We start from the raw sequence: 57671 nt of genomic DNA, 5'->3' as shown, positions 1-57671 counted from the left end.
CAGGGCGCCTAGTATTTGGCCACCCACGCCACTCCCATCCTGACGCATAGCCAGCGCCCCGATGTAGGAGGCAAAGGAAAAATTAGGCCCGGGCATGGCCTGCACCAAGCCCAGGCCCGACAGGAATTCCTGGGTGGTGAGGTAGGCCTTAAATTCCACGAACTCGGCGTATAGGAGCGGGGCCAGCACCTGCCCGCCGCCAAACACAAGGCTGCCGTTGCGGTAAAAATTCTCGAACAGCCGCACCGGCAGCAGCCGGGTATAATGGCCCAGCACGGCCGCCCCGATCAGCACAGCCAGCCACAGCACGAAGTTGGCCCACTCAATATTCAGGGGTTGCTTTTTCTTCTGTACCGGCATTTTGCGGTAGCGGAACGTGGTGATGACGCCGCCCGCAATGAGCAGCGCCGGCAGCACCGAGGGCAGCTGAAACCGATAGGCCAGCATGGCCGCCGCCACCATCAGGGCCACGGAGGTTTTGGTGTGAATAACCTTCTCCGCAATTTTGTAGGCCGAATATGCCACAAACCCGACCGCTATAGGCTGGATATATTGCACCAGCCGCGCCACGAGGTCTTTGTCGAGGTAGGAAATCGTGAGGCCCGTCAGCGTCATAAGCGCCACCGCGGGCAGCATCCAGACCAGCACCGTGAGGTAGGCCAGATTGGGGCCCCCAAGCCGGAAACCAATGGCCGTAATGGTTTGGGTGGAGGTCGGGCCGGGCAGAATCTGACAGAGCGCCGTCAGCTCGAGCAGCTCGGCGGCCGTCAGGTAGCGGCGCTTGTCTACCAGCAGCCGCAGCATCATGGCCAGATGCGCCTGCGGGCCGCCGAAAGCCGTGAGACCCAGCGCCGCCACGTCCTTCAGAAAAATAATTCCCCGTACCCGTTTGGTGCGGGTTCCCCAAGAGCCTCTAGGGGGCGGCGCAAGCTGAATTTCTTCCGTTTCCAAGGTAGGGTGGGGTACTTGAGAGGTCAGGCAAAGCACTGGGCAGCACTACAGTGGCGTCGATGTAGGCCGTACTACTGCCCAAAAAAAGCTGCCGGTTGCTGAATGCCAGCCTGGGAATTTCCAGAACTCAGACCTTCAACAACCGGCAGCCACTAGTGCAGGGCAATATTTACTTTTTCTTCAGACCCAGCTCGATCAAACGCTCATTGAGAAACTCACCGGCGGTAATATCCTCCTGCTGTTTGGGATTGGTGGGCGTCACGCAGCTTTCCAGGGCCGCCAAGCTCATTTCGGAGCGAGGGTGCATGAAAAACGGTACCGAGAACCGAGACGAGTTCATCTTCTCACGCGCGGGATTCACCACGCGGTGGATGGTGCTGCGCAGCACGCCGTTGGTGAGGCGTTGCAGCATATCGCCCACGTTCACTACGATCTGGTCGGGGAGGGCCGTAATCGGAATCCACTTGTCGTCGCGACGTTTCACCTGCAGGCCATCAGCAGAAGCGCCCATGAGCAGCGTAATTAGGTTAATGTCGCCGTGTTCGGCGGCCCGCACAGCATCGGCTGGCACCGCGTCGGGGTTTTCGATGGGGAAGTAGTGGATAGGCCGCAGGATGCTGTTTCCATTGCGGACCTTATCATCGAAATAATTTTCGGGCAGTTTCAGGTACAGCGCAATAGCCCGCAACACGTCTTTGCCCGCCGCTTCCAAGGTCCGGTAGGTAGTGAAGGTGCTTTCCTGAAAGGTAGGCACTTCTTCGGGCCAGATGTTGGCCGGGTACTCCTTGCCAATGGGGTCGTTCGCATCGTCGACCTCCTGGCCCACGTGGAAAAACTCTTTCAGGTCGCCGGTATTGCGGCCCTTGGCGTGTTCTTTACCCTTGCTGATATAGCCGCGCTGGCCCGCTAGGGCCGGATTTTCGTAGCGCTGCTTGGCATCATCCGGCAACGCGAAGAAGGCTTTCACGTCATTGTAGAGCGCTGCCGTCTGCGTGTCGGTGAGGCCGTGGTTCTTCAGGGCCACGAACCCAATGTTTTGATACGCTTCGCCCAGCTGCTGAACGAAGCGGGCCTTGCGTTCCGGATCACCGGAACGGAAATCGGCCAAGTCGAGGGACGGAATTTCTTCCAACAATTTTTCTTCCATAGCGGAAAATCAATATACTTTTGAGCAAACCTTACGTATTGCGCAAGGTACTTAAAAAATCATTCGTCGTCCCGGTGTCGGGGCGCGACCGGACAAACGGTCCGGTGGTCCTCTTAACCCCTTCCACCATTTCCCTCATGAAAGCATCTGCTTTACTGATGAGCAGCGCGATGCTGCTTGGTTTGGCTGCCTGCGACACGGCCAGACAACAACAAGAGTCGGGCTCGCAAGCTACGGCTGAGCGCGTATCCTCGGCTAACACCGCTTCCATGGAGAAAAACGGAATCCGGCTGACGCCTTTCTCCGATTCGCCCAGAAACCCCGAAGCTCAGGTACAACTCAAATCGCCAGTCACCGGTTCTAGCGTGCCTAGTGGTAGCGTGTCGTTCGACTACGACATTACCAACTTCCAGCTCACCAAAATGACGGGCGGAATGCACGCGGAGGAAATGGCTAACTCCCAGCAGGGCCAGCATATTCATAATATCGTCGACAACGAGCCCTACACGGCGCACTACACCACGGAATTCACGAAGCCGATTGCCGATGGGCAACACGTGGTCTTGTCGTTCCTGTCGCGCTCGTACCACGAAAGCCTAAAGCATCGTGGTGCCTACGATTTGCGGGTAATTACGGTGGGCAAAGCTCCCGCGACGCCCCTGAACGCCGATTTGCAGGCTCCGCACCTGTTTTATAGCCGCCCCAAAGACACGTATTCGGGCAAGGATGCAGCTAAAGTAATGCTGGACTTTTATCTGGTGAACACCACCTTATCGCCGGAAGGCAACAAGGTGCGGGCTACTATCAACGGCACCGAGTTCATGCTCGATCAGTGGGCTCCCTTCATGATGGAAGGTCTGCCCGCTGGTCAGAACACCGTGAAGCTGGAGCTGGTAGATGCCAGCGGTAACCTGATTCCTGGTCCGTTCAACTCTGTTACCCGCAACTTCACGCTGCAGCCCTAACGGCCACCAGTAGCTGATGCACGAAAAACGTCGGTTCGCCCTTGGGTGGGCCGGCATTTTTTCGTGCCCTCAATGGTCGAAAGATACCGGCCCTACTGCCGATGAAATGCCCGGATGCGCCAGTTGACGGCCACCTCAAAATAAGGATACAGGTTTTTGGTTTCCCGCTCCAGATCGGCTGTTGTGTAGCTGGTGCCAATGTAAGCGCCCGTACCCTGCTCGTAGCGGTAGAGTGTGCGCAGCTGCTGCAGCCACAGGCTGGCCACTACTGAGAAACCGCTGGTAGTACGGCGCTCATAGGCTATGTCGGGCCCCTGCTGGCGGGTAAGGCTGCGCAAGTAGATAAGCGTGGAGCCGGCCCCGGTAGCATCGTCGAGCAGCGCTGCCCGGCCGTGGCTACGCTGCTCCAAAAAGCGGTAGCCCAGCCGCAGGCTGTTTTGCCCGCGTGTGCCACCCCAGCTGTGGCGCACGCCCCCCGATAAGTCGTGGGTAATAGTCGTGTCCAGGGGGCTTTCCTTGAACTGGGGCCAGTTGAGTAGCCCGATGCGATTCTCGCGCCGCACGTAGTCGAGGGAGGCTAGCAGGCGAGCGGTGAACTGGTAGCTGACCTGCTGCTGCTGCTCAAGCACGCGACTAGCGCGGTTCTTCAGCTGCTCGCTGAGCCGGTCGCGCACTTGGTAGCTCACCCACAGATGATAAGTCGATTTCAGACTGAAGCGCCCCGGGGCCCACGTGAAGGAAGGCTCCCAGTGCAGAAGCCGGTCGGTGTAGTTTTCAGCGCTCAGGGCTGCCCGAATAAACACAAACTGGCGGTATTCGCTCCCCACAGCCAGCGAAGTGCGAAAGGCCCCGGCCCAGCGGCCCACCCACACCAGGCGGAGCGTATGCTGCGCTTCGTCGCGGTCCTGGTCGTTGTCTGCGCTGGGTGTATCTACGCGCAGCAGCTGGGCCGAGCCCAGAAGCGTAAGCGAGTGGCGCGGCAGCGGCAGCCACGTCAGCTCCGACTGCCAGAGCGTGGTTTTTTCGGAAATATCCTTAATCTTTTCTCGCTCGGTGCTGGCGGCCAGCCTGATGGGCGAAAGGTTGCGGTTGTTATCCAGAGAGTAGTTGCGGTTCCGCTCCCGGTAGTTGAACAGCAGCATAAACTGGAGCTTTTTGCCATTCACCCGCACTTCCTGGCGCGTGTCGAGTTCCTGCTGCTGATAGCCTATGTTCTGCACCGTATCCGATTCGGCGGCAAGCCGCCGGTAGAGAAAAGCCCGCCGGGGCAGAGCCAACAGGTTATCGGAACGAAACGAGGCTTTGTCTCCCAGGCGGTATACCCAGCTGAGCTGCGTGGCGATGGTGTCGCTCTGAATGCGCTGCACGTTGCCGGGGGCGTAGTCTTCGGCCCGGTTGGAGCGGTAGCCCAGCCGCAACGAGCCGCTGGTGAAGTCGTCGAAGCTGCGCTCGTAGTAGCTCTCGGCCAAGGTGCGCTGCCACACCCGCGGCCCCAGCTGGGAACGGGTGCCAAACAGCCGCAGGGCCACGGGCTGCCGCGCTTGCTGCCCCGGATAAATCAGCGTCGTCACATCCAGGCCGTAGGATGGGCCCGCGTCGCGGCGGCCGTTGCGGGCATCATAAGCACCCCCACCAAAGAGCACGTAGCGCGCCACCGACAATGTATCTAGCGTTGTGGCTGGCCGCAAACGGTGCTGGTAGCCCACGCGGGCCAGCCAGGCTCCGGTGCGCGTGGCATTGGCCCGGCTCTGCTCATAGTGCAGCAGCTGGCCTACCTGCCAGCGGCGGCCCAACCGGAGCGTATGCAGCATATTGGCTCCGTAGTCTTCCCTTACGAAGGGGGGCTGCCCCCGCTCGTCGTAGATCCAGTCGCTGAATAAGCGATATTGTACCGATTGGTTGGGGGTGAGCCGCGTACGGCCGCGCACGTCGGTTTGCTGCGCATAAGTGCTCACACCTACCCGCCGGGTTCGGAAGGAGAGCAGCAGCAGCGAATCGGCGGCGGGGGACGTGCTTTCGGGAGCCAGCGCCTGTGCCACTGCCGCTTCGGCCGCGCCCAGCAGCAGGAGCAGCAACAACGAGCAGACAGCAGACAAAGTAGCTCGACAGCGACGCATGGTAGCAGGACAACGGGCCGCGTAGCAGCAGGCAACCGATAATGCGTAAGTTAGCTAATCGAGAATCGGGCTGCAACCGTCGGGCTAATCTAGGTTTTAGACAAAAAAAAAGCGGCGCACATGCCGGAGTGTGTATTTTTGGCCTGGCTTTAGTATCGCACCGAAACCTCCACGCAGTTCAGGACGTCTTGAGTGTTCCGACCTGTCGTTTGAGGTAGGTTTGGTGCTCCCAGAGGCCTTTGTTTTGCCATATACAGCTTATGTTCGTTCGAAAACTTGTTCTCTCTTTGGGGTTGATTGTTGGAATGGGAGGCTGGGCGCAGGCCCAGCGGGCCATTTGGGCGGCGAAAGTAGTTGCAGTATCCTCTCAGAAAGCAGAAGGGAAGGAAGCCTTTTCGCCCGAAAAAGTGTTGGGCGAGCCCAATGCTCAACCGTTGGGGGAGGTGAATAATGACGCCTGGATTCCTAAAAAGGAAGGAGCCAACGAGTTTATTGAGGTTCGCTACGGCAAATCCATTATTGCCAAGCAGGTCACGGTCGTGGAAAACTTCAATCCTGGTTCTGTCACCAAAATCGAGCTGGTAGATACCCGGGGCACCAAACACCAAGTCTACGAAAACAAGAGTCCGGGCCCGGTGCCGGAGTTATTCCGCTCCCTGAGCGTGACATTTGCCGCCGGTACCTACCGCACAGTGGGCGTGGTAGTGTCGATGAACACCAAAGCCGTGGAGGGCGTCAACCAGATTGATGCCATCGGCATTGCCGATGTGGTGGAAACGATGGTTAAAAAGGAGTTCAAGGGCGAGGCCGACGGCGTTAGCTTCGACTCGGCGATGGTAAACCTGGGCACCAACGTCAATTCCAAATATGTCGATACGCACCCCGTGATTTCGCCGGATGGCAAAACGCTGTTTTTTGCCCGGCAGGAAAGCCCGCAGAACCTAGGCGGGGCCAACGACGTGCAGGACGTATGGTATAGTACGTTGGCCAATGCGGCCAAAAAAACCTGGAACCAAGCCAAAAATATCGGCGGACCCATCAATACGCCCGGTCCGAATGGGCTGGCTTCCGTGTCGTCGGATGGCAACACGGCCGTGCTGATTAATATTTATAACCCCGATGGTACTTCGGACCCGAAAGGAGCCAGCATTTCGCGCCGTACCAAAACGGGCTGGGGCATGCCGGTAAAAATTGAGATTGAAGATTTTTATAACGACGACAGTGAGAACGTCGACTATTTTCTGGGCACCTCCGGCAAAGTGCTGCTCATGGCCGTTGACCGCAAAGACGGGCAGGGCGAGCAGGACCTTTTTGTGAGCTTCATAAAGGCAGATGGCCGGACCTGGACCCGGCCGAAAAACTTAGGCAGCAGCATAAATACCAAAAAGCCGGAGTTCGCGCCATTTCTGGCCGCTGATGGCAAGACTTTGTATTTCGCCTCAGAAGGCTTGGGTGGCTATGGCAAGAGTGATATTTTCTCCTCAAAGCGCCTGGACGACAGCTGGACCAACTGGTCAAAGCCCCGCAACTTGGGCCCCAATATCAATTCACCGGATTTCGACGGGTATTTCACTCTTTCGGCTGCCGGCGAAGATGCGTATTTGGTATCGTCGCGCAAGGGAATTGGGAACTCGCGCGACATCTTCCGCATCAACCTGACGCCCCAGTTCAAGCCGGAAGTTGTAACACTGGTGCGGGGCCGGGTGCTCGACGCGGCTACCAAGAAGCCTGTGGCCGCCACCATTAAATACGAAAACCTGCTGACGGGCGAGGAAATCGGCGTGGCCGAAACCAGCCCCGTCGACGGCTCCTACACTATCGTGCTGCCCTCGGGAGCCCACTATGGCTACCGTGCCGAAGCCGAAAACTACCTGGCCGAAAGTGACAACCTAGACGTAACCGACCGGCAGAACTACTCCGAAGTCACCCACGACCTGTTTCTGGTGCCCTTCGCCGTGGGTTCGACCATCAAGCTGAACAACATTTTCTTTGCCCAGAGTAAATATTACCTGCGCGACAACTCCTACCCGGAATTGCTGCGCCTGGTCCGCATTCTGAAAGATTACCCTTCGGTAGAAATCAAGCTGGAAGGCCACACCGACAACCAGGGTGTGCCGGCCCTAAACCTGAAGCTGAGCCAGGACCGTGTGAACGAAGTGAAGAAATATCTGGTGTCGAAGGGCATCAGCGGCAACCGGATTACAACCGAAGGCTTTGGCGATACCAAGCCAATCGCCAGCAACGACCAGGAAGAAAGCCGCAAGCTGAACCGCCGGGTAGAATTCCGGATTACGAAGAAGTAAGTATGGTTTCGGTGCGCTGGCAATGCACATCCTTGACATGCTACACTGTATAGTAACGAAAAGCCCCACCGCCTAGCTTAGGCAGTGGGGCTTTTCATTGAAGCTGTTTAGGAAGTCGCCAAAAGCAATCAGCATGATGTGCTGATTGCTTCCTAAACAACTGCTTCATTGTTGCAAGAGCGCGAGGTGCGCGAAGAACTAGAAAAAATCAGCTCAGCCGCGACTCGTCGCGGCCGGGTTTGGTGCTGCTGTTCTGGCCGCCGGGGTTAGCAATGGAGTCACGCATATCGGTGTCAGCCTGCACGTTGCGCATCTTGTAGTAGTCCATCACGCCCAGGTTGCCGGAGCGGAAGGCTTCGGCAATGGCTTTCGGGATTTCGGCTTCGGCTTGCACTACCAAGGCTTTGGCTTCTTGGGTTTTGGCGCGGTTTTCCTGCTCCACGGCCACAGCCATAGCGCGGCGCTCTTCGGCTTTGGCCTCGGCCACTTTCAGGTCGGCGGTGGCTTGGTCGATTTGAAGCTTGGCTCCGATATTTTCCCCGATATCAATGTCGGCAATGTCGATGGAGAGGATTTCGAAGGCCGTGCCCGCGTCGAGGCCCTTGCTGAGTACGAGCTTGGAAATCTTATCCGGGTTTTCGAGCACCTCCTTGTGCGACAACGATGAGCCGATGCTCGTCACGATGCCTTCGCCCACGCGGGCCAGAATCGTTTCCTCGCCCGCGCCGCCCACGAGCTGGGTAATGTTGGCCCGCACCGTGACGCGGGCAATTACGATGAGCTGAATGCCGTCCTGCGACACGGCCGCCACGTTGGGCGTGTTTATCACCTTCGGATTGACGGACGTAGTGACGGCCTCAAACACGTTGCGGCCCGCTAAGTCGATGGCCGTGGCCTGCTTGAAGTCGAGCGGGATGTTGGCCTTATCGGCCGAAATCAGCGCTTTGATAACATTGGGCACGTTGCCACCGGCCAAAAAGTGCGTTTCCAGCTCATTGCTCGTGATGTGCAAGCCCGCTTTGGTGGCCGTAATCAGCGAGTTGACGATGAGCGTCGGCGATACTTTGCGCACGCGCATCAGCACCAGCTGAATCAGGCTAACCCGGACGCCCGAGAAAATGGCCGTGATCCAGAGGCTGATGGGGAAAAAGTACAAAAACACCAGCAGCGCGACGGCCGCAATGATAATGGGAGCGAAAGGTATTTCCATTAGAATGAAGCTAGGTATCGGGGTCCGAGTTACGGGTTTTTGGGCGGTTTCTTGTCTCTGACCCAATCGTTAGGCCACCTGCTCTACCACAATGCGGTTTTGCTCGATGCCCAGCACGCGCACGGCGGTGCCGGCCGCCAGAAACTCGCCCCGCGTCACAACTTCCCGCCGGTCGTCCTCAAACAAAGCCGTACCCGCCGGGCGCAGCGCCGACAGCGTCCGGCCATGGGAGCCAGGCAGGATATCGGAGCGGCGCACATCCCGCACGCTGGTGTTGTTCACGTCGGTGAGGGCAAACTTGTGCAGGTTCTTGGGCCGTAGCCCGATGTAGATGACGATGCTGGCCAGCACCACCGCCGTAACGAGCGTGACGTGGCCGCCGGAGCTGCCCAAGTCCCGATAGCCAAACCAGATGCCGACCGCCAACAGGGCAAAGCCCACCAGGCCCACCAGAGTAGTGCCGGGAATAAAAAGTACTTCGGCCACCAGAAACAGCAGACCAAAGAGCAGGAGCAGGGCAATGGTAATCCAGTCCATAGGTAGGGTGGGTTGGGAGTAAGCTAAAGATACACAGAAAGCCGTGTGCCTGGGCGCACCGATATGCAGCAGCGTTGCTATTTTTAAGCTTTCCTACTCGCTTGTATAGAGGTAGCAACGTATGGCTGAAACACGCTCCGAAGGTAGGACAATGCTGGCCGAGCTGCTACGGCAGGTGCCGGGCCTGGCCGAGGACGATATCCGGGAGTTTCTGCTCCTGTGGAACCGCCACGTGGTGCTCCGGCGGGGCGACTTTCTCATTCGGGCCGGGCAGGTGGAGCGCCACCTGTATTTCGTGACGAGCGGTGTGCTGCGTATCTATTACCCGAGCCAGACTGAGGAAATATGCGTGGGCTTTGGCTACGCCAACACTATGGTCTGCTCATTTCCATCATTTGTCGACAGCCGGCCGTCGGACTACTGCCTGCAAGCGCTGAAAAAGTGCGAGCTGGTGGCTATTTCCCGCACCGACTTCACTGATTTCCTGGAACGTAACGCGGCCTTTGCGCGCTTTTGGCGCACCGAGCTGGAGCGGGTGCTGGTGGGCCGCATCGAGCGCGAAATCGACTTGCTGCTGCCCGAGCCCGAGCGGCGGCTGGCGCGGCTGTTGGCCCGCAGTCCGCACATTTTTCAGCTGGTTCCCAAAAAATACATTGCCTCCTACCTGCGCATGACGCCCGAAACGCTCAGCCGCTTACGCTAAATATTGATCCCGGTCAAGGTTTGCAAGCAAGCAGCTCCAGACCTTTGACGCAATCAACCCTAACGCCTTCGCCATGCTTTCTACCATCCTGTTGCGCCAGCTCACCGACCAGGTACAAGAGCTACATGCCACCGTCGATACCCAGCTGCGCCCGCTGGATACCGCCCGGCTGAACTACAAGACTTCCACTGCCAGCTGGAGCATACTCGAATGCCTGGAGCACCTGAACCGCTACAGTCGCTACTATAACGAGGAGCTGGCCAAGGCTTTACCCAGCCAGGAGCAGAGCTGCAACCCGCACGAAGTCGGCTTCACTTGGCTCGGGCGCAAGTCGTACGATATCGTGCGGCCCGACAACGGCAAGCAGCACAAGACTATCAACCACATGAACCCTGCCGGCAGCCAGCTGGGCCCGGAGGTCCTCCACGAGTTTTTGCGGCATCAGCAACACCTGCTGGCGCTGCTGACTGCTGCCACAGGCACCAATCTGAACCGGAAGGCCGTGCGTGTCGAGTTCTTTCGGCTGCTCAAGCTGCGGGTGGGGGAGGCCCTACAGTTTGTAGTAGCCCACGAGCAGCGCCACGTGCAGCAGGCGCTACGAGTGGTTCAGGCTGCTCAACACCAGCTAAGCGCGCCGGTGCTGGTTGTTTAAGGAGAATGAGGGTCAGCGGCTGGTCACGCATATGGCACGAAAAAGGGTCGACAACGTGCGTTATCGACCCTTTTTCGTGTTGCTGGTAGTGCAACCCGCCTTAATAGGCGCGGGCGAAGTATACGCGCCGCTTGCTGGGCTGGCCCGTCAGGATGCAGGTGCCATCCTCGTCGGGCTCGTTCAGCGCAATGCAGCGAATGGTAGCCTTGGTTTCCTCTTTGATGCGCTCTTCAGTTTCGGGTGTGCCGTCCCAGTGCGCTACCACAAAGCCGCCTTCACCTTCCAGGGCCTGCTTGAACTCCTCGTAGGTATCTACGCGGGTCGTGTGGGTTTCGCGGAAGTTCAGGGCCCGGTTGTAAATGTTGGCCTGAATAGCTGAAAGCAGCTGATCGACACTGTTGACGATGTCGGCCAGTGGCAGGTTCATCTTCTCCTTGGTGTCGCGGCGGGCTACTTCCACGGTGCCGTTGTCCAGGTCGCGCATGCCCACGGCAATACGCACCGGTACGCCTTTCAGCTCCCACTCCGCAAACTTGTAGCCGGGGCGCTCGGTGTCCCGGTCATCAAACTTCACGCTGATGCCACGCTCCAGCAACCCCATTTGCATGGGGCGGATGCGCTCTTTCAGCTCTTCCAGCTGTCCGGCTTTGTAAATCGGGACGATAACGACCTGAATAGGAGCCAGCTTAGGCGGCAGCACCAAGCCTTCGTCGTCGGAATGAGCCATAACCAACGCGCCCATCAGGCGGGTGCTCACGCCCCAGGAAGTGCCCCATACGTGCTCCAGCTGCCCTTCCTTGTTCGTGAACTGCACGTCGAAGGCCTTAGCGAAGTTTTGCCCCAGAAAGTGCGAGGTGCCGGCCTGCAACGCTTTGCCGTCCTGCATCAAGCCCTCAATGCAGTAAGTATCGAGCGCACCCGCAAACCGTTCATTCTCGCTTTTCACTCCCTTCACGACGGGCAGCGCCATCCATTCTTCGGCAAACTGGGCATAGACTTCCAGCATCTGGCGTGTTTCGGCCACCGCTTCCTCGGCAGTAGCATGCGCCGTGTGGCCTTCCTGCCACAGGAATTCAGCAGTGCGGAGAAACAAGCGCGTGCGCATTTCCCAGCGCACCACGTTGGCCCACTGGTTAATCAGCAGCGGCAGGTCGCGGTAGCTTTGAATCCAGCCTTTGTAAGTGCTCCAGATAATAGCTTCCGATGTTGGGCGCACAATCAGCTCTTCCTCCAGCTTGGCGTTGGGGTCTACGCGGAGCTTGCCGGGCCGGTCGGGGTCGTTCTGGAGGCGGTAGTGGGTTACGACGGCGCATTCCTTGGCAAACCCTTCGGCATTTTTCTCCTCGGCTTCAAACAGGCTTTTGGGTACGAACAGCGGGAAGTATGCGTTCTGGTGACCCGTCCGTTTGAACATGTCGTCCAGCTGGCGCTGCATCTTTTCCCAAATGGCGTAGCCGTAGGGTTTGATGACCATACAGCCCCGCACGGCGGAGTTCTCGGCCAGCCCGGCCCGCTTCACCAACTCGTTGTACCACAGGGAATAGTCTTCACTGCGCTTCGGCAAACTTTTACTCATATTCGGGGTATCTTTGATAAGGCAAAAGGTTCCCAAAACTGGTACAAGATTTGTCCTGCAGTAGTGGCACCGTTTCGGGGCCAAATTACGTTATTAAACCGGAGCTAACCTCACTGGTCTGACAAGTCAGGCAACCATTACGGGGTTTCTCTCCTCTGTTCCTTGCAAGGTTTACTTCTCAGCGTCAGCAGCCATGAAATCACTCCTTAACACCGTTTTGCCCGCCATGGCCCTGCTCGCGCTGGGTGGCTGCGCAAGCACCTCGGCTCTCACCACTACGGAGAGCGACGGGGTGTATTATTCCTCCAAAGACCGCACGACCTACAACGCGCCAGCGTCGGCTACTGCCTCCGTGCAGCGCCAGGAGCCGCAGCCCGCGGCGGCCGATGACGAAACCAACCCCGACTACACCACTTCCAGCTCCAGCAAATCCTCGGCCCAGAGTGGCGGCTCGGAGTATTACGACGATGATTACGGGTACTCGGCCCGCATCCGCCGCTTCCATCAGCCGGTATATCGGGGTTTTGGCTACGGCTATAACGACTTCATCTACGCCGACCCATTCTGGTATGGCGGTAGTCCTTATGCATACTACGGTGGCGGCTATTCGCCCTACAACAATTGGGGCCCAGGTTTTTATGACCCGTTTTATGGCCCCTACTACGGTGGCTCAGCGCTGGTTATCAACATTGGTTTTGGCCGCCCTTACTACAATCCGTGGCGCTATGGCTATGGTGGATTTGGCTACGGGTATGGCGGCGGCTACGGTGGCTACCGCTCGGGCTACTATGATGGCTACCACAACGGATTGTCCAACGGCTATGGCTCTGGATACTACGGTGGCGGTGGCACCCGTCGCAACGTGCAGTACGGCCCCCGGGGCAGCCGTAGCCTGGAGGCTACTACCAAAGGCGGTACCGCAGGCTCGGGTCGCAGCCGGACACGGGAAGGTGGAACACCAGCTCCTACCGGTGACATCAGAGCTATTGATGCTACCAATGGCGCTACTCCGGCCTGGAATGGCCGGAGCCGCCCGCAGGCCACCAGCGCCACCAGTGGATCAGCCACTGATGTGCGCACGGGCCGTAGCGAGCAGGTACTGAGAAGAGATGCTGCTACTCCCGATGGTCGGGTGCGGCAGGCAGAAGGCCGCGAGGCCGGCGAACAGCCGCGCACGCCTGAAACCGGTGGCCGGCGCTGGCGCGTGGTAGAAAACGCGGGCGATGCGGGCAGCCAGCCCGCTACTGCGCCTACTTATTCGGAGCCGCGTCGGGGCAGAGTTCGTGAAGCATCCAGTGGCGAGCGGACTTCTGAGCAAAATACCAGCGAACAGGCAGTGGAGCAGCCAATACGGCGTCAGCGGTCAGCGCCGGCGCAACGGGTAGAGCGTCGGGAAGCGCCACAGCGCACGTATGAGGCTCCGCAGCGTTCCTACGAGGCCCCGAGCCGCTCTAGCTCCGAGCCATCGCGCAGCTCTTCCCCCGCTTCGGGCGGCGGGCGTAGCGGTGGTGGTCGCGGCCGCGGCGAATAGTTTATTTTTCGGAAATTTTATCGTGGCCGGTTTCATGCCGGTCACCTGCCTTTCCTACTATGAAAAACCTGAAATACTTGCTTGCCGTGGCCTTCGTGGGTCAGGCCAGCTACGGCTTTGCCCAATATCAAGTAGATGCTCTTCGCTTTTCGCAAACCCAGTTTGGCGGCACGGCCCGTACGCTGGGGAGTGGTGGTGCCAACGTAGCCGTAGGGGGCGATTTGGGTAGCCTGTCAACTAACCCTGCCGGCTTGGGTATGTACCAGCGCTCCGAGTTCAGCTTCTCTCCCGGCTTGGGCTTGGGCAGCACCGAAAGCAAGGCCTTTGGCACTACCACCACTGATGTTCGCAACAGCCTGCACATCGGTAGCCTGGGAGCCGCGTTTGCCAAGCGCCGACCCGACAGCGACCCTACCCCCTGGCGCGGTGGAACATTTGCAATAGGCCTCACTCGTGTCAACGACTTCAATCAAAGCTTCCGCTACGGGGGCAAGCCGGCCATCAACCAAGATATTCTGCAGCGGCTAAGTGAAGACCGGGGCGAGGCTCTTGACGACTTGGCTTACGATACCTACCTCACCGAAAGAGACTCGAAGGGAACCTACATTCCAGCAGACTTCAGCAAAACGGGCGAGCTGTCGCAGCAAGAAACGGTGCTGACGACGGGCTCGCAGACCCAGTACGACTTCGGCTACGGTGCCAGCTACCGCGACCAGCTGTATGTAGGGGGCGCTATCGGCATCGTGACAACAACGTTCAACTCTACCAGCACTCTCACGGCGGCTGACCCCGCGCAGCCTGATCCGAACACAACCGGGACGGCCTTCGGTACGCTCACGTATCGGGAGACGCTAGAAACCCGTGGAGCGGGGCTCAACGTCCGGGTGGGGGCTATCTATCGGCCGAATGATATCCTGCGGATTGGGGCTGCTATTCAGAGCCCGACCTACATGGGTTTTTCGGAAACCTATGGCTCGTCTCTGAACACAACCTTTGACCGCGCGGTGGTCGTGGATGGCAAATCGTATACCTCGGCCAGCGCATCAACTGACCCTGGCGAGTTTAGCTACGTGCTTACTACCCCTTTCCGGGCTTCGGGCGGCATAGCGGCGGTTATTGGCAAGCATGGTTTCGTAAGTGGCGATGTAGAGTATGTCGACTACGGCCAGGCCCGGCTTAGCAATGATAACAGTGACCCGGCAGCCGTCAATACGTTTGACTTTGGCCCCGATAATGACAATGTGCGCCAGCTATACCGCTCCACCATGAACGTGCGGGTGGGTGGAGAGCTACGCTTCGATGTTTTCCGGCTGCGGGCCGGCTATGCCCGCTACGGCGACCCGTACAAGGAAAACGCGTTTGACCGCACCCGCAACTATTTCACGGCCGGGGCCGGCATTCGGCAGAACAACTTTTTTGTGGATGTAGCCGGCGTATACGGCACCAACAAGCGCTTTTATAGCCCCTACGCTCTCGACAACCCCCAGGATGTGCCGGTGGTAAGCGTAGACGGCAACCGCTACACGACGACCGTAACGGCGGGCTGGACATTCTAGAAAAGCCCACTACCACAGCCATGGGCGGCCTTGTCAAGACAGGGTCGCCCGTGGCTGTGGTAGTGGCAGCTATTTGGCAATCCGAACCTGTAAGTTCAGGGTAGGCGTAGGGGTGGTTTTGATTTCCTGCACCAGAATCAGCCCATATTTCTGGTCGGCGGTGCGAAATGCCACCACCTGATTTCTTCTTAGTGCCCCCGTACTCGTTACTGGTGCCTGCGCGCGGGAAAACACGTCTTCAAACCCCTGGCTGGTGGTAGTCGCGGCAAAGCTGGCGGTGTCGCTCAGGAGTCGTAGCTGGGTAGCGCGCCTTGTCCAGGTGGCTGGTAGTTTGAGCCGCGTATCGGCGGGAGTGGAAAGGGAAGGCGCGCCGGCCGCCGTGGGTAGGTACACCACATCGACCAGCTGTTGGGCCGCCGGGTTATTGCGCATTGTGAAGCCGGGCAATGTCAGGCCCGGCAGCAAGGCCAGGAAGCTACGGCTGGCAGCAGTGCCCGGAGCCTGTAGCCGCACTGAGTACCGATGATAGACCAAGGCCGAGTCGGCATTGCGCAGCGTGAGGCGGTAGCTACGGCTGGCCACGCGCTGCTGTTGGTCTTCGGCCTCAAACTTCCAGACCTCCCGGCCAGTGGTAGTGCGTGCCCCGAAGGTGAACTGGAAGGCCAGCGCCTGCTGGGCGCGCCGGGTAGTCAGCATAGAGTCCAGGTAAACGAACTCGGGGTCGTTTCGGGCGCTGCCGGGGTCGTAGTTGAAGAGGTTGGCCGGGTAGATGATGGGGTTTTTGCTTGGCTCATACGTCACCGTGATGCGCAAGCGGCGCAGTGGGCTGTTCAGGGAGTCGGCAGCCTCGGCGTAGAGGCGGGTGGTGAGCGTGTCGCCGGGGGTGGTTAGAATCCGGTTGGAGCTGAGGTAGCGGGATGTGCCGACCAGATCCAAGTACGGATTGGGGCCGGACTCCGACTCGGAAGAGCACGCTGCCAGCACCCCCGCTAGGGGCAGCACGACGGCAAGAAGGGACAAACGATGACGCATAGGAAGTAAAGGTCGGGAGAAGGCCGCGAAGTTGGGGCCCCAGGGCCCGGAAAGAAAACAGCAGCCCTATAACGCACAGTCTCGAAAATTCATGCACGGCGATGCGGCGAACTGGCCAACGGAGGAAATTTCGTTCTGACACGGGCCAAATGGCGCAACTACCGGGCGGCACCACCGACTTTAGGGCCACCTTTTCGTGCGTACCTTTAGTGCCTGTCCTCCCGCCGTTCACTTTATTCGCTTCTATGAATTTTCGTTTCCTTGGCTTGGCTGTATTTCTTGCCACCGCCAGCCCCGTGCTGCTGCCCGCCACGGCCCCAGCAGCCGTAGCCCAGCAAAAACAGAACATTACCCTCGAAGATATCTGGGCCAAAGGCACGTTTCAGGCCCGCTCGGTGCCGGGTTTCAACTGGATGCGCGACGGCCGCTACTACTCTTCGCTCGATAACGGCGACCTGGTGCAGCACGACGTGACCACCGGCCAAGCCGTGCAGACCTTGGTGGCGGCCCAAGCCCTGACGGTGGCCGGCAGCAGCCAGCCGCTGGAAGTGGAGGGCTACTTCTTCAACTCGGATGAGAAAAAAATTCTGTTCTGGACGGCGGAAGAGCCTATTTACCGCCGCAGCTCCCGGGCTACCTTCTTCGTTTACGACCGGGATTCGAAAAAGCTGACGCCGCTGAGTGCTGGGGGCAAGCAGAGCTACGCCACCTTCTCGCCCGATGGCAAGCGCGTGGCCTTCGTGCGCGACAACAACCTGTTCGTGACGGACCTGGCCACGATGCAGGAAAAAGCCGTGACCACCGATGGCGTCCCCAATAAGCTCATCAACGGCTCGGCCGACTGGGTGTACGAAGAGGAATTTGAGTTTGCCCAGGCGTTCTTCTGGTCGCCCGACAGCCGGCAGCTGGCGTTTTACACCTTCGACGAAAGCCAGGTGCCCGAGTACAACATGCAGGCTTGGGGCGAATTGTATCCCAAAGATTACCGCTACAAATACCCCAAGGCCGGCGAGAAAAACTCGGTCGTCAGCATCTCGGTGCACGAAGTAGCCGCCGGCCGCACCACCAAAATGGATGTGGGCCCGGAAACCAACCAGTATATCCCGCGCATTATCTGGACCGAAACGCCGAATCTGCTGAGCATTCGGCGCATCAACCGGCTGCAGAATAAGCTGGAGATTCTGCACGCTGACGCCGGCACCGGCAAAACCCAGGTGGTGCTGACCGACACCGACAAAGCCTACGTGGAAGTAAACGACGACCTGCGCTACCTCTCCGACGGCAAGCAGTTTCTGTTCAGCAGCGAAAAAGACGGCTTCCGCCACCTCTACCTCTACGACCTGAAAGGCAAGCTAGTGCGGCAGCTCACGAAAGGCAGCTGGGAAATAACGGAAATCAACGGCTTTGACGAGGAAAAAGGACTGGTGTACTATACCAGCACCGAGGCTTCGCCCTTGCAGCGCCATCTGTACCGGGTAGATTTGAAGGGTAAAAACAAGGCAATGCTGGGATATACTGGCGTAAAAATGGGCGTTACATCGGGTGCTAACACCTTGATGAAGCTTGGGGTAGCGGGCACAGATATCATCAATATGAGCCCCGATACGCGTTATTATCTTAACTATCACTCCCAGAACGGCGAGCCTACTACGGTGAGCGTGCGCAATGGCAAGGATGGCAAAGTGGTGAAGGTGCTGGAAGATAACGCCAAGCTGCGCCAGACGTTGAGCCAGTACAACCTGGGCAAGCTGGAATTCATCAGCTTCAAAACCACGGAAGGCGTGACGCTGAACGGCTCGATGCTAAAGCCCGCCGACTTCGACCCCAGCAAAAAATATCCGGTGCTGATGTACGTGTACGGTGGCCCTGGCTCCCAGACCGTGAAAGACGATGCGGGCGCGGGCATTGCCTTCACCAACTATATGTGGCACCACATGCTGGCGCAGCAGGGCTACATCGTGGTATCGGTCGATAACCGGGGCACGGGCGCCCGCGGGGCCGAATTCAAGAAAAGCACCTACGCCAACCTGGGCAAGCTGGAAACCATCGACCAGGGCGAAAGCGCCAAATACCTCGGTACGCTGCCCTACGTAGACAAGGCGCGCATCGGCATCTGGGGTTGGAGCTTCGGGGGCTACATGACGGCGCTGGCGTTGACCAAAAACGCCGACCTCTTTAAAATGGCTATTTCGGTGGCCCCCGTTACCAACTGGCGCTACTACGACTCAGTGTACACCGAGCGGTTCCTGAAGACGCCCCAGGAAAACCCCGGCGGCTATGACGACAACTCCCCGGTGCAGTTTGCCCAGCAAATGAAGGGCAAATACCTGCTCGTACACGGTACCGGCGACGACAACGTGCATTTCCAAAACTCCATTGCCTGGGTCGATGCGCTGGTGAAAGCCGACAAATCCTACCAGAGCTTGTATTATCCCAACCGCAACCACGGGATTTATGGCGGCAACACGCGTCTGCATTTGTATCGGCAAATGACTGATTTCGTGTTGAAAAACCTGTAATTAGCCGGCGCTACGCCCCGCTAACAGAATTTTAGCCCAAGAAAATGCTGCCAGACGGCGTTTCCTTCGGATCATTTTCGCGTAGAGTGACTTCACGCGTATGCTCCGAATGAAACGCCGTCTGCTTTTTGGTACTCTGCTGCTGCTGGCCACTGTGGCGTGTCAGCGCGAAAAACCTGTTCAATCCGACTCTTCCCAACCCGTGGAAGTGGCGCCGGCGCTGGCCGATACCTTGCTGGAAACCCCGGCGTCCGGCACCGGCCCCATCCGCCGCGACTGGCACCGGCTGGCCCGCCGCACCGACCGCGCCGCGCCGCTTATCGTGTATCGGCGGGGCACGCTGCGCCCGCCCGGAGCCGATACCACGGCCCTGCCGCCTTCCGAGGCCCGCCTTCAGGACCTGACGCTGAAAGCCAGCGAATATTTTCAGATAGACCCGACGCAGCCTGCTGAAGTACGGGGGCGGGAAGGGACGGTGGTCCGGATTCCGGCCGGCGTGCTGGTGACCAACAGCAATCAGCCCGCCGCCAACCCGGTGTGGGTAGAGCTGAAAGAATGCTACAGCGTCGCCGATATGCTGCTTTCTAACCTGTCGACGGTGACGCCGGAAGGCGAGCTGCTCGAATCGGGCGGCATCGTGTTGGTGCGGGCTTCGGCCCGGGGGCAGCAGCTGCGGCTGGCCGCCGGGCAGGGGTTTCAGCTGCAAATGCCGGGCGCAGCCTCGCGCCGTAAGGAGCTAAAGCTGTTTTATGGGCAGGGCGGACGCGGACAGCAGCCGGTGCGCTGGGTGGCTGCCGGCCCCGCCGCCGAGCGGCCGCTGCCTAGCACCGTGGCCAGCACCGCCGACCAGATGCCAACCTACGGCAATGGCCCCGCTGATATCAACAAGCTGGTGCGCTACCCCCCGACGGCGGTAGAAAATAAGACCGAGGGAATCGTATACGCCTCCTTCCTGGTGGATGAGAACGGCCGGGTCGAAGCGCCACAGATTGTGCGGGGCATTGGCGGCGGCTGCGACGAAGAGGTACTGCGCGTGCTGAGCCAAACGTCGGGCCACTGGACGCCCGCCCGTAGCGCCGGACAGCTGGTGAAGGTGAAAATGGTGCTGCCCATCCGTTTTTCGTTTCACGAAGGTCTCGCTAATCCGGCCGAAACCGCTACTGCCTCCGCCGATCCTATGGTGCCGGTGTCGGGGGCGCTGGCTGACGCCGCCGACGAACAGGACGCTGGAGAAGCCGGCGAGCGGCGCGTGTACACCTGCACGCGCCTGGGCTGGCTGAATGCCGACAAGCCGCTGACTACCGCCAGCACCTTCGTTGCCCTGACCGTGCCCGTCGATGTGGAGCCGGGCACCAGTATTCGGCTGGTATTCGAAGACTGCATGGCCATTGTGGAAGGGCAGCCCCAGGCCGATGGCTACGCTTTTCAGCGCTTGCCGGCCAATCGCAAAGTGCTGCTTATCGGTCTGCAATACCGCAACGGTACTCCATTCCTGGCCATGCGCCATACCGTGACGGATGAGCTAGCGTCCGAGCAGCTGCAGTTTCAGGAGACGACACTGGCCGACCTGGAGCGGGCAATAGAAAAAATTCAGTGATACTTGCGGGCAGATTGCGGGCGTAGCCTTGCTTTCGGCAAGGCCTCACCGATGACGCCTTATCACGCTTGGCTTGTTTTCGATGATTTCTCCTGGCTCGCCCCGTGCGACTAGCTCCGCGTTGTTGGCGGGTAGTGGCCTGCTCTTCGTTTTGGAAGTGCTGTTTTTTACCTACTGGCGCAATAACCTGGGGCCATACTGGAGCCCGGTGCTGCTGTATGCGCTGGGGTGGGGCCTGTGCCTGCTGGCGGCCCGCGCCGTGCGGGGCTACCGTTTTGTATGGCCTCAGATGGCTTCCCGGCCCCTGCTCACCCGTCTGGCCCTTGGCGTCGGCCTCTCCCTGGGCAGCTGGCTGCTGACGACCCCCATTCTGCGCAAGCTCATTGCCCGAGCGGACGTCGCCACTATTGGGGTTCGCTCCGATATTATTCCCGCGCTGCAAGTGTACGTAACCCGCTTTCTGGGCCCCGACACCGTGTACCAGCCCATTGATCTGCTCGGCTACACATTTCTGCCCAACTATCCACCGCTCCAGTGGCTACCGTTCGTGCCCGCCGAGGTGTTAGGCCTCGATTATCGAAGCTGGGCCTTTGGTCTGTTGCTCGTCGCGCTGCTGGGTGGGTATCAGTGGCAGCTGGCGCGGCTGGCCTTGCCCACTGCCGAGTGGCTGCTGAAAGCCGTGCTGCCCGTGCTGGTGCTGCACTTCGCCGTAATGACCGACAAGTCAATGTTCAGTCTCACGGTCGAGAGCCTGATTATCGGGTACTACTGCGTGCTGGCGGCCGGTACGCTCAGCGGTAGTCCGTGGGCCAAAGCGCTGGGCGTGGTGCTGTGTTTGTTGTCGCGCTTCTCGCTGGTGTTGTGGCTGCCGCTCTATGGGCTGTTGCTGCTCTGGGAAAACCCCCGGCGCGGGTGGCTGACGGCGGGCCTGGCGCTGGCCGGAGTGCTGCTCATCTTCGGCCCCTTTCTGCTCCACGACCCCACCATTTTTCTCCGGGCCCAGCTGGAAAATATAGGAATTGCCGAAGGCGAATGGCAGCATATCGACCCGCAGGCACCCGTAGCGGTACCCATGCACCTGTTTAACGGAGTAGGATTCGCGCCCTGGTTTTATGATCTGCCGGGCACATTGGTCGAGCGGATAGCGCGCTTGCAGCTGGCGCAGCTCGCCGCCTGCGGAGCCGTAGTGGTGGGCAGCGGACTCCTGTTCTGGCGCTTCCGTCACCGCTTCGATGCCCGGCTGGCGGCCCTGCTGAGCCTGAAGGTATACCTGGCTACTTTCTACGGATTTCTGATTATTCCCTACACGTATCTGGCTTCCGTCAGCCTTTTCACTTCGCTGTTTGTGGTGCTGGTCATAAGCCGAAAAGCGCCCTTTCTGGTGCCTCTCGCGGCAACTGATACCCGCCTCCCGGCCGCTACAGCCGCCGCTCCCGGGCAGTAGCCACGCTACAGCTTAAGGCAAACGTTCTGGGGCTCGGTAAAGAACCGCAGTGCTTCCAGGCCGCCTTCCCGGCCAACGCCGGAGCTTTTCATGCCCCCAAACGGCGTCCGTAAGTCGCGAAGCAGCCAGGTGTTGATCCAGACGACGCCGGCGTGGAGCTGGTGGGCCACGCGGTGCGCCCGGTCCAGGTCGCGCGTCCAGATGGTAGCCGACAGGCCGTAGTCGGTGCCGTTGGCCCAGCTCAAGGCTTCTTCTTCGGTGTCGAAGGGCGTGAGCGTCACTACCGGCCCAAAGATTTCTTCCCGATTGGTGCGGCAGTCGGGCGCCAGCCCTTCGAATACGGTCGGTTGCAGAAAATAGCCCTCGGCACACCGCCCCGCTACCTGCACTCGTTGCCCACCCGCCAGCAGCGTGCCGCCTTCGGCCTGGGCCAGCGCAATGTAGTCCAGGACTTTATGCAGGTGCGATTCGCTAACCAGCGCGCCCTGGCGCGAGCTTTCCAGCAGTGGGTCGCCCACGGTGAGGCCTCCCACGCGTTCCAGAAAAGCCTGCTTGAACTGCTCATACACAGGCCGCTCGATGAAAATGCGCGAGCCGCACAGGCAGATCTGGCCCTGGTTGGAGAAGCTGGACTGAATGCTGGTGCTCACGGCTGCCGCCAAGTCGCAGTCGGCGAAAATGAGGTTGGGGTTTTTACCGCCCAGCTCCAACGACAGCTTTTTAAACATCGGGGCGGCCGTGCGGGCAATATGCTCGCCGGTTTTGGTGCCGCCCGTGAAGCTGATGGCCTTCACCGCCGGATGCTCGACGATGGCCTGTCCGGCGCGCGGGCCGGTGCCATGCACGATGTTGAGCACGCCCGCCGGCAGGCCCGCCTCCTGGCACAGCTCGCCCAGCCAGTAGGCCGTGGCCGGCGTAATTTCCGAGGGCTTGGCCACCACGCAGTTGCCGGCCGCCAGGGCCGGGGCAATTTTCCAGGTGAACAGGTACAGCGGCAGATTCCAAGGCGAAATGCAGCCCACCACGCCCAGCGGGTGCCGCACGGTGTAGTTGAGCGCTATGCCTTCCTGAAAGTGCGTTTCGGACGAAAAATGACTGATGCCGGTGCCAAAAAAAGCAAAATTGCTGGCTGCTCGCGGAATATCGACGGTGCGGGCCAGGGCTACGGGCTTGCCGTTGTCCTGACTTTCGGCCTCGGCCAGGCGCTCCAGGTTGTGCTCGATCAGCTCGGCGATGCGCACCAGCAGCCGGCCGCGCTTTTCGGCTGGCAAGGCCCGCCAGGCCGGAAACGCCGCCTGCGCCGCCGCTACTGCTTGCTGCACGTCGGCCTCGTCCGAATCCGGAATCTGGCTGTAGACCTGGCCCGTGGCGGGCTCCACGTTGTCGAGGTAGCGGCCGGCGGCCGGCGGCACAAACCGGCCGTTGATAAAGTTCTGTAGGTAGAGCATGCGGGGAAGAAGCTGGGCTATGTACAAATCTAGCCATAGTAAACCACTACTTTTGCCATTCTGGCTCAGCCGAATTTTCGACTCTATGACACTGACTTTCCTGGATGGCCACACGGTGCCCCGGTGGTTTTGGCCCCTGCTGCTGGGACTGAACCTGCTTTTGCACCTGCCTTTTTTTGCTCAACCACCTAACAGCGTGCATGTTTGGCGGCAAAGCAACACCATGGCCGTGGCCCGCAACCTCTACGAGGAGGACATGAACCCGCTGCGCCCCCGCGTCGACCGGCGCAATGACTCCGATGGCGTGACGGGCATGCAGTTCCCGAGCTATGAGTGGGTAGTGGCCCTGGGCTACAAGGCGCTGGGCTTTCACGAGGCCATTCCGCGCGTCGTCACCTGGTTGATTTTCGCGGCCGGCGTAGTGGCGTTTTATGCCTTGGTGAAGCTGCTGACAAGCTCGGCATGGCTGGCAGCGGTGGGGGCCTGGGGACTGAGCTGGAGCCCCGAGCTGTTTTATCATTCTATCAACGCCCTGCCCGATATTCTGGCACTGTCGGCGGCCATTGCGGGGCTCTATTTCTTTCTGCGCTGGTACCACAGCCGCCTGCCCGTTCTGTTCTGGCTGAGCTTGCTGCTGACCACGCTGGCCGGCATGACTAAGCTGCAATACCTCGTCATCGGCTTCCCCATTGCGGTGCTCATCATCCGCGACCTGTGGCAGCGCCGCCTGACGTGGCGGCGCGATGCCGTGCCGCTGGCGGTATTTGCCCTCGTGGCGGTGGGCTGCACACTGAGCTGGTACGCCTACGCGGTGCGGCTCATCGAGCAGTCGGGCCTGGCTGATTTCGGGCTGGAGCTGCGGCCAGCTACCAGTGTGGCCGTGGCCATCAAAACGCTGACGCACAACGTGGTTTCGGATATTCCGGAGCTGCTGATCAACTACGCCAACTTCGGGCTGCTGCTGCTGGGCCTGGTGGCTATTGGGCGCGGCCGCTACTACCGCAGTTCCTGGTTTGGGCCGGTGCTGGTGTGGGCCCTGGCTTTGCTGGCCTACCATCTGATTGAATTGCGCCAGATGGCCGTGCACCAATATTATATGCTGCCCTACCTGCCCGTGCTGCTACTGCCCGTGGTGCTCGGGGCCGGCTGGCTGGTGCGCCGGCCCCGGTGGCGGTGGCTGCTGCTGCTGCTGCTGGTAGCGCAGCCCGTGCTGGCTTTCGTCCGGATTGCGCCGCCCCGCTGGATGGGTGGCGCCCGCGAAGTGCCACCCGAGCTATTCGATGCTGCCACCCGCGCCGCGCTCGACAATGCCGTGCCCGATTCGGCGCTGTGTGTAGTAGGCCCCGACGAGTCGGGGTGCAAGTTCTTCTACTTCCTGCACAAGAAAGGCTTTGGCTACGACGAAAGCGCCCAGCTTTTCCAGCCTGGGGCCGGCGGCCAGCCCTATCTGGCCACCTGTATTCAGCGCGGGGCCCGCTACCTCTACACCAACGATACGACGCTGGTCGCCGACCCGCGCCTGCGTCCTTATGTGGGTCAGGTGGTTAAAAGAGTCGGCGACTTTCAGGTTTTGGCTTTGCGGCCGGCTGCTTCACCCGCTGTTACCCCGTCCCGATGAGAGCCTCCGCTGTTCGTCTGGCGCTCGTGTTTCTGACGTACGTGTTGGTGTTCGTAGCCTGGAGCTGGCCCTTGGCTGCCCACCTGAGCAGTGCTTTTCCGGCCTTAGCCGACCAGGACGGCTACATGCAGCTTTGGAATGTGTGGCACTTCCGCGAAGCGGTGTTTAGCGGTCAAAACCCATTTTACTCCAATTGGCTGCTGTTTCCCGATGGTGCCTCGCTGTGGCTGCACACTTATATCCCCATTGCGGGCATGGTAAATGTGTTCATCGGCAACGAAATGCTGGCGCTGAACCTGACCCTGGCCGCCGAGTATGCTCTGTCGGGAACCGGGGCGTGGCTGCTGGCCCGGCGCTGGCTGCGGCAGCCAGCGCTGGTGTGGCTGGTGGGCCTGTTCTTCGCCTTCTCGCCCTACAAAACCGTGCGGCTGCCCTACCATTTCGACCTGGTGCTGACGGCCACGGTACCGTTTTACATCCTGGCGTTTCTGGATGCCTTCTGGTTCGAGCCCGGCCGGTTTTGGCCGCAGGTGCGGAGTTGGAAAGCTGTGGTGCTTTGCTTTGTGCTGGGCGTCATCACGCTCTTCAGCGACTATTACGTCCTGTTTGCGCTGATTTACTTTTCGCTGGGCTACGCGGCGTGGTTCTGGCTACGGCTGGGGAGCATCAACTGGCGTCATCGACGGGCGTGGCTGGTGCTGGCGGCCGGCTTAGCAGTCAGCCACTTTGGTATTCGGTTGCTGCGCTTGGTTAAGGTGCCCGACAACTCCGGCTTTTGGTGGGGCGGCGACCTGGCCGGCTATTTCATTCCCGCCGAAAACAGCCGCTGGCTGGACTTTGCCTGGGCCCGGCAGCTCTACCACGACCCACGCATCTACAACATGCCGGGCTCCGTCGAGAATGTTATGTTCCTGGGCTATGCTGTGCCGCTGGTGTGCCTGCTGGCGGCGTTCTGGCCGGCGCGGCCCGCTTCGCAGCGCCACCAGGACCCGCAGGGACGCCCGCTGGCCTGGGTGCTGTTGTTTTTCGTGCTGCTCACGCTGCCGGCACTACGGGTGCTTGGCCATGTCAAGCTAAACCTGCCCACCAGCTTACTGCATTTTGTGCCCTTCTTCAACAATATTCGCTGCCCCACCCGTTGGGTGCTGATGGTATCGTTGCTGCTGCCCATCGTGGGGTTTGGGGCGCTGGAAGCAGCCTGGGATGCCGCGCGCCGGCCAGTGGCGCGGGGCTTGCTTAGTGGCCTGCTGCTGGTGGTGGTCGCCGTCGAGTTCTGGCCCGTAGCGCCCCCGCTGGATTCGTCCCGCACCTTGCCGGCTGCTTTTCAGGCGGTGGCTAAGCTACCCGGCGAAACCCTCTTTACGCTGCCCTTTGGTTTGATTGACGGCTATCAGCAGGTGGGAAAGGTGGAGCTGCGCAACTTCCTGTACCAGCCGTACTACCGCAAAAAACTGCCCTCCGCCTACATTTCCCGCGTCGATGCTCAGCAGTTTGCTCATTTTCAGGCCGATACAGTGATGCGGACTTTACTGGCACTGCAGCGGGCACGTCCCGATACGACGTTCACGCCGCCTTCCGTGGCTGCGGCGCTCCGCTTCCGGCAGCGCTACCAGCCCGCCGTGGTGCTCATCAGCCCGGGCTGGCGCAATAGTCTCGCGCACCGCTACCTGCGCAGTGTTTTTCCCGATTTCAGCGAGCGAAATTTCCCCGATGGCTACGCCCTGATGGCTCCTGCCAAGGCCCTGGCTGCGCTGCCGCCCGAGTAGCGGGCTAGCGGGCCGGCACCTCTGCGGCTTGTAGCGGCGCTGATACCGGGATATTCGTGTCGGAAATGATGTAGAGGGGGCGCTGCCGCACGTTGGCGCTCAGCCGGGCAATGTATTCGCCGATAATACCGACGGCAATGAGCTGCACGCCGCCCAAAAACAGGATGCTGACCATCAGTGACGCCCAGCCCGGTTCGTACTCGTGGCTCACGAAGCGGGCGTAGAGGGTATAGAGCATCACCACGAAAGCTAGGCCCGACACGATGAAACCGCTGATGGTAGCGGCCTTCAGGGGGGCGTCGGAGAAGCCGGTGATGCCATCCAGGGCCAGCCGAATCATTTTGCGGTAGGTGTAGCCGGTTTCGCCGCCGGCCCGCTCGGCGCGGTCATACTCGACGTAGGTCTGGCGGTAGCCGATCCACGAAATCTGGCCGCGAATAAACTTGTTCTGCTCCGGCATCTGCTTCAGGGCGTCGACCACCTTACGCGAAATAATGCGGAAGTCACCGGTATCCACCGGAATAGAAATACTGGTGATGCTGGCCAGAATGCGGTAAAATAACTTGGCCGTGAGCTTCTTGGCCGCGCTTTCGCCCTGGCGCGAGCGGCGCTTGGCATACACAACCTCGTAGCCTTCGCGCAGCTTGTGGAAAAGCTGCGGAATCAACTCCGGCGGGTCCTGCAAGTCGGCGTCGATGATAACAGCGGCCTGGCCAACGGCCAGATCGAGGCCGGCCGTGACGGCAATCTGATGGCCGAAGTTGCGACTGAAGTCGATGTAGCGCACGCGCGGGTCGCGGGCAGCCAGGTTTTGCACCAGCGCCAGCGACTTGTCGCGCGAGCCATCATTGATAAAGATAAACTCGTAGTGCAGGCCCATTGGGTCCAGCACACTCCCCAGGCGGGCGTACAGGGCCGGAATGTTGGCTTCTTCGTTATAGATGGGAATGATGACGGAGAGGTCCACAGGGTAGGGGCAAGGTAGAGGAAAGGAAAAGCCGCGGAAGCAGTGAGCTTAGGCTTTTTTGGTGGCCAGCACGAATGCACTAATGCCGACGGGCAGCCGGAAGCGGCGAAATAGCCGGTTTTCGGCCCGCAGCAGCGTCAGTAGGGTGCCGTTCAGAAAGCTGGGCAGAATTTGCAGGTCGCCGCTATCGGTAGCGCTCTTGTTCTTGCTGGTGAGGGTGCGCTGGGCCAGCCGCATCAGGGCTGCCGGAAAAAACAGGGCCGAATTCCAGTAGGAAGCCCGGCTGATGGCCATGCCCGACTGCTGCACCACTGCGCTGAGCTGGGGCAGGGAGTAGCGGCGGAAATGATAGTTTACCTCGTCGTGGCGACTCCACAGCGAATTGAAGGCGGGCACAAAAACGATGAGCTGCCCGGTGGGGCACAGCACGCGCTGCCACTCGCTGAGGGCCTGCTGCTCGTTTTCGATGTGTTCGAGCACGTCGGAGGCAATAACCAGATCAAAGGCAGCGTCCGAAAATTGCAGGTGGGCCCCATCCATTACGCCCACGTTGGCCAGCCCGCGCGACTGGGCCACCCGGATGCCTACTTCGCTTACGTCGATGCCGTGCAGGTTTTGGTAGCCAGCGGCGCGCAGCGCCAGCATCAGGGGCCCGCCCGAGCAGCCGATTTCCAGGATCCGGGCGGTACGCGGCAAGTTCAGCTGCTGGATTTGGTTGAACACGGCTTCGCGGCGGGCGACAAACCACCAATGCTGTTCTTCCAGTTGATGATAGGCTTGCTCGTAAGTAGGATGCACAGGCTAGAAATTGAGGCGGGAAACAAAGATAGCAACTAAATCACGTCAGGTTTTGCCGGTTAAGACAAGCTGTCGACGCGCTCTGCTGAGCTAGCGGATTCTGGCCACGCCCTTGGAGCGGCTGTTTCTGCCCCCTAAATCCGTTGCTGGAAAAAAGCAGTTGAATACTTCGCAATAGGAGCCTGGTGCTGACGGCAATTCAGCCGCCGGGTTACGGCACGAGCTGGTAGCCATTCAGAACCGGGTGGTTTTGAGCATCGAACCAGTACACATCCGTGTTCAGGGGCCGGAGTACAAAGTCGTCGGCCAGCAGGTCGCGGCTGCCGTATTGCACCTCCACCCGGTTGACCCCGGGCTGTGGCCGGAACAGCACGCGCATCCGCACCCAGTCGCCGGCAATTTCGGTGGTTAGTCGGCCATCACTGGTGTTCTCCGCCACCGTGTTGCCATTGCTGTATTGCCTGACCCGCATATAGCCGTAGCCGTAGTCCATCTTGCCATGAATCCAGATGCTGGCCTCGTAGCGGCTGGTATCGGATGGGGTAGGCAGCGGCCCGTCGTAGAGGATAGAAATAGTTTCGAGGGGTTGGTAGAGAGCCCCCGGGGCCGAGCGTCCTCGCCGGTCCGGGCTGTCGTCGAACGAGTTGCGCACCACGCCACGGTCAGTGGAGGCGTAGCTGTTGCCGGCTCGCTTGGGCAGCGTAGGAAGCAGCGCGGCGGCTTTGGTGCGCTCCTGCTCGAGGGTCGTAGCGGCCAGCGCGGCAATAGGCAGCTCATACAAGCTCACGCCTTCGGCCTGCAACAGTGGCTTGGCAATGCTAACCAGCCGCTGTTCTTCCGGCGTCAGCGCATCGGGCGCTACGACGAGCAGAATGGGCTTATCCGACGGAAACTGACGCAGCAGCGGCTTTTCAATCAGTGAGCTGCTTAATAGCTGCACATGCCGGAGCATGTGCTCCAGAGAAGGCCGCGAAACGTACGTCGCCAGCTCGGGCAGGCCCATAGCCAGGGAGAGTTTGTGGGCGTGGTATATCGAGTTGGCCGAGCCGCTGAGGTCAATCCGGTCACTGCCTTTGTTCATATAGGGCAGCGGCATAATGGCCTGAAAGTCAGACGGGCGGCGGTTGGCCCAGGTCAGCTGTTGCACCGGGCTGTTTTCCGGGTCCATAAAAGCCTGCGCCCCGGCACCCTGCTCGGCGGCTTTGGCTTTCGACGAAACGTTGATCCAGGCCTCGGCTGCCCAGAGCAGCAGTAGCAGCGGCAGCCAGGGCAGCGCCAGCATGGGAACGTGGCGCTGGCGCTGGTAGCGCAGCAAGCGGTACAGGTAGTAGGCGGCATACACGCTCAGGGCATAGTAAAAAGGCCACGCAAACCGCCCCAGCGCCCGAAACTGCTTGATGGGCCCCAGGTAATCAATCAGGCTCTCGAAGCCGGGGAACGTGAAAGGAACAGCAAAGGAGAACAGCAGCAGCAAGGCGGAAGCCCACAAGCCGGTGTGCAGGTGGTGGGGAAGGCTGCGCCCCCGCATGCGGCCCGGCGTGCGACGGCGCTGCCACAAGCGCCATAGCAGCAGCAAGGCGGAGGCTACGAATACTCCCGTACCCACCAGCCCCACGTAGGACATGGACTCAAAGGTGATTTCCTCGGTCGGGAAAACCGCTTGCCACAAGCTGTGAAACGGCTCCAGATACGGCGTAAATACCCCACGCGGCGTGGACATATACACCAGGAAGCCGTAGGGGTTTGGCGGCCGGTCCCGGGCCAGGTCCGTGAGCCAGAGCCAGCCCCGGAAAAGCACCAGCGGCAGGAGCGCGGCCACCGTCATACGCCAAATCAAGTCCAGGGGCCGGTTGCGGCGCACGGCCAGTACCAGCGCGTGGCCCAGCAGGAAAAAACAGCCGCATGCCAGGAAATACAGCATCACCAGGCCCATCAGCAGGCTGCCCACCACAAACAGCACGTACCAGCGCCACTGACGCGGCGCTTCCTGCATCCGAATGATACAGTACCACAGCATGGGTACGAAGCAGCCGTAGCTCAGCGACATATGGTCGCCCAGACGCATAATTTGCGGCGACAGAAAACCGATGATGAGGGCCAGGACGGCAGCGTACACAACACTCATGCGAGTGCGCCGCAAGATGGCATACAGCACCAGCGGCGTGAGTAGCAGGCTGGTCAGGGCCACCAGATTGGTGATGCCCACCGTGTGTTCGGCTGCCGGGATGCCCAGGCGCTGGAGGACGTTAATACTCCAGGCAATGAGCGGCTGCAGGTTGGGGTAGTTGAAGTTCTCCCCAAACGGATAGTTCATGCCGGAGAAATGGTCGCCCGAGTCATGAAAGGCATAATAGGCCGTAGCGTAGTAGCTCTGGAGCCCGTCGCCGCCCGCGACAAAGAAATAGTTATCGGGGTGGGCTAGAACGAAGGAAAAGAGCGTGGCTATCAGGCCCGCAGCGGCCAGCCCAACGCCGGCCATACCCAGCCAGTGTTGTGTGTTACGGCGAAAAGAAATCATGGAAAAAGTTGACGACGGCGGGTTACAAGAATAGGCACGGGAGAATAAAATAAGTCCCGTCTATTCCCAAACCCTTATTGGACCCATCAAAACTAAGGCATTGGCAGGACAATAACTGCCCGGATATTGGGTAAGCACTCTATCTTTGATCCTTTCTATTTCCCGTGGGCGTCGCTCCGGCAGCCTGCCCATCACCGACGCCATATCTCTTCCGGTGTTTTTTGATATCCGGGTGCGTCGCTGCCAATTAGGCACCCTGCTAGGGCCGCACCAGCGGGGCACAGCCCGGCCAGAAACAGCCAATGGATGTTGTCGAAGCGAGGGTACATTATATCGTAAAGAAATGTTTAGCACTAAATTCTCTCGCTTACTTTTGTAGGCGGTTTGCTCTTTTTCAAGTTGCGTGGTAGTGCGTTCGGTCTCTTCCTGGCTGCCGCCAGGCTTCGCAACGCTCAAGCGGCGGGCTTACTTTATTTCTTCGCTGCCTCATCAATTCGTCGGTTACACTTTTTGACCTTTTTTTCCTCTTTACTCTCATGCGTACTCTTACTGCTTCGTGCACCTTGTTGCTGGCTGCCTTTCTACTAACCAATTGTGATAAGGGCGCGGATAGTGCATCTGAAAAAGATGACAAAACGTTGGTAAATACCGACTTTGATGGCCTGCAAGGATGGGTAAACAACAGCACCGGAACTTTGAGCAACAAATACGCGCACAGTGGCAAATATTCCCTGACCGTGGGCGGGGGCAAAGAATACGGCCTGACCTTCAGTGCGCCCCTGGGCCAGCTGATGGCAACCAAGCCGCGCAAAATGAACGTGCAGGGCTGGGTGAGAACCGAGGAAGCCAACACGGCCGTGCAGTTGGTAATTCAGGTTACCAAGCCCGGTACCGATGAGAAGGTGTTCTGGAAAGGTCTGCCCCTGTTCGGCGGCACCAAGCCCGGCCAGTGGACGGAGTTGAAAACGGACATTATCCTGCCCGATAACATCGGTTTCGACCAGGTTCTGGGAGTATATCTGTGGGGCAATAATGCGGGCAAGCCCGTTTACCTAGACGACCTGCGCATCACCAGCGTCGAGTAGTAGCGCTAGCGAGTACCACTTTATTCCTGTTTTGGCAGTAAGTCCGGTACCCGGCTGCCAGACAGGGATAAAGTGGTTTTTTGTTTAATGAAGGTGCCTTTCGATAAGCCTAGATGCCTGGTTCCGGGTCGCATAAGCCGGGTGTAGGGCGCAAATAATAGGCTGCGATCAGAACTGGTAGCCGCTGGCTATGGAGGTTATATTCTTTACAGTGCCGACGGCACTTGCGCTTCCTTCTCATGATCAACACGGATACTCACTACCCGAACCAGCCCGCACGGTGGTGGCAAAGTCGCAACAACTGGTTGTGGTTCCTGCTGACTTCGCTGCTGTTTCTGGGGCACCTGCTCACCACGCGCTATAAAGAGCTCTACGGCGACTCCTGGTTCTATTGGCATCTGGCCAATAGTTTCGACCAAGAAGGAGCCAGCCAGTTTTCGATTTACAATTTCGATAGCGCTTTGCGCGGTTACCTGCTACCCCTGCTATACTACCCGGCGGTGCAGCTGGTACGTAATGTGCTGCCCGAAAATCTGGAGCAGGTCGTGAAAGTACTCGGTGCGCTTTGGGCTGGGGCTCTGTTTGGGGTGGTGTGCCCGCTGTTGTGGCAAAAAGTAACCGGTATGGCCGTCAGCAGCCTGCGCCGTCTGCTATTTGTCGGCGTGTGCTTTATGCTGTGGCGCGACTATTTCAACTTTGTACTTTCAGACTTTCCCAGTATGCTGGCCCTAGCCCTGGCCCTGCTGCTAGCCTACCGCGTGCAAAGCCTCTGGGCGGCGGCCGCCGTGGGGGCCTTGGTGGCGGCCGCCGTCTATGTCCGGCCGCTCAACCTGCTGACGGCTCCTTTCCTCGTGGCCCTGATGGTGCAGCAAGTACGAGTATACCAAGCTGGGAAAGGCGGTTTTATCGTGCCGGCCAGCATGCGCGTGGCGCTGTTTGCCCTGGCTTTTCTGCTGGTAGGCATTCCGCAGTATCTAATTAATGTCAATAATTATCAAGAGAAAACTTTCCTGGTGCTGGCCAAAGGAGCCAACGAGCGTAAGCTCAACGAAACCGACAATCTCTACCTGTTCAAGCTGAACGAAGGTCTGGTCAACCAGCGCTACGAAACCAACGTCGGGGCCAATTACCCGCAGCCCCAGGCCGTCTTCATTGACCTTGCCGGGCGGGCCATGGTAGCCCAGATCAACTGGCATCAGTTCGAATCCTATCCGGAGTACTTTTTCTATGTACTACGGCATCCCTTCGATATACTGGGCGTGTATATGCGGCACTTGTTCAATGGGTTAGATGTGCTTTACGCCGGCCCCTACGTCCACAACCTGTACGGGTCTACTATGCTGAACTCGTTTGTGGTGTACACGGTGCTATTTTTAGCGTTGGTTGTCATCGTCGTACGAATTCATCTCGTGCGCTTCAGTCACTGGTTGGTCATAGGAGCCCTAGTCATCACGTGTCTGGCATCGATGCCGCTGATGGTGGAATGCCGGTTCTTTATCCCGCTACATCTGCTCCTGTATGCCGTTGCCTGCTACGGCTGGCCAGCTGACTGGGGCTGGAAGCAAGCTACTACCCAAAAACGCCTTGCGCTGGTAGCAGCATACAGCCTGTTCTTTCTGCTATGCCTGGCTATTTCGAGCAATACGCAGGCGATGCTGGAGAAAAAACCTAAAACAATTCAAGCTTCCTAGGGGCTGTGTGAACAGGAAGGAAAAGAACGTCCTGTCGAGCACCACGAGACCTCTCGCGTGCTGACGTGTGAGTAATAATGCAACTACCGCACGCGAGATGCTTCGCTGCGCTCTGCATGACCCTCTTTTCGCACGCTCTACTATAAAACAGCTGCACCCGGGCCGTCAGGCGGTGCAGGTGGAGCCTGCTGCTCTGTTCGGCTACACCTGTGCGCGTAAGTTCGGTCAGATAGATCCTACGCTCACGCGTAGCTAGCAGCTCAAAGGCTGGTGACTGCGAGCCTGGTGGTGCAGGTCAACACAAGAGCACCGCCACCGGCAAGGGTATTTGCGGGACCCTTCCGCTCAGCAACGCGGTAAAATTCTTCGACAAGTAGCAGGCTGTTTTGCCCTTCTCGCTTTTATATCGGAGTTGCTGGAATGCCTACAGGCTGCCTGTCCGGCCGCCATCCACCGGTATATTGATACCGTTGATGTAGCCCGCCGCCGGCGAGGCCAGAAAAGCCACGGCCGCCGCCACCTCGTTGGCTTGCCCGAAGCGTCCGGCCGGAATAGTACGCAACATGGTAGCTTCAATTTCTTCCACTGCCTGGCCGGTTTGTTCCACTTTCTTTGCAATCAGGGAGGTGTGGCGTAAGGTGACGGTAGCACCGGGCAGCACGTTGTTTACCGTAATGCCGCTGCCGCCCAACTCATTGGCTAGGGTTTTGGCCCAGCTTGCCACGGCCCCGCGAATGGTATTTGAAACGCCCAAACCTGCCAGCGGCTGCTTTACGGAAGTGCTGATGATGTTGATGATCCGGCCGAAGCCACGGGCCTGCATACCTGGCACCACGGCCTGCGCCAGCAAGTGGTTGCACACCAAATGCTGCTCAAAAGCGGCCCGAAAAGCAGCAATTGGCGCAGCCAGAATAGGCCCGCCCGCCGGCCCCCCTGTATTATTAACCAGTGTATGAAAGCCTTCCGGATGTAGGGTGAGGTAGTCGCGCAGCCGGGCGGCCAGCGCGTCCGGCTCGCTGAAGTCGGCCACAATGTAGTCGTGGTGCTGGCCCTGGGGGCGGGGTAGTGCAGCCACGGCTTGTTGCAGAGTGGCTTCGTTGCGGGCCAGCAGCGTAACGGTGGCCCCAAGCTGCGCCAATTCCTCCGCTATGGCGCGGCCAATGCCTTGGGTGCTGCCGCCTACGAGGGCGCGCTGGGAGCTCAGATCAAGATGCACGAAAAGCGGGTTAAAGTGAAGGGTCAAAAGTAGGTAAAATCTTGTCCGGCCGGCCCTCCTATTGCCAGTAGTATTGATTGCATGAGGGCTACGCGGGTGGCGAGTCGTGTGGGTTTTGCGTAAGTTCGGCCACGCTGTCTGGCTTCGGGCCGAGGCAGTCCTATTTTCTACCCACCTACTTCCGCGCCATGCCCGTCGCTCGTCCTTTCAACCTCCAGAAATGGATTGATGAACACCGTCATCTGCTTAAGCCGCCCGTGGGCAACCAGCAGGTATTCACCGATAACCAGGACTTTATCGTGATGGTCGTAGGCGGCCCCAATGCCCGCAAAGACTATCATTTCGACGAAGGCGAAGAGCTGTTTCTGCAGATTGAGGGCGACATCGTGGTCAAAATCATCGAGGACGGCAAGCCGGTCGATATTGAAATCAAGGCCGGGGAGATGTTTCTGCTGCCCCCACGCGTGCCCCACTCGCCGCGGCGACCGGCCGGCACGGTAGGGCTGGTGCTGGAGCGCTACCGCACTGCCGGCGAGCTGGATGGCTTCCAGTGGTACTGCGAAAACTGCGGAACCAAGCTCTATGAAGAGTTTGCCGAAATTACCGACATCGTGCAGCAGCTCCCGCCCATCATGAACCGCTTCTGGCAGTCGGCGGAAAAACGCACCTGCGCCACCTGCGGCACCGTGATGGCACCGCCCGCTCCCGTGCAGGCAGACTAACCCGCTGCCCGACCCGCTTACCCCCACCCGCAGTAGCCCACCCGTGCTCAAAATTGATATTCATACCCACATTCTGCCCAAACACTGGCCCGACCTGCGCGAGCGGTACGGCTACGGCGGCTTTATTCGGCTGGAGCACCACAAGCCCTGCTGCGCCCGAATGATGCAGGATGACAAGTTTTTCCGCGAAATTCAGGATAACTGCTGGGACCCGGAAGTGCGCATGCGTGAATACGACCAGTTTGGCGTTGATGTGCAGGTGCTCAGTACGGTGCCGGTTATGTTTAGCTACTGGGCCAAGCCGCTGGATGCGCTGGACCTGAGTCGCCTGCTCAACGACCACATTGCCAGCGTCGTGGGGCGCTACCCCGACCGGTTCGTGGGCCTGGGCACTATCCCGATGCAAGCCCCCGACCTGGCCGTGAAGGAGCTGGAGCGCTGCGTGAAAGAGCTGGGCTTGGCCGGCGTACAGATTGGCTCCCACGTGAACGACTGGAACCTCGACGCGCCGGAGCTATTCGAAGTATTCGCCGCCGCCGAAGAGCTGGGAGCTGCCGTATTCGTGCATCCCTGGGATATGATGGCCCAGCAAAAAATGCCCAAGTACTGGCTCCCGTGGCTGGTAGGCATGCCCGCCGAAAGTACGCTGGCGCTCTGTTCCCTCATTTTTGGGGGTGTGCTGGAGCGCTTGCCCAAGCTGCGCGTAGCCGTGGCCCACGGCGGGGGCTCGTTTGCCTCCACCATCGGGCGTATCGAGCACGGCTTCCACGTACGCCCCGACTTGTGCGCCGTCGATAACCCCGTGAACCCGCGCGAGTACCTGGGCCGGTTCTGGGTCGATTCGCTGGTGCACGATCCGCTGATGCTCGATTACCTGGTCAAAACCCTGGGGCCGGATAAGATTGTGCTGGGGACCGATTACCCGTTTCCGCTGGGCGAGCTGGAACCCGGCCAGCTTATCGGGTCGATGCCGTATGCCGATGAGCTGAAGGCCCGAATGCTGGGAGCCAATGCTCTGGAATGGCTGGGGCTGCCCCAGCAGTCCTTTGCGCAGCGTCTGGTCGCCAAGTAAGTTTTGCCTCTACCTTTACAGTATCATGGGCTGCCCGTTCTGGCGGCTCTGGCGCACGATCCTGGCAGCCAACTAGCCATCGGAAGCATTCTTTTTTCTATGAATTTTCAGCCTACTCCCGAATTCGCCGCTGCGCTAGACGCCGCCGACCCGTTGCGCGAGTTCCGCCACCGCTTCCATACTCCCTTGGCGTCCGATGGGCAGCCCAGCGTGTATTTCTGCGGCAATTCGCTCGGGCTACAGCCCAAAGCCGCCCGAGCGGCAGTAGAGGAGGAGTTTGAAAGCTGGGAAAAGTTGGGCGTTGAGGGCCACTTTCACGGCACGTCGCCCTGGCTGGGCTACCACGAAACGCTGACCGACAGCACTGCGCGCCTCGTAGGGGCCCGGCCGGCCGAAGTGGTGGTGATGAACAACCTGACCACCAACCTGCACCTGCTGCTTATTTCCTTCTACCGCCCCACGGCCACGCGCTACAAAGTGCTGATGGAGGGCGGTGCTTTTCCTTCCGACCAGTATGCGCTGGAGTCGCAGGTGAAGCTGCACGGCCTGGCTCCCGACAACGCCATTGTGGAGCTGCTGCCCCGCCCGGGCGAGTATACCCTGCGCACCGAGGACATTCTGGCGCGTATTCAGGCGCTGGGCGACTCGCTGGCGGTCATCATCATTGGCGGCGTCAACTATTACACCGGCCAGGCCTTCGATATGGCGGCTATTACCCAGGCGGGCCACGCCGTGGGCGCTACCGTCGGCTTCGATCTGGCCCACGCCGCCGGCAACCTGGCGCTGAGCCTGCACGACTGGGACGTGGATTTTGCCTGCTGGTGTTCCTACAAATACCTCAACTCCGGCCCCGGCGGCACCTCCGGCATCTTCGTGCACGAGCGGTTTGCCGCCCGCCCCGACTTGCCGCGCCTGGCTGGCTGGTGGGGTCACGACCCCGCCGACCGGTTCCAGATGAAAAAAGGATTTCGGCCCATGGCTGGGGCCGCCGGCTGGCAGCTTTCCAATGCCCAGATTTTTCCGATGGCCATTCACCGCGCCGCGCTGGCCCTCGTGGATGAGGCCGGCGGTATGGCAGCGCTTCGGCACAAAAGTGAGCAGCTCACTGCTTACCTGGAATTTATGGTGCGCCGCCTGGAGCTGCCCCGCGAAACGCTGGAAATCATTACGCCCGCCGACCCCGCCGCTCGCGGCTGCCAGCTTTCCATGCTTGTGCACCACAATGGCCGGGCTCTGTTCGACTATCTGGCGGCAGCTGGCATCGTGGCCGACTGGCGGGAGCCCAACGTCATCCGGCTGGCCCCGGTGCCGCTCTACAACTCCTTTGCCGACGTGCAGCGGGTGGGAGTGGCGCTGGCCCGCTGGGCTGTCCTGGACTAGGCGTATAATATTTGAGCATTATTCGCCACTGCGCGGTGTTTTGCGTTGTAAGGGTAGCCTTTCCCAATCTGAGGGCTTTTTGTTGACTGACTAGTGCCATGGCTGAAGAATACGCGGAAAAAATGCCCCGCAAAACCGACGCGGAGCTGCTGCTTTACCTGCGAAATCGTGCCGAATACCGTGAGGATGCCGTGCTGGCCGCCCTGGAGGAGCTAACCCGGCGCGGCCACCAGCCCGCCGATGCCGAGAGCATCCGGGCCGAGCTGCAACCAGTAGTGGACCAGCAGCGCCAGGAGCGGCAGGCCCTGGAAGCGCGGCGAATTGCCGTGGAGGCCACCCCCGAAACGTTGACCACCGAGGCCGCCGGCCCCGCCCTCTACTCACCGGGTACCATTGCGCTGTTCTCCATGCTGATTTCCTTTCTGGCCGGTGGCGCGCTGCTGGTGCTCAACATGGTGCGGCTAAAAGAATCGGGGAAGGCGCTGCGGGTGGTGGCGTTTATGATTGGCTTTATGGTCGCCTCCTCCTACACGCTGCAGTGGCTGATGCAGACCTACGGGCCGCATTTGTGGTTCGTAAGCGTCGTCAATCTGATTGCGGCGCTAACGTACCTGCTCTATTTCTGGCCGCAGTATGTAGGCCCGCGCGCCTACGTGAGCCGGCAGTGGCTGCCCGCGCTACTGATTTGTCTGGCGCTGGTTTTCGGCCTCTACGCGCTGGTAATGCCGGGCCTGCTAAAGTAGCTTGCTCCTATCCACGTAGTTCCACCGCCTGAATCCAGGCATTTGCTTTTCCTCGTGCCACTCACGCTTTTGCCCCTGCCCGATGCTGAGGTGCTGCTCGATCCGTATTTCCTGACCCCAGCTGCCGCCGACGACCTACTCGCGGAGCTGACAACCAGCATTGGGTGGCGGCAGGAACCTATCAAGCTTTTCGGCAAAGAAGTCCTGCAGCCTCGCCTCACCGCCTGGCACGGCGACCCGGCGGCGCGCTATTCCTATTCCGGCCTCGCGTGGGAGCCCCAGCCCTGGACTCCGGCTTTGCAGGCATTGCGTGTACAGGTCGAAGCCGCTGCCGCCACCAGCTTCAATAGCGTACTGCTCAACCTCTACCGGGCCGGCCAAGACAGCATGGGCTGGCACGCCGACAACGAGAAGGAGTTAGGTCCAGCCCCCGTTATTGCCTCCGTGAGCCTGGGAGCTACCCGGCGGTTTCGCCTCAAGCCCCGCGACGCAGCCCGCACCCGGCACGAGCCCGTTTCGTTGGAGCTGCCTGCTGGCAGCTTGCTGCTCATGCGCGGCGGCACGCAGCAACACTGGCTACATGCCGTGCCCAAAACCGCGCAGCCCGTCGGGCCTCGCCTCAACCTCACGTTCCGCCAGATTACAACCACATAAAAAAAGGCTCCCCATTCTTGGGAAGCCTTTTTTATGCTGAATCGGACGCTGCTATTTGATGTCGATCAATAAGCCGGCGAAGATGAGGCGGCCAATATTCGGGCCACCGTACACCTGGGTGTTGTTGCTTCCGAACAGATTTGAGCCTCCCACCTGAATGGTAGTGAAAACCTTGGGAATCACGTAGCCTACGTAAGCATCCACGGAGCTGTAGTCCTGGAGAGTGCCCACGGCAAACGGCATTTCGTAGGAGTGGCCCTCGGCCCAGCGGTAGTTTACCGAGTAGTTGAAATGACGGGATACCAAGCCATTGGCCCCGATGTTGTACTTATGCTTCGGCGTGTTGAAGAACGTCTGGAAGCCTTCGGGCAGCTTGTCCTGCTTGATTACGTTCAGCGAGTAGTTGGCCGTAATCGTCAGGGGGCGAATCACGTTGTAGCTCACGCCCAGGGCAGCGCCCTGCGTTTGCACCTCCTGGTTGGCATTAGTCCACACCTGCAAAATCCGGGTCTGGGAGTTGCGGTCCTGGTAGGGCGTACCAGCGGGCGTTTGCGTGGCACGGGCGCGTTCGGCATCCAGCTGCTCCTTGGTGGGGCGGCTGCCGTCCCGGTTGCCAATAAAGCGCTGAGCACCGATGAAGTCGTTGTAGTAGCTCTGGAAGTAGTTCACATCCACCACGATTTTGTCGCGGAAAGTGCCTTTGTAGCCTACTTCATACGTGCTCAGGCGCTCCAGCTTCAGCTTCGCCAGGTCCAGCGGAGCCAGGTTCGTGATGTTGAAGCCCTGGAAGCCGTTGTCCACGTTGCCCAGCAGCACCACCTGACCGATGTCGATGCGGATGTACTGGTCGAGCTGGGTAGGCGAGCGGAAGGCCCGGCCAAACGAGGCGCGGAAGTTATGCTGCTTGTCTTCGCCCACCGAATATACAGCTGAAGCGCGGGGCGAGAAAGCCGGGCTAAAGTTCTTGAAGTCATCTACCCGACCGGCCAATGCCAGCTTCAGGCGGTCATCCAGCAGCGTCTGGGTCAGCTGCGCGTAGCCTCCCAGCTCGTTGTTCTGGATGCGGGCATTATCATCGGAGAAGAAGTTGCCATTCGAGCCCAAGCGGAATTTGCGGTAAGCCGCTCCCACGATCAGGTCGGTGCCTTCGGCTAGCGAGAAGTTGTACTGCGCGTTGCCCTCGTTGAGATACGAGCTTGGGTTCAGGTTGGCGCCACGGCCGGGAGTGGCGTCACTGATAATCTGGCTGCGAAGCTCCTGAAACCGGGGGTCCGAGGTTTGCAGCTGGGTGGCATTCGCTGCCGCCTGCGCCTGCTCGGGAGTTCGGCCCGCCTGCAAGGCGCCCAAATAGGTGCCGTAGAAGCGCTGGGCGTAGGTTACGCCACCGGCTGGCGACACGGGAGAGTTCTGAATGAAACCGCCCAAGAAGCTGAGGTCATACGAGTTGGCCCCGAAGTCCTGCACCGTCTGACCGCGCAAGAACCACTTCGTGCCCTTGATTTCGCCGTGCAGCTGGTTGGTGCCAAAGTCGCGCAGCCGATAGCGGCTGCTGCTTTGGTAAGTGGCTGTGCCGCGGGCGTAGTTGGCACCCACGGTCATCTTAATGTTGTCGGTAAGCAGGTACGAGAGCGTCGGATGAATCTTCAACGACTTTGCTTTATTGTCGTCCGCAATCAGCTCTTTTTCCGAGAAGCCCGGCATGAACACGGTTTTGCCGCGCAAGCTTGGCGGCGTAGTGGCGTAGGCTGGGTTGGTCGGGTCGTTCGTGAACGTGAAGCCGCCCACGTCACCGTAGCGGTTCACGGCATCGTAGCCCAGCGCCGAGCCTTCGGCATTGTTGCGGCGCTCTACTACTGTGCTCGTCGCGCCGTTGTTCTCCGCCAGCCAGTCGTTGGCAGTGGTGTATGAGCCCACGATTTTGAAGGCAAACTTCTCGCCCAGCTTCTGGGCGTAGCGCAGCTGACCATCAAAGTAGCTCCGCTCGCCGCCGCGTACCCGCACGCTAAGGCCTTCGCTCACGAAAGGGTCTTTCGAGTTGAGCAACAATACGCCGTTGAAAGCATTGGCTCCGTACAGCGCCGAAGCCGGGCCGTGAATAATTTCCACGCTTTCTACATCCAGCTCGGGCAGGCCCGTCAGGTTGCCCGCGTTCAGGTTCAGGCTGGGGCTTTGGGTGTCGAAATAGTCGGTGAGCTGAATCAGGCGCTCCGACTTGGCCGAGTTGAATCCGCGCGTACTGATGGAGTTCATCAATAAGCTGGTACTGTTCACATCAATGCCTTTGTACTGCGCCAGGCCGCCTTGTAGGTCGGCCGTCGTGATGCGCTCCACTTGCTGGGCGTTCAGCTTCTCCACCGTTACGGGAGCCTGCAGAATGCCTTCCTCTACGCGCGAAGCCGACGCAATTACTTCACTGGTCAACACCGAGTTGACTTTCAGCTGCACCTGCACGGCCCGGTCGGGCTGCTGCAGCGTTATTTCGCGGCTTTCGTAGCCCACAAAGGAAACGGAAAGCACCACGGGCGGGGTGCTGAAGTCGGCCCGCAACTGAAATTTGCCTTCCCGGTCGGTGCTGCTGCCAATGAAGGTGCCTTTCACAAATACCGTAGCGCCGGGCAGGGCTTCCCCGGTTTCGGTTTTCACCACGCCGCTCACCGTGACATCATCCTGGGCCCAAGCCCGGGTGCCTGTCAAGAGCAGACTAAAGAGAATAAGTAGAAAACAGTAGGATTTTCTCATAGGTAAAAAGGGCAATGAGGTGGAAAACTGCGGAATTAGGTAGCGGAAATTCTGGCAAAAATAAAGTAGTTATGCCGAACAAACAAGCAGTAATAAATTGACTGTCAAAATATTGATCAGCTGACTTTGTTGAATTATGCTAAGATTAGTCTATGCGCAAAGAGGCTTCTGGCGCGACGCCCGGAAAGAGTCTATAGGTGTCTGGCGGCCGGGCGAAGTAGTTGACAGTAAGTGCTCGGAAGAATGCGAGAGTTTGCTGCCACCCGAAGCTGCTTGCCCTTCGGTAGCCCCTCGGAATAGAACCTAATCGTTGCTCGTTGTTGCTACCTGGTATTCCGGTAAAAGGCGCAAGATAGCCAGGCCACAAGTCGGAATGCTGTGATTTCCGTTCAACCTTAGCTGTCGGCCCGTTGAAGCCGGATAATTTCCGGCCCAACCAACCAGTAGGAAAAACCTACTTTCGCCATCCGTAGTATTGCCTTTCGTTTTTGTTCGCCGCTCCTATGTCCACTGCTCTTCCCACTACCCCCGACTCTGGTTCTCCCGAAGCACTTACCGTTATGGGTGCCGGCCTGGTTGGCTCACTGCTTTCCCTGTTTCTGGCGCGGCGCGGCTACAGCGTCGACGTATACGAGCGCCGGGCCGATATGCGGCAGAGCGGCACCGTGGAGGGTCGTTCCATCAACCTGGCGCTTTCCGACCGGGGCTGGCGGGCCCTGGAGGAAGTAGGCATCGGCGACCAAATTCGCCAGGTAGCCATTCCCATGTACCGGCGCGTGATGCACGATGTGCACGGCAACCTGAGCTACCAGCCTTATGGTAAGGACAGCCAAGCCATCTATTCCGTGTCGCGGGCGGGTCTGAATCGGACGCTTCTCAGCTTGGCCGAAGGCGACGCGCGCATCCGGCTGCATTTCAACCAGCAGTGCGTGGGCCTGGATACCCGCACCCGTAAGCTGGAGCTACGCGACACTACCACCGGGGAGGAGCAGCATACCTCCTTCCGGCACCTCTTTGGTACCGACGGCGCTTTTTCGGCGGTGCGCAGCGCCTTGCAGAAAACCGAGCGCTACAACTACTCGCAAAGCTATTTGGAGTACGGCTACAAGGAGCTGAACATCGAACCCGGGCCGGCAGGGGAGTGGCTGCTCGAAAAGAATGCCCTGCACATCTGGCCACGCGGCCAGTATATGATGATTGCGCTGCCCAACCTGGATGGCTCCTTCAACTGCACGCTGTACTTTCCTTACGAAGGCCCTCATTCTTTCGCCTCCCTGCAAACGCCGGCGCAGGTGCAGGATTTCTTCCAGCAGGTTTTTCCGGATGTAATACCGCTCATGCCCGAGCTGACGGATGAGTATTTCCGCAACCCCACTAGCTCGTTGGTAACCATCCGGTGTTTTCCCTGGGCCTTCGGCGATGATGTGCTGCTACTCGGCGACGCTTCGCATGCCATTGTGCCCTTCTACGGCCAGGGAATGAATGCCGGGTTTGAAGACTGCACGGTGCTCAACCAGCTGCTGGAACGCCTGGGCGACGACTGGTCCGCTGTTTTTGCCGAGTTTCAGCAGCAGCGCAAGCCCAATGCCGATGCCATTGCGGATCTGGCCGTGTACAATTTCGAAGAGATGCGCGACCGGGTGGGCGACCCTCGATTTCTGCTGCAGAAAAAAATCGAGAGCAAGATTGCCGCGCAATATCCCGATCAATGGTCGCCGCTGTATTCGCAGGTTACTTTCTCGCACACGCCCTACGCCGATGCGTGGCAGAATGGGCAGCTTCAGGAGCGCATCATGCAGCGCTTAATGACCCATATTGAGAGCGAAGCCGACTACGACCGGCCCGAAGTACAGGACTTGGTGCAACAGGAAATGGCGCAGCGGGGCTAAGCCTCAGCAGCGCGTTGTAGAGGCCAGAGCAGTTTCCTGCCGCCGCATTTTGTAGCGCTAGTCGCAATCAGGCAGCCTGGAGCTACAGGATGCGGCTTTGCCGTACATGGCAGAAACGCTCCAAGGCTGTAAGGTATCGTGTGTAGTAGCTAGCAAGGAAGCTCCACCCCAGCCCGCTTTCCAACTCCTTAGCTACCCAGCCATAGTCCGAAGCTTAGCCCGCACACTACCCCAATACCCAGTCCCAGGCCCGCCCAGGCCTGACTGGGCGTATGGGCATTCAGGGCTAGCCGGGAGCTTAGTACGCAGCCAGCCAGCAGCGTCATCACAAGCAGGGCCCACAGGGTGTGCGAGGCAGGACTAGTTAGGTAGAGCATTCCTAACAGGCCCAACCCACCGCCTACGCCCACACCATGGGCGCTTATCTTCCACGATAAGGATATCAGGAAGGTAAGAAACACGGCCAGTGTCATCCCAATCATTATCTGGCTGAGCAGCACATCAAATAGCTGTGGCTGGTAGAGGACCAGAGCTGCTGTGCCAAAGCTAAAGGCTGCCAGCAATAACGGTATGGGGCGTTGGGCCCGGTCGCGCAGCAGCAGTGAGCTAACGTGGCCAAACCAATACAAAGCACCCGTGCCGAGGCAAGGCAGCAGAAACGTGAAGGCAAAAACAATTGCCAATACAACCCAGCGGTCGGCTACTGCCGGCTGCCATAGAGTGCCTGGCAACCAATAACATATCATATAAAATAGATATGAAGGCAGCAGTAGTGGATGAAATATCCCGGATAATATGTTGGCTATCAGCTTGTTCAACTGGGGGGTGTAAATAATGTACGCCGGGGTAGAACGTCAAAACTACCAAAAGCATTATATTTATTCGTCGCTAAGACTCACCTGAGTCGCGCCAATCCACTTTGTAACGCACCTTCTTTTTGTTCTAATTTTACTCTCTAACAAGTGAAATCATCTACTTCACGTACCCGTCAGTGGTGGGCTATGCTCCTGCTAGGCGTAATTACAGCCTTTGGCGGTACTCTGTTCTTCTGGCAGCGGGGCACCTCTGCTGCTGTTCCCCAAAGCCTTGAGCAAGGTCTCGAAAGCGAGGAAAGAGAAAGCAAAGACCGCCCAGACCTCGCCCTGGAGCAGGACAACGAGCGGACGCTCGATCCTGCCTTGGGCATTGTGCCGCGGGAGCGACTGATAGTCGCCCAGGAATATGCGCAGCAACTCCTGGCGCAGCGCGCCAGCCAGCGGTTGCCCGTGGGTAGCCTGACCCAGACGACGTGGGTAGAGCGCGGCCCTAGCAACGTAGCAGGCCGCATTCGGGCCCTGGTAGTTGACCCTGGCGATGCTACGGGCAATACCGTATGGGCCGGCACGGCTGGTGGTGGCCTGTGGAAGACCACAAACGGTGCGGCTACTACCCCCAGCTGGCAGAGTATCGACAATTTCTTTTCCAACCTAGCTGTTACCGCTATTACCTTCGACCCCAAGAATCCGGATATCATGTATTTCGGAACTGGTGAGGGATACTACAATGCGGATGCCATCCGTGGCCTGGGTATCTGGAAATCGACTGACCACGGCGTGACCTGGACGCAGCTGGCCAGCACTTCCCGCACCGTAACCTTCCAGTACATCCTCAAGCTGGCAGTGCACCCCGTAACGGGCAACGTATACGCCGCTACTCGTGGCGGCCTGATGCGTAGCGCCAATGGTGGCACGTCGTGGGAGAAAGTACTCGGCGCTGGCGCTGGTGCCGTAACTGACCGCGCGGCTGATATTGAAATTGGAGCCGACAACAAGCTCTACGTTAGCATGGGGATTCAGACCGGTGACGCTATCTACAGCTCTATGACGGGCAACGCTGGAAGCTGGACTAATCTGAATACGCCGACCACCTCGGGCCTGCCAACCACGGGCTACGAGCGGATTGAGCTGGCTTGCGCCCCAAGCGACGCCAACCGCGTGTACGCCATATTCCAGAGCACTTCGGATGCAGTACTGGACATCTTCCGCTCGAATGATGGCGGTGCTACCTGGACGACCCTTGCTAAGCCCCGCTGGGAAAATTCCGATGACTTCACCCGCCGGCAGGCCTGGTACGACCTCTCTATCGGAGTGTCGCCGAGCAATGCCAACCAGCTGTATATCGGGGGCGTTGACCTGTTCCGGACCCTGGATGCCAGCGCTACGCCTGTCGTATGGCAGCAGACTTCTTATTGGAGCACGAGCCGTACCAGCTCCCAGTATGTGCACGCCGACCAACACGCCGTGGCCTTCGCTTCGAATGACGGCAACATGGCTTATTTTGGCTGCGACGGGGGTGTTTCGCTGACGACCAACGCTTTTGGTGCCGGCAACCCTGCATTCAAGCTGCGTAACAACGGTTTGAACGTTACGCAATACTACGCGGCCGCCATTCACCCTACGCTTCCCAACTACTATTTGGCGGGTGCACAAGACAATGGTACCCAGCGCTATAACGTAGCCGGTATCAATGCCACAACCGAAGTTTCGGGTGGTGACGGTGCTTTCTGCTTCATTGATGAAGACCAGCCGCAGTATCAGTTCACATCGTATGTGTACAGCAACTACTTCCGCTCGTCAAACAACGGTTCGTCGTTTCCGCGCATAACCAGCAACGATAACGGCTCTTTCATCAACCCAACCGACTACGACAGCAAGCGTAACGTGATGTATGCCAATAACACGGCAGGAACGATGTTTGTGTGGCCAAACGCTATTACTTCCAATGTTACCCGCACGGTTGCATTGCCGACAGGCACGGGTAACATAACGCACGTCACGGTATCGAAAAACCAGGATAGCCGGGTTTTCCTGGGGATGAGCACTGGTAAGGTGCTGCGTGTCGACAGCGCCCGGAGCCTGACTCCAATCTACACGGAAATCCGGGCGGGTATTGGCTCTGTTTCCTGCGTTGCGGTTGAGGATGGCAACGACGACCACTTGTTGGTAACTTATTCCAACTATGGGGTTGTAAGTGTATGGGAAACGCTGAACGGCGGTGCCGCATGGCGCAATGTAGAAGGCAACCTGCCCGATATGCCCATTCGGTGGGCTATGTTTGACCCAGCCAACTCCCAGCGGGCTTTGCTGGCTACCGAGCTGGGTGTGTGGAGCACCGACGACCTGACGTTAGGCTCCAGCATCGCCTGGAGCCCTTCCAGCACCGGTATGGCTAACGTGCGCGTCGATATGCTGCGCCTGCGTAAGCTGGATAAGCAGATAGTAGCGGCCACTCACGGTCGTGGCTTGTACACGACGGACGTGTTCGTGACGCTGGCCAACAAAGGTGCTGTTGCCGTCAACAATGCGTTTATCAGCAGTGCGTATCCTAATCCCTTCGTACAGACGCTGAACGTGGAGCTGAATCAGTCGGCAGCCACTGGCACGACGGTGAGCCTCTCGGACATGCAGGGACGCATCGTTTATAAAGCGGAAGCCAAAACGGCCGACCGTGTAGTGAAGCTCAACGTTCCCGGTAGCCTGAGCGCCGGAACCTATATTCTGACCGTGCGTGATGCCAAGCAGACAGCCACGCGGAAGGTGGTGCTGAAGCGGTAGTTGCAGCACATTTACGCACACAAAAAAAGGAGCTCCGGAAGGGGTTCCTTTTTTTGTGTGCGTAAATGTGAGCAGACGTAATAGTGACCGTAGGACTTGGCCTGGAAAATAAGCCCGTAGATATGCCTGCAATAGTGAATTTTATATATATAAACAACGGTATTCACCATAAAAGACCTTTGTATATTCGATTGGTACAAATAATAAACGAAATTATACCAAGCCTTGAAAGCAATCCGGAGTTCCGTACGCCGCATGCGATGGGTGTGTGCTGGCCTACTTATCGTGGCATCTGCCGTGACCGGCTACGAGCTACGCCGCTCACCAGCACCGGCTGAGGCAAAAACACGCGTCCGAGCCAGCGTGGGACCACCGGAAGAGGGTAGGACCAAACGCCCCGACCGGCCCGACCTCGCCCTGAAGCAGGAAATAGCGCTGACCCGTGACCCCCAAACGGGGACCGTGCCCCGGGAGCGGCTGCTGGTAGCCAAAGCTCAGATAGACCAGATGCTGGAAGCGAGGGCCACTCAGCGCCTTAGCGCCGGTAGCCTGAGTACGGCGCTTTGGACGGAAAAGGGCCCCAGCAATATCGGTGGCCGTCTACGGGCTCTTATGCCCGATCCGAGTGATGCGACGGGCAATAGTGTGTGGGTAGGCTCGGTGGGCGGTGGGCTGTGGAAGTCGACAAACGCCGCTGGGGCCTCCCCCACCTGGAATAAGGTAAATGACGCTTTGGGCAACTTAGCTGTGACAACGCTGGCCTACAACCCCGCCAATACCAACACGATGTACTTCGGTACCGGGGAGGGCTATGGCAATGCGGATGCTGTACGTGGGCTGGGCATCTGGAAATCGACCGACCATGGGGCTACCTGGGTGCAGCTGGCTAGCACGAACAACAACGCCACCTTCCATTACGTCCAGCGAGTGGTGGTGGATAAGAATGGCTGGGTGTATGCCGCTACCGGCAACGGGCTGTTTCGGAGCAAGGATAATGGCGCGAACTGGACTGGGGTGCTGCTGGCTGGGCAGGGCTACAGCCTCTCGGATGTGGATGTGAACCCGACGACCGGCGCAGTGTACGCCTCCCTAGCAATGAACGCCGTTGGCGGTGGTATCTACCGCTCCCTTTCCGGCGATTTGGGCACCTTCGTCAACCTGCGAACCCTAACCAACACTGGCTTGCCCACTACCAATGACTACACGCGGGTGGAGGTAGCCATTGCGCCCAGCGACCCTACTCGCCTGTACGCCCTGTTTTGTGCCACCGATAATACCCTGTTCGGTGTTTACCGCTCTTCTAACGGCGGCGAGACGTGGCAGGCATTGCCCGAGCCGGCTGATGTCGATCCGGATATTGCCGATACGGACTTCACCCGCGGACAAGCGTGGTACGATTTAGCCATAGCCGTTTCCCCAACGGACCCCAACACCGTTTTTATCGGTGGTATTGACTTGTTCAAGACATCCAACGGGGGCGCGTCGTGGCAGCAGACGACCCACTGGTACGGGGGCTTTGGCCTTCAAAACGTGCATGCCGATCAGCACGTCATTGCATTTGCGCCGGGCTCCGGCACCCGGGCTTATTTCGGCAATGATGGCGGCTTCGCTGTTACCGCCAATGCCACGGCCACTGTTCCGACCATCGTTCATCGTAATAGCGGGCTCAATGTGACGCAGTTCTATTCCGTGGCCATGCATCCCACCGACTATACTTACTTCCTGGCTGGGGCCCAGGACAATGGTACTCAGCAATTCGGGCCCTCGGGCGGCACCACTACCCGCGACGTTATCGGGGGCGACGGAGCCTACTGCTTTATTGATGAAGACCAACCGCAGTATCAGTTTGGGACGTACGTGTTCAGCAACATCTACCGCTCAGTCAATGGCGGGATGACCTTCCCGCAAATCGTTGCGGATAACAATGGGTCATTTATCAACCCGATGGATTACGACAGTAAAGCCAACGTGCTTTACTACGCTTATACCAGCCCTGGTAGCCCCATTGGTGCTACCACCACCACGCTGCGGCGGTGCCTCAATGCTACCGGGCCAGCCGCGCTGGCGTTTGCCAGCCTTACGCTGCCAGCAGCCTCCGGGGCCATTACGCACGTGGCCGTATCGCCTAATGTGGACAACCGGGTGTATGTGGGCACCGACACGGGCAAGGTGCTGCGCATCGACAATGCCAACGGCCCGACGCCTACCGTCGTCACTATTTATTCCGATGCCTTTACCAACGTTTCCATTTCCTGCGTGGCTGTGGAGCGAAGCACCGCTGTGCCCAATCCGGATCAGCATCTGCTCATCACCATCGCCAACTATGGAAGTACGCTGATAAACGTGCGGCAAACCGTGAATGGCGGCACCAGCTGGACTGCGGCGGAAGGCACTATTCCGGACATGCCGGTGCGCTGGGTAGTGTTTGATCCTACTGATGGCAAGCGCGCCATGGTGGCCACAGAGCTGGGCGTCTGGACTACCGACAACTTAACAGTGGCTACTCCGAACTGGCAACCGTCCAATACCAACCTGGCCAACGTGCGCGTCGATATGCTGCGCCTGCGGAAGGCTGACCGCATGGTGGTAGCCGCCACCCACGGCCGCGGTCTGTTTACGTCCAATATATTTAACGAGGCACCCCTGCCAGTGCAGCTCTCCAGCTTCACGGGGCGAAGTACCGCGCAGGGCGTAGCGCTGCGCTGGCAAACCGCTTCGGAGTTGAATACGCGCAGCTTCGAGGTAGAGCGTGCCGCTACAGGCCAGCCTTTCGTGACCCTGACCAGCAAGCCGGCCGCCGGCAATAGCAGTACGGCCAAGACTTATAGCTATCTGGATGAATTGGTTGGCACTGGCACCTATGCGTACCGCCTGCATCAGATCGATCAGGACGGCTCGGCTACCTATTCTCCCGTCGTGACGGTGGCCGTCAAGGAAAGTGCGGCGTCGGTGCTGCGCGGTGCCTACCCGAACCCATTTGCCCACACGCTGACCGTAGAACTTGGGGCCCTGGCACAAGAGGGCGCTACCGTTCGCCTCACAGATCTGCGTGGTCGGCCTGTGTACCGCGCGGTGGTCGCGCCCCATGAGCGCACAGTGCAGCTGCGCGCCCCTGATAACCTGAGCAGCGGAGCTTATATTCTAACGGTGCGCACTGGTAGCCAACTAGCGCATCGCCAAGTGATGTTGCAGCGCTGAAAAATGTGTGGATGATACTTTTCCGTGAGCGGTAGTCAACTATGACTGCCGCTCGTTTTTTGTATTAAGCAGTATTTATTTGTGAATCAAAGGATCTTTTTTGGTAATATGGTATGGGTATAGTGGGAAAAGATAAGTTTTGCCCTTCGTAACAGCACATGTGAAAATTTAATTTTTTGAATAGAATAGATGCACTAGATTTGTAGTTGACTACTTCTGTTCACCTCTTCTCTTAGCGCCCTTGCAGACATTTTACTCTCTTTTTCGCCGTTGGCAATGGGCTGTGCTCAGCGTTGTGTTGCTCGGCGCTGTTGGTACCTACTATCTGTTGCCAACGGCAGTACCTTTTCTGGCCCTCTCTGAGGCGGAAGAAGAGTCTGACCGGCCCGACCGCCCCGATCTGGCGCTGCTCCAGGAAATAAACCGCACCCGCGACCCTGCTACCGGCACTGTGCCGCGCGAGCGACTGGTGGTGGCGCAGGCCCGTGCTGAACAGTTGCTGTCGGAGCAAGAGTACCAGCGGGGAGCAGCCAGCACGCTGTCGGGTGCAACCTGGACGGAGAAAGGCCCTTCTAACGTGGCTGGCCGCATACGGGCCATTCTCGTTGACCCGGCCGATGCCTCGGGCAACACCGTGTGGGTTGGCTCCGTAGCCGGCGGGCTCTGGAAGAGCACCAACGCAACGAATGCGGTGCCCACGTGGGTAAGCGTCGATGGCTTCATGGCGAACCTGGCCATTACGTCGTTGGCCTACGATCCTACGAACCCGGATATCATGTATTTCGGGACCGGAGAAGGATTCTACAATGCCGACGCCGTGCGCGGTTTGGGTATCTGGAAGTCGATTAACCACGGCGTGACTTGGACGCAGCTGGCCAATACTGCTCCGCCAACATCTACCAGCTTCTACTGGGTGCAGCGTATGGCGGTGCAGAGCGGGACGGGCTATGTTTTCGCCGCGACGCGTACGGGCTTATTTCGCAGCAAAGACAAAGGCCTTACCTGGGCCGCCGTATTGCAGCCCTCCGGTATTCGGATGGCCGATGTGAAGATCAGCGCCAACGGGACTATTTTCGTGGGCGCGGGCATTTTTCAGACCAGTGGCATCTACCGCTCTACTGACAACGGCGACACCTGGACCAACCTGAACACCCTGGCTGGCTCCGGCCTGCCAACTACGGGCTACCATCGTATTGAGCTGGCCTGCGCCCCCAGCGACGCCAACCGGGTGTATGCTACTATTACAACTACGGCGGACGTGCTGCTGAATGTGTTTATCTCGAAGGATGCGGGAGCTACCTGGGCGGCGATGCGCAAGCCGGGCGGTAATAGCTCTGACTTTACCAATGGACAAGGCTGGTATGCGTTGGCAATGAGTGTGTCGCCGACGAACCCTAACACGCTGTATGTGGGCGGCCTGGATTTGTGGCTGACAAACAATGCCGATGCCGCTTCCGCCACCTGGACCCAGGAATCGGTGTGGTTCAACGCTGAAACGGCCCCGGACTACGTACACGCCGACCACCATGCTATGGCTTGGATACCAGTAAGCTCCGGAACTGCTACCAAAGCGTATTTCGTCAGCGACGGTGGCGTGGCCTACTCGGCAAATGCGAACCTCAACCCGACCTTTAGCCAGCGCAATAATGGCCTGAATATTACGCAGTTCTACGCCCTGGCCGTGCATCCTAGTGATGTGAGCTACTTTTTGGCCGGTGCCCAGGACAACGGGACGCAGCGCTACACGGCCGGTGGCGGCAAGGTAACCACTGAGGCCACCGGTGGAGACGGCGCCTTCTGCTTCATCGACCAAAATGAGCCGCAATTTCAGTTCACGGCTTATATATACGCGCAATATCGGCGCTCTACCAACAGCGGTGCCTCTTTCACAAACATCAACTTGAGTGGCGCCAACGGGCAGTTCATCAACCCCACCGACTACGACAGCCGCAGCAATACGCTCTATGGCGGCTGGTCGGTCGACCGCTTCTTCCGGTTTCCGAATGCTACGACAGCGGCGGCTACCTCGGTCACGAGTGCGCTGCTGGCTACCGGCGCGGGTATGGTATCACACGTTACGGTTTCGCCCAACAACCAGGACCGGTTGTTCGTGGGCACTGAGCCGGATTTCTCCGCAACAACGCCAGGGCCGGGCCACCTCTACCGGGTCGATAATGGTGCTGCCGCCACGCCCACGGTTACGCTGCTCTACACCGCTCCGGCGGGTATGTCGATATCGAGCGTGGCCGTAGAAAACGGTAACGATGCCCATTTGCTCGTCACGCTGTCAAACTTCAGCGCTACCCAGTCGAAAGTGCTGGAAACGACGGGTGGCACCAATACGGGTACCAACACGGTAGCCGCCGCCACCTGGACCAACCGCCAGGGCGATTTGCCGGATATGCCCGTGCGCTGGGCCCAATTTGACCCCACCGATAACAAGCGGGCGCTGCTGGCCACCGAGCTGGGTATCTGGAGCACCGATGATCTGACGCAGACGAGCCCCACCTGGAAACCCTCCAGCACCGGCATGGCCAACGTTCGGGTCGATATGCTGCGTATTCGGGCCTCCGACCAGCAGGTGGTAGCCGCCACCCACGGCCGCGGTCTGTTTACATCCGATGTTCTGAAAAACCAGCCTACGCCGGTGCAGCTCACCAGCTTCACGGCCCAGCCAACCGCGCAAGGAGTAGCCCTGCGGTGGCAAACGGCTTCGGAGAAAAACGCGGCGCGCTTTGAAGTAGAGCGGGCTGCCAAAGGCCAGACGTTCCAGCGGCTGACTACAGTGGCCGCCGCCGGCACTTCCAGCACCGTCCGCACCTACGCCTATACCGACATGACTGTGGGCACCGGGCTGTACTACTACCGCTTGCGGCAGGTGGACCACGACGGCTCAGCAGAATATTCGCCCGTCGTTACGGTGGATAGCAAAGCCAGCACCGCGCCTATCCTGACCAGCGTGTATCCCATCCCATTTGTGAGCGACCTGACGCTGCAGCTGCGGGAGCCGATGCGCGGCGACATCACGACTATCCTTACCAACATGCAGGGCCAGGTGGTGTACCGCCATAAAACCCAGAGTGCCAGCCGGCAGCTAACGGTGCCAGTAACGACCACGCTGGCGGCGGGTACCTATGTGCTGACGGTGCAGGCAGGAGGCCAAAAAGCTACCCGGCGCGTCATTCACCGCTAAGCAGCACCTTTCTACTACTGGTAAACAGCACAACGCCGCCGGAAGATGCTTCCGGCGGCGTTGTGCTGTTTGTGGCTCGTTGATTTACAGTTCCTTGCGCAGACGCGCTACCGGGATGTTCAGCTGCTCCCGATACTTGGCCACGGTGCGGCGGGCAATGTTGTAGCCCCGGGCGTTGAGCATTTTTTCCAGCTTGTCGTCGCTCAGCGGCCGACCTTTGCTTTCCCCCTCAATGATTTCCTTCAGAATGTGCTTCACCTCGCGGGAGCTGGCATCTTCGCCCGAGTCGGTGGCAATGCCTTCGGAGAAGAAGTACTTCAGCGGGTAAATACCAAACTCTGTCTGCACCGACTTCGAGTTGGCTACCCGGCTCACGGTGCTGATATCCATGCTGATTTCGGTGGCGATGTCCTTCAGAATCATGGGCCGCAGCTTGCTCTCGTCGCCTTCCAGAAAGAACTCGTGCTGGTAGCGTACAATCGAATCCATGGTCTTGAGCAAGGTTTGCTGGCGCTGCTTGATGGCGTCGATAAACCAGCGGGCCGAGTCGAGCTTCTGCTTGACGAACGTGACGGCCTCCTTCATCTTCTTGTCCTTCTTGGCCGCCTTATCGTAGGTCTGGAACATCTCGGTGTAGGCCGGGGCCACGCGCAGGTCGGGGGCGTTGCGCGAGTTCAGCGTGAGGTTAAACACGCCGTTGTCGCTGCTGAGAATAAAGTCGGGGATGATGTACTGCACCTTGCCCATACCCACGGGGCCGGTGCCGCCGGGCTTGGGGTTCAGCTTAAGGATCAGTGAAATAGCTTCTTTTAGCTCGTCATCTTCCAGGTCCAGCTTCTGCTGAATACGCTGGTAGTGCTTTTTGGTAAACTCATCAAACGTCTCGCTCAGGATTCGCTCGGCATGCTCCGTCAGCTCGTCCTGGGGGCGGCGCTCCAGCTGTAGCAGCAGGCACTCCTGCAAGTCGCGGGCAGCAATACCCGCCGGGTCGAAGCTCTGAACGAGGTGCAGCACGCCTTCGATTTCGGCCTCATCGGCCTCAATATTCTGCGAGAAAGCCAGGTCGTTGGCAATAGCCGACAGGTCGCGCCGGATGTAGCCGTCGTTGTCGATGGAGCCGATGAGCTGGCGGCCAATGGATTCCTGCTTCTCGTCGAGGTCGGCAAAGCCCAGCTGATCGAGCAGCGAGTCGGTGAGCGACGCGCCGGTGTCGGCCAGCGGCATTTCACGGTCATCTTCGGGCTCGCCGGGGCCGTCGCCCTGCATTTTGTAGCCCGCTATTTCGTCGTCGTTCAGGTAGTCGCCCAGGTCCAGCTCATCGTTGTCCTTGGCTTCTGCCGGGCCTTCGTCTTCCTTGGTGGGCAGCTCTATTTCAGGTTGCTCTTCGCCGCCCTGGTCAAAGTCCTCATCGAGCGTATTCTCATCGGAGTCGAACTCGGAATCGGGGTCGTCGAAGTCTTCCTCCGCCTCGTCCGAATCGTCGCGCTCCTGGTCTTCCAGCTCGTCGTCGGTGTTTTCGTCGCCTTCTTCCAGCGCGGGGTTCACTTCCAGCTCTTCCTTGATGCGCGTCTCCAGCTCTGCTGTCGGGATTTGCAGCAGTTTAATAAACTGAATCTGTTGGGGCGACAGCTTCTGCGAGAGAAGCTGCCTCATGTCAAGTCTTTGCATACTCTGGAAAGCGTGTGGCCCCACGGGAAAACGGGCGGGGGTTCCTCTTCAAATATAAACCTTTCTGTACTCGTCCTGAGCCAAAAAAGTTGAGCCCGGGGGCCCGCATCATTTTGGCAAAACAACGCGCTACGGCGCTATTCACAAAACAAACGCCGCTATTCCGGCAAACTGATTTTCACGCCCCGCAAAACTCCTACCTTTGCCGACTTAGAGTTCAACCCCCGAAAGTCGAGTCCGATGTCTGTTAGAAGGTCGAGTGTGCAGGAGCTGCTCCACAGCCAGGAGCTGGAGCGTGAAGTAGTCGTGAAAGGCTGGGTACGCACCCGCCGCGGCAATAAGTACGTGCAGTTCATTGCCATCAACGATGGCTCCGGCTTTAATTCTATCCAGGTAGTTGCCGATGCCGAGAAGTTTCCGGAGGACCAGCTGAAGGCCGACGGCGTCGAAAACGGCGCCGCCGTAGCCGTGCGCGGCAAGCTGGTGGCTTCGCAGGGCAAGGGCCAGAGCGTGGAGATTCAAGCCACCGAAATCGAAGTATTGGGCAAAGCCGACACCGAAACGTATCCGCTGCAGAAGAAAGGCCACTCGCTCGAATTCCTGCGCGAAATAGCCCACCTGCGCCCCCGCACCAACACGTTTGGGGCCGTGCTGCGCATCCGGCACGCCATGGCCTTCGCCATTCACCAGTATTTCAACGACCACGGCTTCTACTACGTGCACACGCCCATCGTCACGGGTTCGGATGCCGAAGGTGCCGGCCAGATGTTCCGCGTCACCACGCTGCCGGATCAGAATCCGCCGCTGACGGAGGATAAGTCGGCCGTGGACTACAAGCAGGACTTCTTCGGCAAGCAAACCAACCTGACCGTGTCGGGCCAGCTGGAGGCCGAAGTGGCCGCTATGGCCCTGGGCAAAGTCTACACGTTCGGGCCCACGTTTCGGGCCGAGAATTCCAACACGGCCCGCCACTTGGCCGAGTTCTGGATGATAGAGCCCGAAGTGGCCTTCAACGACCTGCAGGACAACATGGACCTGGCCGAGGACTTCCTTCGCAGCTTGGTAAAATATGCCCTCACGCACTGCGCCGACGACCTGCAGTTCCTCAACGAGCAATACGATAAGGAGCTGCTCACGCGTCTGCAGTTCGTGGTTGACAACGATTTTAAGCGCCTGACTTACACAGAGGCGGTTGAAATCCTGAAAACGGCCAAGCAGAAGTTCGAATTCCCGGTAGACTGGGGCACCGACCTGCAGAGCGAGCATGAGCGCTACCTGGTAGAAAAGCACTTCAAGAAGCCCGTTATCCTGACCGATTACCCCAAGGATATCAAGGCCTTCTACATGAAGCTCAACGACGACGACAAAACCGTGCGGGCCATGGACGTGCTGTTCCCGGGCATCGGCGAAATCATCGGCGGCTCGCAGCGCGAGGAAAACCTGGAGAAGCTGCAAGCCCGCATGGCCGCCATGCACGTGCCCGAGCACGAGCTGTGGTGGTATCTGGAGCTGCGTAAATACGGCACCGCGCCCCACGCCGGCTTCGGTCTGGGCTTCGAACGCTTGCTGTTGTTCGTGACCGGCATGAGCAACATCCGCGACGTAATTCCCTTCCCGCGCTTCCCGAAGAGCGCCGAGTTTTAAGCTGCGTAACTGGCATCAAAAATTCTGTTACTCGGGTTATGCAACTAGTGCTTAGTCAGGGGAGTTTTTTGAACAAAAAAGCAGATTGGTCGTTGCTTTTGGATGGGAAGACCACTCACGCCATTCGTCCTGTTGTCGGCTGACCGCCTGACCATTGAAGCCTTAACGCGCAAAGGCCGCCACGCCGGGCGCACGGTCCAACGCGGGCGGATGCTCTTACGTCTGGCCG

Annotated in this window: 38 protein-coding genes (1 of these 38 running past the window's edge); 23 read left to right on the top strand and 15 right to left on the bottom strand. The window is 59.2% G+C overall.

Features of this window, described 5'->3' with window-relative positions; all coding sequences use genetic code 11:
• A protein-coding gene (gene chrA / locus E5J99_RS11860; RefSeq protein ID WP_135498026.1) for a chromate efflux transporter crosses the window boundary here: on the bottom strand, nt 1–951 show its 5' portion. It extends 285 nt beyond the left edge of the window; only the first 951 of its 1236 coding nucleotides appear in the window; its start codon is at nt 949–951; its stop codon lies beyond the left edge, outside the window.
• A gap of 169 nt (nt 952–1120) precedes the next feature.
• Nucleotides 1121–2098: an isopenicillin N synthase family dioxygenase gene (locus E5J99_RS11855; protein ID WP_135498025.1), complete on the bottom strand. Its 978-nt coding sequence runs from the start codon at nt 2096–2098 to the stop codon at nt 1121–1123.
• Between the two features lie 137 nt (nt 2099–2235).
• Between E5J99_RS11855 and E5J99_RS11850 the strand changes: the two genes are divergently transcribed.
• Nucleotides 2236–3063, top strand: a complete 828-nt coding sequence (locus tag E5J99_RS11850; RefSeq protein WP_135498024.1) for a hypothetical protein — start codon at nt 2236–2238, stop codon at nt 3061–3063.
• 92 nt (nt 3064–3155) lie between these two features.
• Here E5J99_RS11850 and E5J99_RS11845 read toward each other — a convergent pair whose 3' ends face one another.
• Entirely contained in the window at nt 3156–5180 is a 2025-nt protein-coding gene (locus E5J99_RS11845; RefSeq protein WP_210114439.1) for a hypothetical protein, read from the bottom strand.
• A gap of 293 nt (nt 5181–5473) precedes the next feature.
• On the opposite strand from E5J99_RS11845, the gene E5J99_RS11840 reads away from it, so the two are divergent.
• Complete coding sequence (locus E5J99_RS11840) at nt 5474–7483, top strand: OmpA family protein (protein ID WP_210114438.1); 2010 nt, start codon at nt 5474–5476, stop codon at nt 7481–7483.
• A gap of 208 nt (nt 7484–7691) precedes the next feature.
• Here the strand turns inward: E5J99_RS11840 and floA are convergent, their stop codons facing one another.
• Nucleotides 7692–8693, bottom strand: a complete 1002-nt coding sequence (gene floA / locus E5J99_RS11835) for a flotillin-like protein FloA (protein WP_135498021.1) — start codon at nt 8691–8693, stop codon at nt 7692–7694.
• A gap of 69 nt (nt 8694–8762) precedes the next feature.
• Nucleotides 8763–9293, bottom strand: coding sequence for an NfeD family protein (locus tag E5J99_RS11830; RefSeq protein ID WP_449549533.1), 531 nt, complete (start codon nt 9291–9293; stop codon nt 8763–8765).
• A 58-nt stretch (nt 9294–9351) separates the two neighbouring features.
• Here E5J99_RS11830 and E5J99_RS11825 point away from each other — a divergent pair, with 58 nt between their 5' ends.
• The gene (locus E5J99_RS11825) at nt 9352–9933 is read left to right on the top strand and encodes a Crp/Fnr family transcriptional regulator (protein ID WP_135498019.1); all 582 of its coding nucleotides are present in this window, start codon (nt 9352–9354) and stop codon (nt 9931–9933) included.
• A 73-nt stretch (nt 9934–10006) separates the two neighbouring features.
• Nucleotides 10007–10585 carry a DinB family protein gene (locus E5J99_RS11820; protein ID WP_135498018.1) on the top strand — a complete coding sequence of 193 codons (579 nt, stop codon included), beginning with the start codon at nt 10007–10009 and terminating at the stop codon, nt 10583–10585.
• 100 nt (nt 10586–10685) lie between these two features.
• On the opposite strand, the gene proS is transcribed toward E5J99_RS11820, so the two are convergent.
• Complete coding sequence (gene proS, locus E5J99_RS11815; RefSeq protein ID WP_135498017.1) at nt 10686–12161, bottom strand: proline--tRNA ligase; 1476 nt, start codon at nt 12159–12161, stop codon at nt 10686–10688.
• Between the two features lie 193 nt (nt 12162–12354).
• On the opposite strand from proS, the gene E5J99_RS11810 reads away from it, so the two are divergent.
• Both E5J99_RS11810 and E5J99_RS11805 read left to right on the top strand, forming a co-directional pair.
• Nucleotides 12355–13692, top strand: coding sequence for a hypothetical protein (locus E5J99_RS11810; RefSeq protein WP_135498016.1), 1338 nt, complete (start codon nt 12355–12357; stop codon nt 13690–13692).
• Nucleotides 13693–13751: 59 nt separating this feature from the next.
• The gene (locus tag E5J99_RS11805) at nt 13752–15248 is read left to right on the top strand and encodes an OmpP1/FadL family transporter (protein ID WP_135498015.1); all 1497 of its coding nucleotides are present in this window, start codon (nt 13752–13754) and stop codon (nt 15246–15248) included.
• Nucleotides 15249–15317: 69 nt separating this feature from the next.
• On the opposite strand, the gene E5J99_RS11800 is transcribed toward E5J99_RS11805, so the two are convergent.
• A complete protein-coding gene (locus tag E5J99_RS11800; protein ID WP_135498014.1) occupies nt 15318–16268 on the bottom strand; it encodes a hypothetical protein in 951 nt (316 codons plus the stop codon).
• A gap of 257 nt (nt 16269–16525) precedes the next feature.
• Between E5J99_RS11800 and E5J99_RS11795 the strand changes: the two genes are divergently transcribed.
• From E5J99_RS11795 to E5J99_RS11785, 3 genes are all read left to right on the top strand, one after another.
• On the top strand, nt 16526–18799 hold the full coding sequence (locus E5J99_RS11795) for a S9 family peptidase (RefSeq protein ID WP_135498013.1): 2274 nt from the start codon (nt 16526–16528) through the stop codon (nt 18797–18799).
• 109 nt (nt 18800–18908) lie between these two features.
• Nucleotides 18909–20396, top strand: a complete 1488-nt coding sequence (locus E5J99_RS11790) for an energy transducer TonB (RefSeq protein WP_167852097.1) — start codon at nt 18909–18911, stop codon at nt 20394–20396.
• An 82-nt stretch (nt 20397–20478) separates the two neighbouring features.
• Complete coding sequence (locus E5J99_RS11785) at nt 20479–21840, top strand: hypothetical protein (protein WP_135498011.1); 1362 nt, start codon at nt 20479–20481, stop codon at nt 21838–21840.
• A gap of 5 nt (nt 21841–21845) precedes the next feature.
• Here the strand turns inward: E5J99_RS11785 and E5J99_RS11780 are convergent, their stop codons facing one another.
• A complete protein-coding gene (locus E5J99_RS11780) occupies nt 21846–23288 on the bottom strand; it encodes an aldehyde dehydrogenase (RefSeq protein ID WP_135498010.1) in 1443 nt (480 codons plus the stop codon).
• An 85-nt stretch (nt 23289–23373) separates the two neighbouring features.
• Between E5J99_RS11780 and E5J99_RS11775 the strand changes: the two genes are divergently transcribed.
• Nucleotides 23374–24906: an ArnT family glycosyltransferase gene (locus E5J99_RS11775; RefSeq protein ID WP_167852096.1), complete on the top strand. Its 1533-nt coding sequence runs from the start codon at nt 23374–23376 to the stop codon at nt 24904–24906.
• On the top strand, nt 24903–26672 hold the full coding sequence (locus tag E5J99_RS11770; RefSeq protein ID WP_135498008.1) for a hypothetical protein: 1770 nt from the start codon (nt 24903–24905) through the stop codon (nt 26670–26672). The genes E5J99_RS11775 and E5J99_RS11770 overlap by 4 nt, the downstream gene beginning before the upstream one ends.
• Before the next feature lie 4 nt (nt 26673–26676).
• On the opposite strand, the gene E5J99_RS11765 is transcribed toward E5J99_RS11770, so the two are convergent.
• The 3 genes from E5J99_RS11765 to E5J99_RS11755 all read right to left on the bottom strand — a co-directional run bounded on the left by E5J99_RS11765 (nt 26677) and on the right by E5J99_RS11755 (nt 30955).
• Nucleotides 26677–27639: a glycosyltransferase family 2 protein gene (locus E5J99_RS11765; RefSeq protein WP_135498007.1), complete on the bottom strand. Its 963-nt coding sequence runs from the start codon at nt 27637–27639 to the stop codon at nt 26677–26679.
• 48 nt (nt 27640–27687) lie between these two features.
• Nucleotides 27688–28437: a class I SAM-dependent methyltransferase gene (locus tag E5J99_RS11760; RefSeq protein WP_135498006.1), complete on the bottom strand. Its 750-nt coding sequence runs from the start codon at nt 28435–28437 to the stop codon at nt 27688–27690.
• 211 nt (nt 28438–28648) lie between these two features.
• The gene (locus E5J99_RS11755) at nt 28649–30955 is read right to left on the bottom strand and encodes a hypothetical protein (RefSeq protein ID WP_135498005.1); all 2307 of its coding nucleotides are present in this window, start codon (nt 30953–30955) and stop codon (nt 28649–28651) included.
• 536 nt (nt 30956–31491) lie between these two features.
• Here E5J99_RS11755 and E5J99_RS11750 point away from each other — a divergent pair.
• Complete coding sequence (locus E5J99_RS11750; RefSeq protein ID WP_135498004.1) at nt 31492–32040, top strand: hypothetical protein; 549 nt, start codon at nt 31492–31494, stop codon at nt 32038–32040.
• 239 nt (nt 32041–32279) lie between these two features.
• Nucleotides 32280–33731 (top strand): hypothetical protein, encoded by a 1452-nt coding sequence (locus E5J99_RS11745; RefSeq protein WP_135498003.1) that lies wholly within the window; start codon nt 32280–32282, stop codon nt 33729–33731.
• 424 nt (nt 33732–34155) lie between these two features.
• Here E5J99_RS11745 and E5J99_RS11740 read toward each other — a convergent pair whose 3' ends face one another.
• On the bottom strand, nt 34156–34947 hold the full coding sequence (locus E5J99_RS11740) for an SDR family oxidoreductase (RefSeq protein ID WP_135498002.1): 792 nt from the start codon (nt 34945–34947) through the stop codon (nt 34156–34158).
• 188 nt (nt 34948–35135) lie between these two features.
• On the opposite strand from E5J99_RS11740, the gene E5J99_RS11735 reads away from it, so the two are divergent.
• The 5 genes from E5J99_RS11735 (at nt 35136) to E5J99_RS11715 (ending at nt 39518) form a co-directional block, all read left to right on the top strand.
• Nucleotides 35136–35669: a 3-hydroxyanthranilate 3,4-dioxygenase gene (locus E5J99_RS11735; RefSeq protein WP_135498001.1), complete on the top strand. Its 534-nt coding sequence runs from the start codon at nt 35136–35138 to the stop codon at nt 35667–35669.
• Nucleotides 35670–35712: 43 nt separating this feature from the next.
• Nucleotides 35713–36741, top strand: coding sequence for an amidohydrolase family protein (locus tag E5J99_RS11730; protein WP_135498000.1), 1029 nt, complete (start codon nt 35713–35715; stop codon nt 36739–36741).
• A 99-nt stretch (nt 36742–36840) separates the two neighbouring features.
• On the top strand, nt 36841–38121 hold the full coding sequence (kynU, locus tag E5J99_RS11725) for a kynureninase (protein ID WP_135497999.1): 1281 nt from the start codon (nt 36841–36843) through the stop codon (nt 38119–38121).
• 98 nt (nt 38122–38219) lie between these two features.
• On the top strand, nt 38220–38864 hold the full coding sequence (locus tag E5J99_RS11720) for a hypothetical protein (RefSeq protein WP_135497998.1): 645 nt from the start codon (nt 38220–38222) through the stop codon (nt 38862–38864).
• A gap of 54 nt (nt 38865–38918) precedes the next feature.
• Nucleotides 38919–39518, top strand: a complete 600-nt coding sequence (locus tag E5J99_RS11715) for an alpha-ketoglutarate-dependent dioxygenase AlkB family protein (RefSeq protein ID WP_135497997.1) — start codon at nt 38919–38921, stop codon at nt 39516–39518.
• Nucleotides 39519–39569: 51 nt separating this feature from the next.
• On the opposite strand, the gene E5J99_RS11710 is transcribed toward E5J99_RS11715, so the two are convergent.
• On the bottom strand, nt 39570–42257 hold the full coding sequence (locus E5J99_RS11710) for a TonB-dependent receptor (protein WP_135497996.1): 2688 nt from the start codon (nt 42255–42257) through the stop codon (nt 39570–39572).
• A 503-nt stretch (nt 42258–42760) separates the two neighbouring features.
• On the opposite strand from E5J99_RS11710, the gene E5J99_RS11705 reads away from it, so the two are divergent.
• Nucleotides 42761–44146, top strand: coding sequence for an FAD-dependent oxidoreductase (locus E5J99_RS11705; protein WP_135497995.1), 1386 nt, complete (start codon nt 42761–42763; stop codon nt 44144–44146).
• Nucleotides 44147–44334: 188 nt separating this feature from the next.
• On the opposite strand, the gene E5J99_RS11700 is transcribed toward E5J99_RS11705, so the two are convergent.
• Complete coding sequence (locus tag E5J99_RS11700) at nt 44335–44829, bottom strand: hypothetical protein (RefSeq protein ID WP_135497994.1); 495 nt, start codon at nt 44827–44829, stop codon at nt 44335–44337.
• A 318-nt stretch (nt 44830–45147) separates the two neighbouring features.
• Here E5J99_RS11700 and E5J99_RS11695 point away from each other — a divergent pair, with 318 nt between their 5' ends.
• From E5J99_RS11695 to E5J99_RS11685, 3 genes are all read left to right on the top strand, one after another.
• On the top strand, nt 45148–47739 hold the full coding sequence (locus E5J99_RS11695) for a T9SS type A sorting domain-containing protein (RefSeq protein ID WP_135497993.1): 2592 nt from the start codon (nt 45148–45150) through the stop codon (nt 47737–47739).
• A gap of 285 nt (nt 47740–48024) precedes the next feature.
• Nucleotides 48025–50937 (top strand): T9SS type A sorting domain-containing protein, encoded by a 2913-nt coding sequence (locus E5J99_RS11690; protein ID WP_167852095.1) that lies wholly within the window; start codon nt 48025–48027, stop codon nt 50935–50937.
• Nucleotides 50938–51265: 328 nt separating this feature from the next.
• Nucleotides 51266–54130 carry a T9SS type A sorting domain-containing protein gene (locus tag E5J99_RS11685; protein ID WP_135497991.1) on the top strand — a complete coding sequence of 955 codons (2865 nt, stop codon included), beginning with the start codon at nt 51266–51268 and terminating at the stop codon, nt 54128–54130.
• Between the two features lie 84 nt (nt 54131–54214).
• Here E5J99_RS11685 and rpoN read toward each other — a convergent pair whose 3' ends face one another.
• Nucleotides 54215–55798 carry an RNA polymerase factor sigma-54 gene (rpoN, locus tag E5J99_RS11680; protein ID WP_135497990.1) on the bottom strand — a complete coding sequence of 528 codons (1584 nt, stop codon included), beginning with the start codon at nt 55796–55798 and terminating at the stop codon, nt 54215–54217.
• Between the two features lie 240 nt (nt 55799–56038).
• On the opposite strand from rpoN, the gene asnS reads away from it, so the two are divergent.
• Nucleotides 56039–57442: an asparagine--tRNA ligase gene (gene asnS / locus E5J99_RS11675; protein ID WP_135497989.1), complete on the top strand. Its 1404-nt coding sequence runs from the start codon at nt 56039–56041 to the stop codon at nt 57440–57442.
• Nucleotides 57443–57671 lie beyond the last annotated feature (229 nt).

Source organism: Hymenobacter elongatus (assembly GCF_004745955.1).
GTDB classification, from domain to species: Bacteria; Bacteroidota; Bacteroidia; order Cytophagales; family Hymenobacteraceae; genus Hymenobacter; species Hymenobacter elongatus.
This window is presented reverse-complemented; position numbering and strand designations above follow the sequence as displayed.

What these genes read in the sequence shown, in the direction of transcription:
- E5J99_RS11855 (WP_135498025.1), bottom strand. Translation starts at nt 2,098, where the DNA reads ATGGAAGAAAAATTGTTGGAAGAAATTCCGTCCCTCGACTTGGCCGAT.
- E5J99_RS11850 (WP_135498024.1), top strand. Translation starts at nt 2,236, where the DNA reads ATGAAAGCATCTGCTTTACTGATGAGCAGCGCGATGCTGCTTGGTTTG.
- E5J99_RS11845 (WP_210114439.1), bottom strand. Translation starts at nt 5,180, where the DNA reads ATGCGTCGCTGTCGAGCTACTTTGTCTGCTGTCTGCTCGTTGTTGCTG.
- floA (WP_135498021.1), bottom strand. Translation starts at nt 8,693, where the DNA reads ATGGAAATACCTTTCGCTCCCATTATCATTGCGGCCGTCGCGCTGCTG.
- E5J99_RS11825 (WP_135498019.1), top strand. Translation starts at nt 9,352, where the DNA reads ATGGCTGAAACACGCTCCGAAGGTAGGACAATGCTGGCCGAGCTGCTA.
- E5J99_RS11820 (WP_135498018.1), top strand. Translation starts at nt 10,007, where the DNA reads ATGCTTTCTACCATCCTGTTGCGCCAGCTCACCGACCAGGTACAAGAG.
- proS (WP_135498017.1), bottom strand. Translation starts at nt 12,161, where the DNA reads ATGAGTAAAAGTTTGCCGAAGCGCAGTGAAGACTATTCCCTGTGGTAC.
- E5J99_RS11810 (WP_135498016.1), top strand. Translation starts at nt 12,355, where the DNA reads ATGAAATCACTCCTTAACACCGTTTTGCCCGCCATGGCCCTGCTCGCG.
- E5J99_RS11805 (WP_135498015.1), top strand. Translation starts at nt 13,752, where the DNA reads ATGAAAAACCTGAAATACTTGCTTGCCGTGGCCTTCGTGGGTCAGGCC.
- E5J99_RS11795 (WP_135498013.1), top strand. Translation starts at nt 16,526, where the DNA reads ATGAATTTTCGTTTCCTTGGCTTGGCTGTATTTCTTGCCACCGCCAGC.
- E5J99_RS11790 (WP_167852097.1), top strand. Translation starts at nt 18,909, where the DNA reads ATGAAACGCCGTCTGCTTTTTGGTACTCTGCTGCTGCTGGCCACTGTG.
- E5J99_RS11785 (WP_135498011.1), top strand. Translation starts at nt 20,479, where the DNA reads ATGATTTCTCCTGGCTCGCCCCGTGCGACTAGCTCCGCGTTGTTGGCG.
- E5J99_RS11780 (WP_135498010.1), bottom strand. Translation starts at nt 23,288, where the DNA reads ATGCTCTACCTACAGAACTTTATCAACGGCCGGTTTGTGCCGCCGGCC.
- E5J99_RS11775 (WP_167852096.1), top strand. Translation starts at nt 23,374, where the DNA reads ATGACACTGACTTTCCTGGATGGCCACACGGTGCCCCGGTGGTTTTGG.
- E5J99_RS11770 (WP_135498008.1), top strand. Translation starts at nt 24,903, where the DNA reads ATGAGAGCCTCCGCTGTTCGTCTGGCGCTCGTGTTTCTGACGTACGTG.
- E5J99_RS11755 (WP_135498005.1), bottom strand. Translation starts at nt 30,955, where the DNA reads ATGATTTCTTTTCGCCGTAACACACAACACTGGCTGGGTATGGCCGGC.
- E5J99_RS11750 (WP_135498004.1), top strand. Translation starts at nt 31,492, where the DNA reads ATGCGTACTCTTACTGCTTCGTGCACCTTGTTGCTGGCTGCCTTTCTA.
- E5J99_RS11745 (WP_135498003.1), top strand. Translation starts at nt 32,280, where the DNA reads ATGATCAACACGGATACTCACTACCCGAACCAGCCCGCACGGTGGTGG.
- E5J99_RS11735 (WP_135498001.1), top strand. Translation starts at nt 35,136, where the DNA reads ATGCCCGTCGCTCGTCCTTTCAACCTCCAGAAATGGATTGATGAACAC.
- kynU (WP_135497999.1), top strand. Translation starts at nt 36,841, where the DNA reads ATGAATTTTCAGCCTACTCCCGAATTCGCCGCTGCGCTAGACGCCGCC.
- E5J99_RS11720 (WP_135497998.1), top strand. Translation starts at nt 38,220, where the DNA reads ATGGCTGAAGAATACGCGGAAAAAATGCCCCGCAAAACCGACGCGGAG.
- E5J99_RS11710 (WP_135497996.1), bottom strand. Translation starts at nt 42,257, where the DNA reads ATGAGAAAATCCTACTGTTTTCTACTTATTCTCTTTAGTCTGCTCTTG.
- E5J99_RS11705 (WP_135497995.1), top strand. Translation starts at nt 42,761, where the DNA reads ATGTCCACTGCTCTTCCCACTACCCCCGACTCTGGTTCTCCCGAAGCA.
- E5J99_RS11695 (WP_135497993.1), top strand. Translation starts at nt 45,148, where the DNA reads ATGCTCCTGCTAGGCGTAATTACAGCCTTTGGCGGTACTCTGTTCTTC.
- rpoN (WP_135497990.1), bottom strand. Translation starts at nt 55,798, where the DNA reads ATGCAAAGACTTGACATGAGGCAGCTTCTCTCGCAGAAGCTGTCGCCC.
- asnS (WP_135497989.1), top strand. Translation starts at nt 56,039, where the DNA reads ATGTCTGTTAGAAGGTCGAGTGTGCAGGAGCTGCTCCACAGCCAGGAG.